This window comes from Oceanobacillus kimchii X50 (genome assembly GCF_000340475.1).
Lineage (GTDB): Bacteria > Bacillota > Bacilli > Bacillales > Amphibacillaceae > Oceanobacillus > Oceanobacillus kimchii.
In genome coordinates, this window is the sequence record NZ_CM001792.1 from 2,292,086 (window position 1) to 2,339,457 (window position 47,372).

46 protein-coding genes and 1 rRNA gene (1 of these 47 cut by a window edge) are annotated in these 47,372 nt (G+C 34.0%); 15 read left to right on the top strand and 32 right to left on the bottom strand.

Going from position 1 to position 47,372, the window contains the following annotated elements; genetic code table 11:
• From C794_RS11960 to trhA, 4 genes are all read right to left on the bottom strand, one after another.
• Positions 1-1,691, bottom strand: the 5' portion of a protein-coding gene (locus tag C794_RS11960; RefSeq protein WP_017797372.1) for a peptide-binding protein. Its footprint begins 109 nt before the window's first position; 1,691 of the gene's 1,800 nt are visible here — the first part of the coding sequence; the start codon lies at positions 1,689-1,691; the stop codon falls past the left edge of the window.
• 93 nt (positions 1,692-1,784) lie between these two features.
• Entirely contained in the window at positions 1,785-2,786 is a 1,002-nt protein-coding gene (locus C794_RS11965; RefSeq protein WP_017797373.1) for an ABC transporter ATP-binding protein, read from the bottom strand.
• Positions 2,783-3,778 carry an ABC transporter ATP-binding protein gene (locus C794_RS11970; protein WP_017797374.1) on the bottom strand — a complete coding sequence of 332 codons (996 nt, stop codon included), beginning with the start codon at positions 3,776-3,778 and terminating at the stop codon, positions 2,783-2,785. The genes C794_RS11965 and C794_RS11970 overlap by 4 nt, the downstream gene beginning before the upstream one ends.
• 210 nt (positions 3,779-3,988) lie before the next feature.
• Positions 3,989-4,630, bottom strand: a complete 642-nt coding sequence (gene trhA / locus C794_RS11975; protein WP_017797375.1) for a PAQR family membrane homeostasis protein TrhA — start codon at positions 4,628-4,630, stop codon at positions 3,989-3,991.
• Between the two features lie 161 nt (positions 4,631-4,791).
• On the opposite strand from trhA, the gene C794_RS11980 reads away from it, so the two are divergent.
• Positions 4,792-5,013: a hypothetical protein gene (locus C794_RS11980; RefSeq protein ID WP_017797376.1), complete on the top strand. Its 222-nt coding sequence runs from the start codon at positions 4,792-4,794 to the stop codon at positions 5,011-5,013.
• 1 nt (position 5,014) lies between these two features.
• Complete coding sequence (locus tag C794_RS11985; protein WP_017797377.1) at positions 5,015-5,338, top strand: YolD-like family protein; 324 nt, start codon at positions 5,015-5,017, stop codon at positions 5,336-5,338.
• Between the two features lie 216 nt (positions 5,339-5,554).
• Here the strand turns inward: C794_RS11985 and C794_RS11990 are convergent, their stop codons facing one another.
• The 4 genes from C794_RS11990 to mmgD form a co-directional block, all read right to left on the bottom strand.
• Positions 5,555-5,788, bottom strand: a complete 234-nt coding sequence (locus C794_RS11990; protein ID WP_017797378.1) for a hypothetical protein — start codon at positions 5,786-5,788, stop codon at positions 5,555-5,557.
• 183 nt (positions 5,789-5,971) lie between these two features.
• A complete protein-coding gene (prpB, locus tag C794_RS11995) occupies positions 5,972-6,877 on the bottom strand; it encodes a methylisocitrate lyase (protein WP_017797379.1) in 906 nt (301 codons plus the stop codon).
• A gap of 13 nt (positions 6,878-6,890) precedes the next feature.
• Positions 6,891-8,327: a bifunctional 2-methylcitrate dehydratase/aconitate hydratase gene (locus C794_RS12000; protein WP_017797380.1), complete on the bottom strand. Its 1,437-nt coding sequence runs from the start codon at positions 8,325-8,327 to the stop codon at positions 6,891-6,893.
• Between the two features lie 25 nt (positions 8,328-8,352).
• Entirely contained in the window at positions 8,353-9,459 is a 1,107-nt protein-coding gene (mmgD, locus tag C794_RS12005; protein ID WP_017797381.1) for a citrate synthase, read from the bottom strand.
• Positions 9,460-9,629: 170 nt separating this feature from the next.
• On the opposite strand from mmgD, the gene C794_RS12010 reads away from it, so the two are divergent.
• The gene (locus tag C794_RS12010; RefSeq protein ID WP_017797382.1) at positions 9,630-10,499 is read left to right on the top strand and encodes a LysR family transcriptional regulator; all 870 of its coding nucleotides are present in this window, start codon (positions 9,630-9,632) and stop codon (positions 10,497-10,499) included.
• Between the two features lie 248 nt (positions 10,500-10,747).
• Here C794_RS12010 and chbG read toward each other — a convergent pair whose 3' ends face one another.
• Together chbG and C794_RS12020 are read right to left on the bottom strand one after the other, a co-directional pair.
• The gene (gene chbG / locus C794_RS12015) at positions 10,748-11,446 is read right to left on the bottom strand and encodes a chitin disaccharide deacetylase (protein ID WP_017797383.1); all 699 of its coding nucleotides are present in this window, start codon (positions 11,444-11,446) and stop codon (positions 10,748-10,750) included.
• Positions 11,447-11,463: 17 nt separating this feature from the next.
• Positions 11,464-12,192: a GntR family transcriptional regulator gene (locus tag C794_RS12020; RefSeq protein ID WP_017797384.1), complete on the bottom strand. Its 729-nt coding sequence runs from the start codon at positions 12,190-12,192 to the stop codon at positions 11,464-11,466.
• 184 nt (positions 12,193-12,376) lie between these two features.
• On the opposite strand from C794_RS12020, the gene C794_RS12025 reads away from it, so the two are divergent.
• The 6 genes from C794_RS12025 to C794_RS12050 all read left to right on the top strand — a co-directional run bounded on the left by C794_RS12025 (position 12,377) and on the right by C794_RS12050 (position 16,814).
• Entirely contained in the window at positions 12,377-13,687 is a 1,311-nt protein-coding gene (locus C794_RS12025; protein WP_017797385.1) for a 6-phospho-beta-glucosidase, read from the top strand.
• A 12-nt stretch (positions 13,688-13,699) separates the two neighbouring features.
• On the top strand, positions 13,700-14,992 hold the full coding sequence (locus C794_RS12030) for a PTS sugar transporter subunit IIC (RefSeq protein WP_017797386.1): 1,293 nt from the start codon (positions 13,700-13,702) through the stop codon (positions 14,990-14,992).
• Positions 14,992-15,327, top strand: coding sequence for a PTS lactose/cellobiose transporter subunit IIA (locus tag C794_RS12035; protein WP_017797387.1), 336 nt, complete (start codon positions 14,992-14,994; stop codon positions 15,325-15,327). The genes C794_RS12030 and C794_RS12035 overlap by 1 nt, the downstream gene beginning before the upstream one ends.
• Before the next feature lies 1 nt (position 15,328).
• Positions 15,329-15,634, top strand: coding sequence for a PTS sugar transporter subunit IIB (locus C794_RS12040; protein ID WP_017797388.1), 306 nt, complete (start codon positions 15,329-15,331; stop codon positions 15,632-15,634).
• A gap of 211 nt (positions 15,635-15,845) precedes the next feature.
• Positions 15,846-16,313, top strand: coding sequence for a DinB family protein (locus C794_RS12045; RefSeq protein ID WP_017797389.1), 468 nt, complete (start codon positions 15,846-15,848; stop codon positions 16,311-16,313).
• A gap of 93 nt (positions 16,314-16,406) precedes the next feature.
• Positions 16,407-16,814, top strand: coding sequence for a thiol-disulfide oxidoreductase DCC family protein (locus C794_RS12050; RefSeq protein WP_017797390.1), 408 nt, complete (start codon positions 16,407-16,409; stop codon positions 16,812-16,814).
• A gap of 96 nt (positions 16,815-16,910) precedes the next feature.
• Here C794_RS12050 and C794_RS12055 read toward each other — a convergent pair whose 3' ends face one another.
• From C794_RS12055 to C794_RS12115, 12 genes are all read right to left on the bottom strand, one after another.
• Positions 16,911-17,360, bottom strand: a complete 450-nt coding sequence (locus C794_RS12055; RefSeq protein ID WP_017797391.1) for a hypothetical protein — start codon at positions 17,358-17,360, stop codon at positions 16,911-16,913.
• A 101-nt stretch (positions 17,361-17,461) separates the two neighbouring features.
• Positions 17,462-18,886: a carbon starvation CstA family protein gene (locus C794_RS12060; protein ID WP_017797392.1), complete on the bottom strand. Its 1,425-nt coding sequence runs from the start codon at positions 18,884-18,886 to the stop codon at positions 17,462-17,464.
• A 191-nt stretch (positions 18,887-19,077) separates the two neighbouring features.
• Entirely contained in the window at positions 19,078-20,748 is a 1,671-nt protein-coding gene (locus C794_RS12065; RefSeq protein WP_017797393.1) for a thiamine pyrophosphate-binding protein, read from the bottom strand.
• Position 20,749: 1 nt separating this feature from the next.
• Positions 20,750-21,928, bottom strand: coding sequence for an aminotransferase class I/II-fold pyridoxal phosphate-dependent enzyme (locus C794_RS12070; RefSeq protein WP_017797394.1), 1,179 nt, complete (start codon positions 21,926-21,928; stop codon positions 20,750-20,752).
• Between the two features lie 170 nt (positions 21,929-22,098).
• Positions 22,099-22,398 (bottom strand): DUF378 domain-containing protein, encoded by a 300-nt coding sequence (locus C794_RS12075; protein WP_017797395.1) that lies wholly within the window; start codon positions 22,396-22,398, stop codon positions 22,099-22,101.
• A 217-nt stretch (positions 22,399-22,615) separates the two neighbouring features.
• On the bottom strand, positions 22,616-23,644 hold the full coding sequence (gene splB / locus C794_RS12080) for a spore photoproduct lyase (protein WP_017797396.1): 1,029 nt from the start codon (positions 23,642-23,644) through the stop codon (positions 22,616-22,618).
• Complete coding sequence (locus tag C794_RS12085; protein WP_017797397.1) at positions 23,637-23,891, bottom strand: transcriptional regulator SplA domain-containing protein; 255 nt, start codon at positions 23,889-23,891, stop codon at positions 23,637-23,639. Before C794_RS12085 ends, splB begins: the two co-directional genes overlap by 8 nt.
• 23 nt (positions 23,892-23,914) lie before the next feature.
• A complete protein-coding gene (locus C794_RS20850) occupies positions 23,915-24,073 on the bottom strand; it encodes a hypothetical protein (protein ID WP_017797398.1) in 159 nt (52 codons plus the stop codon).
• A gap of 407 nt (positions 24,074-24,480) precedes the next feature.
• Positions 24,481-25,425 (bottom strand): 2-hydroxyacid dehydrogenase, encoded by a 945-nt coding sequence (locus C794_RS12100; RefSeq protein WP_017797400.1) that lies wholly within the window; start codon positions 25,423-25,425, stop codon positions 24,481-24,483.
• Between the two features lie 227 nt (positions 25,426-25,652).
• Positions 25,653-26,849 (bottom strand): ornithine--oxo-acid transaminase, encoded by a 1,197-nt coding sequence (locus C794_RS12105; protein WP_017797401.1) that lies wholly within the window; start codon positions 26,847-26,849, stop codon positions 25,653-25,655.
• Positions 26,850-26,967: 118 nt separating this feature from the next.
• A complete protein-coding gene (locus C794_RS12110) occupies positions 26,968-27,525 on the bottom strand; it encodes an O-acetyl-ADP-ribose deacetylase (RefSeq protein WP_017797402.1) in 558 nt (185 codons plus the stop codon).
• A gap of 12 nt (positions 27,526-27,537) precedes the next feature.
• Positions 27,538-30,687, bottom strand: coding sequence for a DEAD/DEAH box helicase (locus C794_RS12115; protein WP_017797403.1), 3,150 nt, complete (start codon positions 30,685-30,687; stop codon positions 27,538-27,540).
• Positions 30,688-30,830: 143 nt separating this feature from the next.
• Between C794_RS12115 and C794_RS12120 the strand changes: the two genes are divergently transcribed.
• Both C794_RS12120 and C794_RS12125 read left to right on the top strand, forming a co-directional pair.
• Positions 30,831-32,402 carry a peptide chain release factor 3 gene (locus C794_RS12120; RefSeq protein WP_017797404.1) on the top strand — a complete coding sequence of 524 codons (1,572 nt, stop codon included), beginning with the start codon at positions 30,831-30,833 and terminating at the stop codon, positions 32,400-32,402.
• A 100-nt stretch (positions 32,403-32,502) separates the two neighbouring features.
• The gene (locus tag C794_RS12125; protein WP_017797405.1) at positions 32,503-32,703 is read left to right on the top strand and encodes a YjzC family protein; all 201 of its coding nucleotides are present in this window, start codon (positions 32,503-32,505) and stop codon (positions 32,701-32,703) included.
• Between the two features lie 296 nt (positions 32,704-32,999).
• Here the strand turns inward: C794_RS12125 and helD are convergent, their stop codons facing one another.
• The 3 genes from helD to trmB form a co-directional block, all read right to left on the bottom strand.
• Positions 33,000-35,315 carry an RNA polymerase recycling motor HelD gene (helD, locus tag C794_RS12130; RefSeq protein WP_017797406.1) on the bottom strand — a complete coding sequence of 772 codons (2,316 nt, stop codon included), beginning with the start codon at positions 35,313-35,315 and terminating at the stop codon, positions 33,000-33,002.
• A 206-nt stretch (positions 35,316-35,521) separates the two neighbouring features.
• On the bottom strand, positions 35,522-36,781 hold the full coding sequence (uraA, locus tag C794_RS12135; RefSeq protein WP_017797407.1) for a uracil permease: 1,260 nt from the start codon (positions 36,779-36,781) through the stop codon (positions 35,522-35,524).
• Between the two features lie 214 nt (positions 36,782-36,995).
• Positions 36,996-37,637: a tRNA (guanosine(46)-N7)-methyltransferase TrmB gene (trmB, locus tag C794_RS12140; RefSeq protein ID WP_017797408.1), complete on the bottom strand. Its 642-nt coding sequence runs from the start codon at positions 37,635-37,637 to the stop codon at positions 36,996-36,998.
• 74 nt (positions 37,638-37,711) lie between these two features.
• Here trmB and C794_RS12145 point away from each other — a divergent pair, with 74 nt between their 5' ends.
• Positions 37,712-37,999 carry a YtzH-like family protein gene (locus tag C794_RS12145; protein ID WP_017797409.1) on the top strand — a complete coding sequence of 96 codons (288 nt, stop codon included), beginning with the start codon at positions 37,712-37,714 and terminating at the stop codon, positions 37,997-37,999.
• Here the strand turns inward: C794_RS12145 and C794_RS12150 are convergent.
• From C794_RS12150 to C794_RS12175, 6 genes are all read right to left on the bottom strand, one after another.
• On the bottom strand, positions 37,991-38,803 hold the full coding sequence (locus C794_RS12150; protein WP_017797410.1) for a phosphotransferase family protein: 813 nt from the start codon (positions 38,801-38,803) through the stop codon (positions 37,991-37,993). The genes C794_RS12145 and C794_RS12150 overlap by 9 nt on opposite strands.
• Before the next feature lie 68 nt (positions 38,804-38,871).
• Complete coding sequence (locus tag C794_RS12155; RefSeq protein WP_077596608.1) at positions 38,872-39,819, bottom strand: diacylglycerol/lipid kinase family protein; 948 nt, start codon at positions 39,817-39,819, stop codon at positions 38,872-38,874.
• Positions 39,792-40,718, bottom strand: a complete 927-nt coding sequence (locus tag C794_RS12160) for an NERD domain-containing protein (RefSeq protein WP_017797412.1) — start codon at positions 40,716-40,718, stop codon at positions 39,792-39,794. Before C794_RS12160 ends, C794_RS12155 begins: the two co-directional genes overlap by 28 nt.
• Positions 40,719-40,730: 12 nt before the next feature.
• Positions 40,731-41,300 (bottom strand): RNA 2',3'-cyclic phosphodiesterase, encoded by a 570-nt coding sequence (gene thpR, locus C794_RS12165; RefSeq protein WP_154648746.1) that lies wholly within the window; start codon positions 41,298-41,300, stop codon positions 40,731-40,733.
• Between the two features lie 18 nt (positions 41,301-41,318).
• Positions 41,319-42,029 carry a pseudouridine synthase gene (locus C794_RS12170; protein WP_017797414.1) on the bottom strand — a complete coding sequence of 237 codons (711 nt, stop codon included), beginning with the start codon at positions 42,027-42,029 and terminating at the stop codon, positions 41,319-41,321.
• Positions 42,030-42,039: 10 nt separating this feature from the next.
• A complete protein-coding gene (locus C794_RS12175; protein ID WP_017797415.1) occupies positions 42,040-43,656 on the bottom strand; it encodes a putative polysaccharide biosynthesis protein in 1,617 nt (538 codons plus the stop codon).
• Between the two features lie 200 nt (positions 43,657-43,856).
• On the opposite strand from C794_RS12175, the gene C794_RS12180 reads away from it, so the two are divergent.
• The 3 genes from C794_RS12180 to C794_RS12190 all read left to right on the top strand — a co-directional run bounded on the left by C794_RS12180 (position 43,857) and on the right by C794_RS12190 (position 46,689).
• Complete coding sequence (locus tag C794_RS12180) at positions 43,857-45,122, top strand: BaiN/RdsA family NAD(P)/FAD-dependent oxidoreductase (protein WP_017797416.1); 1,266 nt, start codon at positions 43,857-43,859, stop codon at positions 45,120-45,122.
• A 73-nt stretch (positions 45,123-45,195) separates the two neighbouring features.
• A complete protein-coding gene (locus C794_RS12185; RefSeq protein ID WP_017797417.1) occupies positions 45,196-45,381 on the top strand; it encodes a hypothetical protein in 186 nt (61 codons plus the stop codon).
• 129 nt (positions 45,382-45,510) lie between these two features.
• Positions 45,511-46,689, top strand: a complete 1,179-nt coding sequence (locus C794_RS12190) for a dicarboxylate/amino acid:cation symporter (RefSeq protein ID WP_017797418.1) — start codon at positions 45,511-45,513, stop codon at positions 46,687-46,689.
• A 538-nt stretch (positions 46,690-47,227) separates the two neighbouring features.
• On the opposite strand, the gene rrf is transcribed toward C794_RS12190, so the two are convergent.
• A 5S ribosomal RNA gene (rrf, locus tag C794_RS12195) occupies positions 47,228-47,343 on the bottom strand.
• Positions 47,344-47,372: the final 29 nt, after the last annotated feature.

The following is a 47,372-nucleotide window of genomic DNA, read 5'->3' on the forward strand; positions in this document are numbered from 1 at the left end:
AATAGCGCTGGAAGTTCATCTGAAAATAAACCTTGCCATTCACTGTACTTTTCCTCACGAAAGCTTTGTTCAAAAGCATCAGGTGGTGTTAATGCATCAGCAATCAATTGATCCGATTCTTCATTATTCCAACGACCATAGTTATAAGGGTCTACACTTCTCCATAATCCAGATGGATCTGGGTCCCCACTTCCTAAACTCCAACCTAGTAAATATATATCCCAATCCGTATTATCATTCGTTAATTCTTCTACATATGCAGTCATTTCCTTCGGTTGACGTAGATCGATTTTAATTCCAGCCTCCTCTAAGAATTGCGCTAATATTGGAGCGGATTGTTCACGAAGCGCATTTCCGGTCGGATAATTAATGTTAACAATCCATTCTTCTCCATCCGGAGTCTCTCGGAATCCATCATCATTGGTATCAACGTATCCAGCTTCATCAAGCAATTCTGCTGCTTTTTCTGGATTATATTCATATGCTGTAGTTGCCTCCTCATCATATGCCCAAAATTGTTGTGCAATTGGGGCGTTAATAACAGATCCATGCCCATGCAGTAAATTATCAACAATAGCTTGACGATCAATTGCATATGCCATTGCTTGACGAACAAGTTTTTCTCCCACATCTTCATTTACTTTCCAATTAGCTGGATCGATCGTTCCACTTTCAACATCTGCGTCTGTTCTATGATTCATTTTAAAGCCCATTAATTGATAACCAAAATCAGTCTGTTCAATAACTTCTACATGTTCCATCCCATCTACATCTTCAAAATCAGCTGCAGGAACACCATTTGGATCAGAGATAAAATCAATTTCTCCATTCTCTAAAAGTCCAAGCATAACCGACTGATCTACGATTCTCCATACAATTTGATCTAGGTATGGTTCACCCTCCCAATAATCGGCATGCTTTTCTAGGATATATTGTTCTCGTTCAAGCATTTCAGTAAATTTAAATGGACCAGTTCCGATTACTTCACCAGCATTTAAAGTGGCTGGATGAGAAGGCATTTCCTCAATTGGTACATCTGCAAAAATATGTTCTGGTATAATTGAAAATGCTACATCCTTCAAAATAGTTACATTTGGTTCTTCGAATTTAAAGGTAACCGTGTAATCATCTTCTGCAACAACACCCTCAAATTCATCTGTCTCTCCACTATTAAATGCTTCATAGCCTACTAGTTTCTCTACATATTCAGTACGTACACCACCTGCTTCGATATATCCAGGAGATGCAATCGATTTGTACGTAAAGACAACATCATCTGCTGTGAATTCTTCACCATCATGCCACTTAACGCCTTCTTCTAAGTTTAGCGTGATTTCTGTGTTATCATCATTAATTTCCCAATCTTTAGCTAAGTTAGGTCCAAACACTAATTCTTTATCTTGACTCAATAAACCTTCATGCGTAAAGTCCAAGATATTTGCCTCATATGCTTCTTCATAGAAGATCGGATTAAAAACCCCAGCTGGTGCAGTATCCATTGCACCTGTAATTGTTCCGCCTGATTGCGGTTCACCAGTAGCCTCTTCTCCTCCATCATCAGTATCTTCTTCTGCAGAAGCAGGTTCCTCAGTATCACCTTCACCTTCATCATTACCTGAGCAAGCTACTGCAAATATAGAAACAAATAGAAATAGTACAGCAAGCATCAGTATTCTTTTCCATTTTCCCATTAATTTTCCCCCTTTAAGTATCTTTAATAGATTTACTAACTTAACCATTTGATAACAGAGACATCACCTCCTAATTATGTACTCCACCTTCTTTCAAGAATGCAAATGGCAGGCAACGTAATGACCTTCTTCCTTTTCTATTAATGGTGGTTTTTCCAATCCACACTGTTCAAAAGCAAAAGGACAACGTGTACGGAATGTACAACCGCTCGGAGGATCTGCTGGAGACGGTAAATCTCCAGTTAATCTAATTCTCTCTTTTGGTGTTGCTAGTGTTGCTACCTCATCATTTGCTTTAACGACAGGAATAGAAGAAAGTAAAGCTTGTGTATATGGATGCATTGCGTTTTTATATAGCGAATGCTTATCCGCAATTTCAACAATTCTTCCTAAATACATTACTGCGACTCGATCACTAATATGTTTTACTACACTAAGATCATGTGCAATAAATAAATAGGTTAATCCTAAGTCATCTTGTAAATCTTTCATTAAATTAAGAACCTGAGCTTGGATAGATACATCTAATGCTGAAACTGGCTCGTCACAAATCACAAATTTCGGATTTGTAATTAATGCTCGAGCAATACTTATACGTTGTCTTTGTCCACCAGAAAATTCATGAGGATATTTTAAGCGGTCTTCTGCTCGAAGTCCTACTTTTTCAATAATGTCGATTACTTTTTTCATTCTCTCTTCTTTGGACAAATTAGTTTGTACAATTAAAGGTTCTTCTATCAATTCTGAAATACTCATTTTAGAATTTAACGATGCAAATGGATCTTGAAATACCATTTGCATATCTTTTCTATGAACCCTTAATTTTCTTCTACTTAAATGAGATATATCTATCCCATTAAACTCGATTTTGCCTTCCGTTGGATCTAGAAGACGTAGCATTACCCGTCCTAGCGTCGACTTACCAGAACCAGATTCTCCTACAATTCCAAGCGTCTCTCCTTCATAAATAGAAAATGACACATCATCAACTGCTTTTAAATGTCCAATAGTTCGTTTTAAAACTCCACCTTTTATAGGAAAATATTTCTTCACTTCCTTCACATCTACTAAAACATTTGATTCGGCCAGCTTCATTTCTTCACCACCTCTTCTTGATAGAGATAACAACGTACTGCGTGGTTATTATTTTCTTCCATCTTTGTCAATTTTGGAATAGCTTGTTTACATTCTTCCATGACGTATGGACATCTGGTTGAAAAGCGACAACCAATCGGAAAATCATATGCAGGTGGTACTGAGCCTTTTATCGTCCCTAATCGTTCGATATCTTGATTTATATCTGGCAAACTTTCTAATAACCCTTTCGTATAGGGATGTTTGGTATGATGTAGTAACTCTGAAACTGTTCCTTCTTCTACAATTTGGCCTCCGTACATTACGATAATTCGGTCAGCATATTCTGATACTACACCTATATCGTGTGTAATTAATAGCACTGCCATATGAAATTTTTCTTTCATCTCTTGTAATAAATCTAAAATTTGTGCCTGTATGGTTACATCAAGGGCGGTAGTAGGTTCATCAGCAATTAATAGTTTAGGGTCACAGGATATCGCCATTGCAATCATAACTCGTTGACGCATACCACCAGACAATTGATGTGGATATTCATCTATTACTTGCTCTGCACGCGGAATTCCTACAAGTTTTAATAAATGAATTGCTTTTATTCTTGCTTCTTGTTTATTTATTTTTTTATGTTTTCTCAACATTTCGATAATTTGATTTCCAATTGTGTATACTGGGTTTAAAGAAGTCATCGGTTCTTGAAAAATCATACCTATATCATTTCCTCTAATTTTCGTTATTTGCTTAGAGGTAAGATTTTGAATTTCTTCATTATGTAATTTAACAGTTCCATCAATAATTTCCCCAGGCTTATTAATTAGTTGCATTATTGATAATGCAGTAATACTTTTTCCACTTCCCGATTCTCCTACGATGGCCACTGTCTCACCGGGGGATACGTGGAACGAAACTCCATCCACTGCTTTTGCAACTTTTTCTTTCTCTAAATAAAAATATGTTTTTAAATTTGCAACATCAAGTACTGATTCCTTTTTCATTCGCACACTCCATTCCCAAACCTTTTTTGAATATTTTTAGCTAGGGATATATATCTAGTTAATAAATTTGAATTCATATTATACTATAACTCGTAAACTGTCAACGTAATATACTGAATTTTATTAAATATAACAAAATTCGACATAGTCAAATAAAAAATGTACTTCTTCTTAAAAGAAGTACATTCGAGTAATATATTATATTTCAATTTAAGGAAGTAAAAAGAATAGTACGCAAAAGTAATGAAAAAGTGTACCCGCAATAACAAATAAGTGCCAAATCATATGATGAAATTTAAATCCTCTCCACATATAAAAAACCGTTCCTAACGTATAGCATAATCCACCTGCAATGAGCAGATATACCCCGCTACTTTCTATGTTATTTGTTATTTGCGACCATCCTATTACAATTAACCAGCCCATCGCTATATATAATAACGTAGAGGTAAACAGAAATCGTTTTACAAAATATACTTTAAATACAATACCCACTAAAGCGATTCCCCATACAATACCAAAGATACTCCACCCCATCGCGCCTTGAATAACTAATAGTGTAAAAGGGGTGTAAGTACCAGCTATAAATAAATAGATGGAAGAATGATCAAGTATCTCAAATATATCTTTTGCCTTTCCTTTTGGTAAAGCATGTACAAATGTTGAAGAAGTATATAAGATTACCATGGTCGCACCAAATATAGTAAATGTAACAACATGTAACACTGTCCCATTTATTACTGATGAAACAATCAACACAACTAACCCTGCTACACTTAATAAAGCTGCCACACCATGAGTTATTGCGTTCGCAATTTCTTCTCCTTTTGTAAAAATATGTGTATTTGCCAATTCAACCATCCTTCTTTCCACACAATAAATTCATCTACTTTAAAATATTACATGTTCAAAAACGAAAAAGCGAATAAAATCGTATGTATATTTTTTTCTAATCATGATATACTTTAAATACAGAACATTTGTTCCTATTTTGTAAAAGGAGGGATCGTTCGATGTACCCATTACTTCTTCATTCTGTACAACAAAAAGAAAAAGTAATAATGGTATATATTGATCAGCAAGATAACATAACACAACGAACTGTTCAAGTAGTAACGATAAAATCTGATTCGATACTTGCATTTTGTTATTTTCGAAAAGAAATCAGATTATTTCATCTTGACCAGATATTGTCTGTCGGAAAATCATCTGGGCGAGTGAGATACGGTGCATGACATGAATGATCGCGGAAGTATAAAATGGACAGCTATGATGCTGCCAGAACATGTTGAATATCTTAGAAAGAAGAAAAAAGAAGCTCAAAAGATTTCTAAACCTGTTATCGATAATCAGCAATTTGATTATATGGAACAGCAATTACAGTATGCTACGATCAATAATTCCAATATCATAATTACTTACTATAATGATGGAGAAATACAAACCATTACATGTCAAACATCAAATATAAAAGTAACAAAGGAATATCTCCAACTAAATATAGGTAACGGTACCATAGAACTACCTGTAAATAACCTTTTGAATATAGAATCTGAATGAGAGATAGGGACATAACAAAAAGGATTGGTCAAAAAACGAATGATAGCTAGAATAAGTCTTAGAATATTCGGATACTCTTATGGGAGCAAGGCTCGGAGAGACCCTTTCGGAGGCTCACCAGCCACCCAAAGAAAACGGAATATATTTCTGAAGCGAGTTTTTTTAAATCCATTCATTCGGATTTATCTTTTGCGTGAATATTTTTGTCCCAACCTCTCACTCACCAAAAACCGTATGCTCTAGTAAGCTTTCAATTTCAGTCCAGTCATATTCTTCTTCTATTTTTTCTTTTATAAACGACAATATATGAACGGCTTCTATCTCAAAATAAAGGATTTGGTCCATAAACGTCATCGGAATATAGGAACCAAATAGTTGAATCCATTTTTTTATTTGATGAACAGGAGCTTCAATAACCTTACTAACTCCCATTAGACTAATAACATACATGGTTTCCACCACCTTATACCTTTTACTTAATTAGAATGTATATATTGAATAATTCTATACTAGCGTGCAATAGTGGAAGTACCATGTGATAAGTCTAAAAAAAGTAAGTAATTAATATGACATGTAAAAAAAGAAATATGCACCCCAAAGATCCAAACTCCAAGGTGCATATGACAAACACTATTATTTATCTTCTAAAACCGTTTTAGCAATACTTTCATCTAAATCTTCAAACTCTTCATAGGAAATTGTCTGGTATAATTCTTTCCTTGTTTGCATATCTGACAAACCATTCTTTTGACTTCCCTCTTTACGAATTATTGAAAAGATTTTTTCATAGGCTTTTGCTGCAACTCGTAAAGATGTAACGGGATATATGACAATATCAAAGCCCATTTGTTCAAATTCCTCTGCAGTTAGATAAGGAGTCTTCCCAAATTCCGTCATGTTAGCAAGTAATGGTGCATCTATCTTTTCTGAAGCAAGGCGAAATTCTTCTTCATTTTGTAATGCCTCTGGAAATATAATATCCGCTCCTGCTTCTACATAAGCTTGCGCTCTTGAAATAGCATTCTCTAAACCTTCAACTGCACGGGCGTCAGTTCTAGCAACAATCACAAGAGTTGGAGCCACTTCTTTAATTGCTGTAATTTTTTGAACCATTTCTTCTGTACTTACTAACTGTTTTCCATTTAAATGGCCACACTTTTTAGGCAATTTCTGATCCTCTAGCTGTACTGCAGCCACATTTGCCTCTACCATTTCACGGGACGTTCTGACAACATTCAATACACCACCAAAACCTGTATCTATATCAACAAGAATAGGTAAATTAGTAGCACGTACAATGTCTCTTGCTCTATCAGCTATCTCTGTTGAAGTAATAATACCTAAGTCCGGCAAGCCACGACTAGCTGTATAAGCCGCTCCTGAAAGATAAAGAGATTGAAATCCGGCTTCTTTGGCAACCAATCCAGCCATCGCGTCATGTGCACCAGGAATTTGTAAAATACCTTTCTCGCTTACTTGGGATCTGAACTGACTTGCTAATTCTTGTTGTGATATAGGTTGGTCTACTATCCAAGCCATTTATAAGTCCTCCTTAATTTACAAATAAATCAATAAAATCCGTCGTATTCATTTGTTGCACCTCATCAAAATTATTAGTAAATTTTTGTATACGTTCACTCTGTTTATCCGTATATTGTGTAGATAAATTATACGCATACTTCTCCAAAATCTTAGGAACTGCTTCATCACGGCGGAAACGATGCCCTAATGGATATTCACAATCAATAACATCTGTCGAAGTTCCATCTACAAAGTGTACTTGTATTGCATTAGCAATCGAACGCTTCTCCGGATCTAAATAATCCGTTGTATAGGATTCTTTCTCCACGGTTACCATTTTTTCACGTAATTCATCAATACGAGGATCAGCTGCCACATTATCTTCATAATCTTCTGCAGTGATATTTCCTTTCAAAAGCCCAATAGCAGCAATATACTGTAAGCAATGATCTCGATCAGCTGGATTGTGTAACGGTCCTGTCTTATCAATTATTCTAATAGCAGATTCATGGGTTGTAATCGTTATTTCTTTAATTTCATCAAGACGCCCAATTATTTCTGGATGTAATTGAACTGCTGCCTCAGCTGCTGTTTGCGCATGAAATTCTGCAGGATATGATACTTTAAATAAGACATTTTCCATAACATAACTTCCTAAAGAACGACTTAGCTTTAACTCCTTTCCTTTAAAAAGAACATCTTGGAATCCCCAACCTTTTGCGGTAAGAGCTGTAGCATATCCCATTTCTCCTTTTATTGCCATTAAAGCTAATCGAACTGCTCTACTTGTCGCATCTCCAGCAGCCCAGGATTTTCTTGAACCTGTGTTTGGAAAATGACGATACGTACGTAAACTTGAATTATCAATCCAAGCATTAGATAATGCATTTTGTATCTCTTCTTTCGTTCCACCTAGCATTTTTGTCACAACTGCAGTAGTAGCAATTTTCACATATAAAACGTGGTCTAATCCAACTCGATTCAAACTATTCTCTAGAGCTAATACACCCTGAATTTCATGTGCTTTAATCATCATTTCAAGTATTTCTTTTACTTTAATTGGCTCTTCACCTTTTTTTAATCTTTCTTGACTTACATAATCAGCAACAGCTAAGATTCCACCTAAATTATCTGAGGGATGTCCCCATTCAGCTGCAAGCCAAGTGTCATTGTAATCTAACCAGCGAATCATTGCACCAATGTTAAAGGCACCTTGCACTGGATCCAACACATAGGAAGTACCCGGTACTCTGCTACCATTAGGTACAACTGTACCTGGCACAATCGGACCTAATAATTTTGTACATTCTGGATAATTCAACGCTAAAATCCCACAACCCAATGTATCAATTAGTACTTGGTGTGCAGTTCTATAAGCTTCTTCACTCGTAATTTCTGTATGAAGTACATAATCAGCTATTTCTTCTATAATTTTATCTGTTTGGTTAATCGTTTTTACTTGTGTCATATAATAAATCCCCTCTCTTTTTCCTTTAATAATCTTTTCCGATATATTTTACTCTTGGACGGAATATACGATTGTTTGAGTGTTGCTCAACGATATGAGCTGCGAGTCCAGCTGTACGTGCACTAAAAAAGATTGGTGTATAGAGTGAAATTGGTATACCTAATTTCCAATAAACAGGAGCTGCGTAATAATCTAAATTAGGATATAATCCTTTTTCTTTTTTCATTATTTTCTCTCCAGCTTCACACATCTCTAGTAACGTATAGTCATTATCTTTCTCACAAAGTTTCTTTAGTGCTTCTTTGGTGATAAGTGCACGAGGATCCATTTTTTTCATATAAACACGATGCCCAAACCCCATAATTTTTTCTTTATTTTCTAACTTTTTATATAATAAATGTTCAAATTCATTCACCGTTTCCACTTCATTAAGCATGTACATAACTGCTTCATTTGCACCACCATGTAGATTACCTTTTAACGAGGAGATAGCTCCAGTTAATGCACCATACATATCAGAATTAGTCGAAGATATTACTCTAGCAGTAAAGGTAGAATTCGGCATTTCATGTTCACTATATAGCAGTAGCAAACGGTCAAAAATTTCCACTTCTAAATCTGACGGTTCTTTTCCTGTAATCATGTATAAAAAGTTTGCACTATATGATAGTTCTATCGCTGGTTGCATCACTTCTTGATTATTTATAATTCGATAACTATTTACTGTTATTGTTGGCAATTGTCCAAGTAACCGATAAGCACGATCCTTATTTGTACTAGCTGAACGATCCTCGATATTCTTATCGTATCCTGCAAGCACAGATAAAGCTGTCCGCATTCCATCCATTGGATGTGTTCCCTTTGGTAATAGTTTTAAGATCTCCAATACTGATTGAGGAACTTCATAATGATCTTTCAACAATTTCTCTGTATTTGTTTTTTCTGCTCTTTTAGGTAGACCCCCTTCCAAAAGCAAATGAAGAATATCTATATAATCCTGTTTTAATGATAATTCGATAAGGTCATGCCCATTGATGATAATTTTTTCCTTATCAACGTCTAAAAAAGAAATCGCTGTTTCCGAAGCAATCACACCATCCAAACCTGGAATAAATTTTTCTTCTGTCTTCAATTTTATTCCTCCTCATTTTAAATTTTGAAAGCGTAGTCAAACGATCGAAAAAAACATCCTTCAACCTTATATACCTTAATTATAATATTGAATTGAAAATTAGAAAAATATATAATATTAATAAATAAACATAAAAAAAATCTATATCACATGTTATAGGAGGATTATCAATGCATTTACAGGATTGGGAAATGTTATCCACTTTATATGAGACAGAGAATATTACACAGGCTGCCCATCAATTATTTTTAACACAACCCACCCTGACTTCACGAATGAAAAAATTAGAAACCTATTATGGTATACAAATTATTATGAGAAAACGTAGGGGAATTGCTTTTACTCCTGAAGGTGAGCAATTGGCACATCATGCTCAGCAAATGTTAAAGGAGCAGAGAAAGATTGAAGAAACACTAGACAATATGAAAAATCAAGTTACAGGAACATTACGTGTAGGAGTTTCAAACTTTTTTGCATCTAATAAAATGCCCAAACTGCTTCAATTATTTAAACAAGAATATCCTGATGTTGAGTGCCAAGTAGTAACTGGATGGAGTAGCGAAATGCATCGATTGTTATTAAATCATGATGTACATATTAGTTTTATAAAAGGAAATTATCCATGGAAAGAGAGAAAACAATTATTGTATGAAGAAGAAATTTGCATCGCATCACCTTGGGAGTTTTCTTGGGAACAACTTCCTGAGCTTCCAAGGATTGATTATTATACGGACGATCATATGCGACTGATGGTTGATAATTGGTGGCATCACCATTATACTCAAAGCCCCAATATTACTATCCATGTTAATCAAGTGGAAACTTGTAAAGAAATGGTTGTACATGGTTTAGGCTATGCAGTGGTTGCTAATTTAGTAGTTAGAAATAACCCAGAATTAATTGTTAAACCAATCATAAATGAAGATAGGGAACTCATTAAAAGGCAGACTTGGATGTATTACCCCGAAGATGCATTGCAAATGAATGTTGTTCGTGCATTTGTAGATTTCATTCAAACCATTGATGTTAAAGCATTATAACCTAAGAAAAAATAAAACTACCAAAAAGTCAAATGAGATTAATTATCGTGAAGGAGATTTTTAAAATTTCTAGGGCAAGAAGGCCGAGGGTGAGACAGCGGTGAGCTGTAATATGCTAACCATGAAAGTAAAGTATATTTCCCAATTGTATTAATCTGAACTTATCTTTACTACTCTAGTCTCAACCTGGTTATTATAACTAATAAATAAAATATATTGCCTTTAAAATTGTCTTCTAAGATAAAATTTCACTTTAACTGTACCCATTCTGGAACTCTCATTTCACAAAGAAGTTCGACTTCCTTTTCACGGGTATACAAATAGGAACTATTTTCTATTAAATCTTCATCTACAAATCCAGGATGAGTCATCACTTCTACAGAAAGAACATTTTCTTTTTTTAATTGTTCAAACAGATTATCTGTAACACCATCTTGATAAAATTCAGTCCATAATTTTTCAGTCCAACATATATCCGGATAATCCTTCAACGAATCCGCATACCGTACAGGAACTTCATATTCCTTAGCTAATTTTAAAATAACACCTACTAATGGTGGCCAAGCGTGAATGTGATGATGGCTATCTATATGATTAAGTGTTAAACCCGTTTTCCTAAATGCTTCTAATTGAGCTCGCCATTCCTTTTCAACATCTTCTAGTAAAGGAGGAGCCATATTTCGATAACTACTTGTATACTTAAAATTACCATTTGATTGTATCAAAGAAGTGTTATTATTTAAGATGGGTTTCCCCCATGTTAAAACGAGATGTAATCCTACTTTTAACTCGTGATTTTTCTTTGCCTGTTCAACAGCGTATTCTACTGATAATCCATTCATCATGAGTGTCGTTGATGTAACACATCCTTCTCTATGGGCTTTTATAATTCCATCCGTTACACCTCTCGTTAGTCCATAATCATCCGCATTAATCTCTACCCTCATTGATACCCCTCCATCAATTATTCTAATTCTGGATATTTTCGTTCTATTGTAAAGTTAGTCTTATCTCCTCGGAAAAACGACTTTGAAAATTCTATTTTTTTCCCCAGTTGATCTTCTGCAATCGTTTCTATGTAAAAACATGGTAGTCCTGGCTCACATTCTAGATATTTACAAATTTGATCATCTGCAAGGGTTATTTCCATATTTTCATAAGTTTTAGCAATGAATACATTGAACATGTCGTTTAACGACTTATATAAAGAAGTTTCAACATGTGTATTGGTAATTCCTGGTGCAATGGACCAAGGTATAAACGCTATTTCATACTGCGTGGGCTGGCCATTTGCTTTACGAACACGTTCAATCCGCTGTATAGGGTCTTTCATATATACATCTAGATATGAAACAATCATTTCATCAGCTGCAATTACAGAAATATCTATTACTTCAATTTCTGATACTTTCCCTTGAATTGCTAACTGATCACTATAACGCTTGACGGTCTGTGTCAGTGTCTGTTTCACTTTTTCATCAGCTACAAATGTTCCACTTCCTTGTTGTCTAACTAGGTAGCCTTCTAGTGTAAGTTGGTTTAATGCTGTACGAACAGTGGTACGGCTTACATTAAAATCTTTGCAAAGATCTAGCTCTGGTGGAATTTTTTCTCCACTTTTGTATTGATTTGTCTTAATTCGTTGTAATAACTCCTGCTTAATATAAGCGTGTAAAGATTGGTTTTTCTCCATTACCGTACTCCTTTTTCACTGTTTTTATTTAGTTTACAAGATTTGAAACTGATTGACAATAATTTATGTTATAACAACTAAATAAAATTGTATGGACAATACAAAATTTGTATGATACATTTTAGGTGAGTTATCTAAACATTTTAAATAAAAGCGATTACATTTAGTGAAGGAGCATTAAATTATGGCATTAAAACTCGTTATTATCGGTGGTGGTTCAAGTTATACTCCGGAGATTATTGAAGGAATTATTCAACGTCAGGATACTTTTCCTGTAAATGAAATTGTTCTAGTTGATATTGAACCAGGGAAACATAAACTAGAAACTATTGGTTATCTTGGAAAAAGAATGATTCATCAAGCGAATGCGAATATTAAACTTTCATGGACATTGAATCGTAAAGAAGCATTAGTCAATGCAAATTTTATTGCTACTCAAATTCGAGTTGGTGGTCTTAAAGCACGTGCAATAGATGAACGTATTTCGCTAAAGCATGGTTTTATTGGACAGGAAACAAATGGTGCAGGTGGCATAATGAAAGCTTTTCGTACAATACCTGTGTTGATGGAAATCGCAAAAGATGTACAAGAAATATGCCCAGATGCTTGGATTATTAACTTTACAAATCCAGCAGGAATAGTTACAGAAGCACTTCTAAATTATTCTCGACATGAAAAAGTTATAGGAGTTTGTAATATTCCTTTTAATACACAACATTCCACTGCCGAACTATTAAATGCAAAACCTGAAGAGGTGCAAATTGAATTTATTGGACTAAATCATTTTATTTTTGGTAAGAAGATACTTGTAGACGGAGAAAATCTTACGGAAGAAGTATTCGATCGACTAATCAACCGGGAAGCCAATTATACACCAGCAAATATAATGCCGTTAAATTGGTCAAGGACATTCATTCAATCTACAAAACTATTACCTAATCCATATCATCAATATTATTTCCAAACAGAAACAGTACTCCAAAAGGATTTGCATGCATATAAAGAAAATGGTACACGAGCGGAGGTAGTACAACAATTAGAAGAATCCTTATTTGATTTATATCAACAACCGGAATTAAATATTAAACCAAAAGAACTTGAAAAAAGAGGTGGAGCATTTTATAGCAAAGTTGCATGTAGTTTAATGGACTCCATATACAATAATAAGAATGATATACAGACAGTAAATACACATAATCATGGTACGATTACTGATTTACCGAATGATGCAGTAATTGAAGCTAATTGTGTGATAACAAAAGGTGGTCCAAAACCAATTTCCATTGGAAAGATTCCAGCTCCTGTAAAAGGCATGATCCAAAATATGAAAGCAATGGAAGAACTCACAATTCAAGCTGCATTATCGGGAAAATATGAGGATGCTTACAATGCGTTTGTTATGAATCCATTAATTCAAGACGAAAAGAAAGCAAAAGTGTTACTTGATGAACTTTTAGAAGCTCACAAATCTTTTCTACCACAATTTAAACTATAGGAGGAACAAAGCATGAATAACAAATTTATGCAGAAATTTATTGAAATCGCTGGTCGTATTGGGTCACAACGTCATTTAGTTGCAATACGTGATGGTTTCGTTTCTATTATGCCTTTAATTATTATTGGGTCATTAGCTGTGTTAATCAATAACTTTCCAGATTTCGGGAATTTTAGTCTAGTTGAAATGTTAAATAGTATTTTTGGTGAAGGTAAATGGCAAGTAGTTGGTGGAAGTATATGGAATGGTACATTCGCTGTATTAGGACTACTTATATCATTTTCTATCGCATATAATTTAGCTAAGTCCTACGAAATAGATGGTTTATCTTCAGGTTTAATTTCCGCTGCAGCTTTTATTATGCTTGTCCCGACGACTGCTGATGGTGGATTGAATTTTGCTTGGCTTGGAGCACAAGGACTATTTGTTGCTATTATTCTCTCCATGCTAGTAACAGAGTTTTTCAGATTTCTCATTAATAAGAATATTACCATCAAAATGCCAGAAGGAGTTCCTGAAGGAGTTTCCAGATCATTTTCTGCTTTAATACCAGCGATAATTATTCTTGTTCTTGTTGGTCTATTCCATGCTTTCGTTAGTGTATTCTCTGGAATTAGTATATTTGAAGTAATATTCAATGTAATACAAGAGCCCCTCCAAGGACTCGGAAATACATTACCTGCAGCAATCATTGTTGCCTTCTTAAATCATTTATTATGGTTTTTTGGGCTACATGGTACAAACATTATCGGATCAGTAATCGAACCAGTATATTTGCCTCTGATTGAACGAAATGCAGACTTATTCCAAAAAGGTATGTCCGCATTTGATGTGCCAAATGTAGTAACAAAACCATTTTTAGATACATTTGTTTTTATGGGTGGATCTGGAACGACAATTGCTTTGCTGATTGCTGTATTTATTGTTATCAGACATGAAAAAAATCATCCATATCGAGAAGTAGCAAAATTATCAGCACCTGCCGGTTTATTTAATATCAACGAACCAGTAATTTTTGGGTTACCAATTGTATTAAACCCAATCTTTTTAATTCCTTTTATCCTTGTACCTGTCACCTTAACAATAATCTCTTATTTTGCTTTGTCATTAGGCCTTGTACCAAAAACCGTCGCTATACTTCCTTGGACAACTCCCCCTATATTAAGTGGATACCTTGTCACTGGAGGAAATGTACGTGGAATCATTTTACAGCTCTTTAACTTAACCATAGCCGTACTATTATATATTCCATTTATTATGGCGGGTGTACGTTCGATGAGAGAAAAGATAGGAGGTCAAAAATAATGACCATACAACAGGAAGAATTACAAGTGCTTTCATTTCAAATTATATTACATGCAGGAAACGCTAGGTCTGAAGCAATGGAAGCATTACAGCTTGCTAGAAACGGAGAATTTAACGAAGCAGAATTAAAGCTAGAAACTGCTGATAAAGAATTTACAGAAGCTCATCATATACAAACATCTCTATTACAAGATGAAGCAAATGGGACCATTCCAGAATTCTCCATAATCCATATCCATGCACAGGATCATTTAATGAATGCTTTAACTGTAAAAGATTTAGCAATCGAAATGATTGCAATGCAAAAACAAATAAAAAAGTTGGAGGAGAGATAACATGAAGATTCGTCTCGTATGTTCTGCTGGCATGTCCACATCCATGCTTGTTAAAAAAATGGAAATCGCAGCAAAGGAAAATAAATTAGAAGTGGAAATTGACGCAATTCCTGAATCACAATTAAAAAATCATTTAACAGATCTAGATGTTGTATTAATTGGTCCTCAAGTTCGTTATTTAGAAAAGAAGATTCGTGAGTTAGTTGAACCAAAAGGAGTTAAAGTTGCTGTTATTGACCAAATGGCTTACGGTTTGGTTCAAGGTGATAAAGTATTAGAACAAGCAATCAATCTAAAAAACACTTAAATTAGACTCATGATCAAGGTATAATAATATTAACTGTTTTAACCAATAAGATTTCACCTATCACTTTTGATAGATGGAATCTTTTCTTACTATATAAGGATAGATACTATATTTCAAAATATCTTTTCATAGAAATACTATTTATTTATTATTATAAATGAAGGGTTTTATAATAAAATTATTGAATATTATATAAATGGAGGCGATCAAATTGTATGAACACATTTCAAATCATATGAAACAAGTACGCGGGATCACTTTAAATTCTCTAGAAAAAATTCCTGAAGAATTAGCTGATCATATCCCAGAAACATATCGAAATAATATTAGATGGAATTTTGGCCATATTATAGTAGTTCAAGAGAAGCTTATATTTGGAGTAATGAATGAAAAGCTAGAGATCCCTACAACCTTTATCGAATATTTTAAACCTGGTACTAGTCCGAATGAATGGAAGGGAACACCACCTAGTTTTAATGAAATAGTTAAAGAACTAACCCTTCAAATTGATAGAATCGACAACTATGCACCTTATCACCTAGAAGAGACTTTGCCTACTCCTTTTATCAATAGCTCAAAAATGCGATTTGACACTTTTTCCGAAACATTGTTATTCAGTTTTTATCACGAAGCTCTTCATATGGAGACAATTAAGCGTATTTATCGACTTGTAAAATAAAAACTGTTTAACGAATGTATAAAGGGGAATATGTATAATGTAAAATAAAAACATCTTTATTGATGAAATAGATTAAACTTTAGGAGGCTCACTTTGCATATAATCCTTTTTGATGGTGAATGTAATGTTTGTGATTCAAGTGTTCAATTTATTCTAAAGCGAGATCAAGAAGGAATGTTTTCCTTTGCCTCTCTACAAAGTGAAGCAGGTAAATATTTACGAGAAAAATATAACATCCCTAATGATACAGACAGTATGGTACTCGTAAAAGAAAATAACGATGTGAAAATAAAGTCTAATGCGGTACTAGATATTTGTAGAAAATTACCATTACCATGGAAATTATTATACGGATTAACTATTGTTCCAAACTCTATTCGAAACAAAGCTTATGATTGGTTCGCCAACAATCGATTTAAATGGTTTGGTAAAAAACAACAATGTAAACTCCCTACTCCCGAAGAAAGACAAAGATTTATCGAATCCGTTGAAGATATATAAAAAAGGGTGACCTCTGACTCGAAGAGGTTACCCTTTTTTTGTAAAAATTTTTATTCCGCATCAGGCAGTAATACTCGCACTAAATAAGGATCCAATTTATTTCTTTTGGATTGGAAACTTGATGACATTCCCTTTTTTTTGCCTGTATATTTCTTTTAACTTACTTACAACTAATAAACCATGCTCTCCAACTAACTCCAAAAGATAGTTGATGCCATCTTTATCACCAAAAATCCAACGATCTAATTCTTTATCATCGTATTCTGGATGTGTTAACTGATAATACAAACCAATTCTAGTTGACTCATTGATCAAATTGTCATAAGTAGCATTATAAATAAAATAATCATTAAAATAACTCGTTCTTACTACTCCAAGTCCTAACTTTTCAATCCAATCATAATTCAGCTCGTGATTGTCTACTCCATATAATCTATCCACGCGCTTAAAGTCAAATTCGGTATTGGTCATTACTTCTATATCTAAATAGTTTTGTAATGCTGTTGCATCAATATAAAACATTCTTTTTCTTTCTTGATTCATCATTTCATTCCCCCTTTAACGACATCTACTTACTTTAATAGACGGCAAACTATATAAAAAAGAAGCAAAAAAGTCATAGAAAATTCTATGACTTTTATATTCATTTACTCCATATCCACTTGAAGGTCATTTTTTATATTATTTTTTGCTTTTATAAAGAATAGAATGGTTAATATTACTGTCAATACAAGTCCAATAATGAAAGATATATTTAAATCTAACTGGAATCCAATCTTCGCATTAAGAATATATACCAGAACCATATAAGTCATAAAAATGGCTGGTACCATAGATACGACAAAGTTCTTACCTTTCACATACAAATACATCGTAGCAATCCATAATGCAAGCATTGCTGTTGCTTGGTTTGCCCAAGAGAAATATCTCCATAACAGATTAAAATCAATTGTTGTTAAGAAGTATGCTATCCCGAATAATGGAATTGCGATCATTAAACGGTCAGCAGCTTTCTTTTGGTTAATATTTAAGTAATCTGCAATAATAGACCTCGCTGCACGGAAGGCAGTGTCACCTGAAGTAATAGGTAAAATAATCACACCAATTACCGCAATTGTACCCGCAACAGCTCCTAATAAAGTAATAGCAATTTCACTCACTGCTGCTGAAGCTGTCCCGTCTGCGATCACTTGACTTAATGTTTGTCCATCAAAAATACTCATTGCTGCTGCTGCCCAAATCATTGCAATAATTCCTTCTGCAATCATCATCCCATAAAAAATATATCTTCCCTGTGATTCTTTTTGGGTTGTTCTAGATATAATCGGCGATTGTGTTGCGTGGAATCCAGATAAAGCTCCACAAGTAATCGTAAAGAATAAAATAGGGAATATTGGTAAGTTATCTGGATGTATATTTTGAATCGTAAGTTCTGGTATCTTATAATCAGAGAATACTAGTGCTACACCTATTAACACAGTTCCAATTAATAAGATTGCTCCAAAAAATGGATAAATTCGACCTATAATTTTATCAATTGGTAGAATTGTTGAAAGAAAATAATAGAGTAAAATAGCTCCTAAAATATATATAAATGCAACTTTCCCATCTAGTAAAATATCGATCAATGAAGCTGGAGTAGTTAAGAAAACGGTTCCAACTAAGATTAATAAAAGAAGAGAAAAAGCATTAACAATATGTATCGAAAAGCTTCCCAAAAACTTTCCTGCAAGCTGTGGTATGTGTGCACCACGATTTCGTATAGATATCATCCCTGTTAAATAGTCATGCACCGCTCCTGCAAAAATCGATCCAATGACAATCCATAAAAATGCAACTGGTCCAAATAACGCACCCATAATAGGCCCGAAAATTGGTCCTGTACCCGCAATGTTTAATAATTGAATTAAAGCATTTTTCTGTTTATTCATTGGAAGATAATCTACTCCATCATTCTGTGATATAGCTGGAGTTTGCCTCTTATCTGATGGTCCAAATAACTTTTCTATAAATTTTCCATACGTAAAATATGCAATAATTAATAAAATAATAGCTGTGAAAAGTGTTATCATATATATCCCCCATAATCTCCGATGTAATCGTTTCCATATCACCATTATATCTTTTAACCGATAAATATCAATATATTTTCGTTAATAAAATTTCAATCCTATGAATAAAACATCAAAAAAAATTCAAGAATAACAAGGATTGTATTCTTGATTACCAATTATTACTATTAGTTGGATCATCGTAAACTAATTCATTTATGAAAATCTTTTATTCTTTTATTTACACTTATTTGTTCACGATCGGTAAGAATCTCAATGACAACTGGTGAGACTTTTGCATGTTCAAGTGCTATTGGAAATACATGTTCAAATTCTTGAAAGCTAGTAACTTGATATCCTTTTCCTCCTAAACTTTGAATATACGATTTAAATGATATATTTCCAAGGTCTGTTGCTATTACTTTTTTTGGATAGTGTATTTCTTGATGCATTCGAATTGTTCCATACATCTGGTTATTAAATATAAGACTTAGCATACCAATTTTATATCTCACTGCAGTTTCTAACTCTTGTGCAGTCATCATGAATCCACCATCTCCGGACAGGGATATAACCGTTTTATTTGGAATTGCAATTGCAGCTCCAATTGCAGAAGGTACGCCATACCCCATTGCTCCTGATGTAGGGCCAATATAAGTGTTTTTATGGTTAAATTGGAAATACGTATGTAGCCATCCTGCAAAATTACCTGCATCATTTGTAATAATATATTCATGACTTAATTGCTGCTGTATATAACCGATTATTTTACTTTGAATATCTTGTTTTTGATTTAATTTTTTTATCGATTCTATTTGCTTGGTACGCCTGTTCTCTACCCATTCTTTCCAAATAAATTCCCCTGAACCCTTTACCTCTTCAATTTTAATCGTTCTTAACGCCAGTAGAGCTTCTTTTATATCCGCTACAATACCTAAATCTGGTGGATACACATTTCCTATCGTTTCAAAAGATATATCAATATGCACTAGCCGTTTATCATTTGTGATAATCGAATAATCCTGGGTAGTAATTTCCGATAATCTTGTACCTAAAGCAAAGATAACATCTGCTTCATCTACAGCTTCACGTATTTCTGCTGTAATACCTAACCCTAAATGTCCAAGATATAAGTTATTATTATTTGGAAATGCATCATGCCTCCTGAAGGCTGTCATCACAGGTATCTGAAATGCTTCAGCAAATTCAAGAAGCGCATCTTCAGCACCCGAAAAACGAATTCCCCCTCCAGCAATAATTAAAGGTTTTTTGGCAATTTGTAAAAAATGCTGAAACATGGATATTTCTTTTATCGAAGGTGACGGACGTGGAATACTAACAGGTGCTCTAAATATGAATTCTCCTTCTTCATAAAGGATATCTTCAGGTAAAGATATTACTACTGGTCCGGGCCTTCCGGTTTTAGCAATGCGAAAAGCTTTAGCAAGTATTTCAGGTATGCGCTGTACATCTGTAATTTCCACCGCCCATTTGGAAATCGGACGAAAGAAACTCTCTAAATCTACTTCTTGAAAGCCTTCTCTGCCTCTAAACTTAGTACTTACTTGCCCTAGTAGCACAACCATTGGAGTAGAGTCTTGATACGCGGTATGTACACCTATGGATAAGTTACTTGCTCCCACTCCCCTCGTTGCCATAACTATCCCAGGCTTTTTTGTAGCTTTTGCATATCCTTCTGCCATTAAAGCAATACCACCTTCATGACGACCTGAAATTACTTGTATATCTTGCTCATCATATAGAGCATTTAATACAGGAAGATAACTTTCACCTGGAACACAAAAAATATGTTTTACTTCTTCTCTTCGTAACCCTTTTACAATAGCTTCTGCTGCATTTAAATGAATTCGATTATGACTCATATTACTTTCCTCCATTTATCCAAGAATCAATACGTTGAACTGCTTCAATCAGCCTTTCTTCTGGCACTGTTAGTGCAATTCGAAAGTATCCTTCACCTTGTTTACCAAACGCTGAACCAGGAGTTACAATTACATGTGCTTGATCTAGAACTTGTTCTGAAAATGAACTTGAGGTATAGCCTTCCGGAACTTTCACCCATAGAAAAATCGTTCCTTTGGTTTTCTCTACTTGAAAGCCAGCATTTTTTAAAAGTTGCCATGTTTTTAACATACGTTGTTCCATTGTTTGATGTATTGTGCGAATCTCATCTTCACTTTGTTCTAATGCCTTTTTTGCAGCAAGTTGAATTGGTATAAATTGACTAGTATCTATATTACTTTTTAATGTCGCTAACGAATGAATGACACTCGAATTTCCAACAATATATCCAATTCTCCAACCAGTCATATTGAAATTCTTAGATAATGATCCTAATTCTACCCCTATCTTTTTCGCACCTTCTACTTGAAGTAGACTTGAAGATTTATAGTTAGCAAATGTCACATGATCATAGGCTGCATCATGTGCAATACAGATATCATATTTATTTGCCATTTCGACTGCTTTCACAAACGTCTCCTTTTGAGCTGTTGCACCTGTTGGATTATTTGGATAATTTAAAAACAATAACTTCGCTTCTTCTTTATCTTGTTCGCTTATCATTTTCCAGTTCGGTTTATATTCGTTGTTATTATCTAAAGGTAAATAAACTACTTTTCCTTGTACTAGATGTACACCCATTTTATAAACAGGGTATCCTGGATCTGGCAGAATCACTTTATCTCCTGGATTCACAACAGATTGTATTAAATGGACAATCCCTTCTTTACTTCCAATTAAGATGAGAACTTCTTTTTCTGGATCAAGTGTAACTTTGTATTTTTTTTGATAAAAATGAGCAACTGCTTTTCTTAATTCTGGAATCCCTTGATATGAAGAATAGCGATGTAGTTGTTGATCTTTTGTATGTTTACATAGTTCTTCAATTATATAAGAGGGTGGTGGTAAATCAGGTGCTCCGATACCTAAATCGATAACATCATTTCCCTGTTCAATCAGGTTTTGCTTTTTCTTTTGAATATGTGCAAATAAGTAAGCCGGCATATTTCGAACTATATCCGATCCATATAGTGATTTCATATTATCCCTCCAGAATAATTACTTCTAAAGTATATGTTCGTCACTTAACTACCTATGCCTTGTTTATAATTACTCACAGTGTAGCATGGGGTATATAAAATATCCATGATTTTTCAGAATTTTTCTAACGAGAAAACTCAAGGGAAAGTGTATCCCTCGAGTTTCCATTTTTATCGATCTTCTAAATCATCATCTATATCGTTTTCGAAATCATTTTCCTCTGCAAATTCTGTTCCGTAATTCACTCTTCCATTATTTACAGTATTGTCCTCAACTTCTTCTCCAGTAAATAAAGTCGCAACATAATAAACAGCACTAATACCCACTAGACCATAAATAATTCGCGATAATAATGAAGTTTGGCCTCCAAAGATCGCAGCAACTAAATCAAACTGAAAAAATCCAATTAATCCCCAGTTGATTCCTCCAATTACTAATAAGGTTAGAGCGATCGCATGCAATGTTCTCATCTTACAATCACCTCCTTATCGATTAGCATTTGTTGTTTTTATAATTTCATACTTCTTTATAGCTATCCTTTCAGAAAAAAGAGCATACCAATATAAGGAGATATAGCAAGTACCAAGTACGATCAACGAATTGCCATAGGACTTATAGAACTTCTGGAATTAAATTCACGAAGAAGTACAAAACTGATTAATCAAGAAAAAAGAGGCACCATCTCAATTAAGTAAAATATTCGATAGTGCTAGTTGGAAAATAATCATTTATCCATCCACCTAGTGTCTTTTTTATATCCTGTTGTTCTTGATCTTGATATACATATTTATAAATACCATATCTTCCCCATTTGGTTTTTCTTTTTGATTCATCTAATTCCAATTTAGTCATCGGATAATTTTTCTCTATTACACGTTTTGCTGGCTTTGTAAAACGATGTTGAATCATCTCAAATGTTAGATTTTTTCTTGCAAATGGTGGGAGAGCATCATCAAGTTTCTCGAACATCTCTTTATATCCTTCTTTCCAACCATCATGTAAGTAAATAGGAGCTATAATAAAACCTAAAGGATACCCCGCTTCAGCAACCTTAACAGCAGCTTCTATCCTCTCATTTAATCGGGACGTACCAGGCTCAAAATATTTGATAATATGGTTATTATTAATACTAAAACGAAATCTTGTTCTACCCTTATGGTCAGCATCAAGTAAATGATCTACGTGTGCAAATTTCGTAACAAAACGTAGCTTACCGTACTCGCTTTTCCCAAAATATTCGATAGCATGTTTTAACGTATGTGTAAGATGATCCACACCTACAATATCAGAAGTACATGATGCTTCAAATCTTGTATCCAAAGGAGCTCTTTCTTGCATATATCCTTCTGCAGCATCAAAAATTTCATCTATATTTACATACGTACGAATATATGGCTTACTACCCATTGTTGTTTGCAAATAACAATAATGACAATGCCCCATGCAACCAGTAGCAAAAGGAATTGCATATTCAGCAGAAGGTTTGGATGTATCAAATTTCAATGTTTTTCTAATTCCGATAACTAAAGTAGACTTCGCGTTACGATATTTTTGAAAATCATTATCACCCGGTAAATTTCGAATTTGATTATGAGAAGTTGTTTCCCTAATTTCAACCCCCATATTTTCAAACTTACTTACTAGTGATTGACCTAAGCTATATTCCATTGCTTTTGGTTCCACATATATCAATTGAGGGACAAAAGGTTTAACCATAAAATTGCCCCTCTTCATCATCAGATACAAATGCTTCCCTAAAAGCATTTTCTGCTGCTTCTTCTGAAGTAAAAATAGCATATTCATCCGTAATAGGGTAATACGTCTCATGAACAAATAATGCAAGGTCCGATGGATTATCCGGATGTTGTACTACGGCAGCCTGCTGAACTTGAGCTACATCCTGAGCATGAGGATTTCTTATAATCATATAGACTATATCACCAGGAAAATAAGGGTTATTCATATAAGTTTTCTCCTTTCTTTATCTTATCCATTAGGACGAAAACGCTTATTTTTCTTGCCATTTACGTTAAGAAATTCGGTTTCTTCTGCTATTTCTACATCTTGTTTTGGAGATGTATTATACTTTCTTACGTTTCTTTGTTTCCCTTTGTCTTTTTCTCGATTTTTGTTTTCTTCAGACATAAATTTCTTCCTTTCTAAACATCGACTTGTCAATATCTTTTACCATATACGGCGAAATTATGATATGAATATAGCACAAAGAAATAGCAGAAAATAAAAAAATAAAGGAGGTAATTAAAATGGCTAAAGGAAAAAAGAAGAAGAATAAGTCAAAAGAGGAATTAAATGAAATGAAAGATGATCATAAATATAAACAAAACAGACCACCTAGATAAAATGAAAATTCATTTCAGTGGGGTTTTTCTCTATCCCCGCTGAATGAATGGAACAAAATCGTACATATACGAAGATTTAAGGAAATCATTTCCTATTACATGAAGGATAAAAGTCTCCAAACAAAATAACCGAACTAAAAATCAGAGATTTAAAGTCCGGTTATTATTCGTTCTACTTGAATTGTACTCTCCTTAATTAACCACATGTAACAGAGGAATATCGTCTTTAAAGCGTTGTAAATTCTCTAAAGCAACATTTCCTGTACGTTTTATTGCCTCATTTGTAGCAGCACCAATATGAGGTGTTACAGTTGTATTCGGTAATGTCAACAAAGGGTGGTTCGATGGTTCCTCTACAAACACATCTAATCCTGCACCTTTTATGTTGCCATTTTTAAGTGCTTCATACAAAGCATCTTCATCTACTAACGGCCCTCTTGATACATTAATAAACAAGGCATCTTTTTTCATTTCATTAAGTGTTTTTGCGTTAATTAACTGATAATTTTCCTTACGAAGTGTAGTTGATACGACTACAATATCACTTTCACTCAACAGGGTGTAAAGATCTACGAATTTTACATTCAGACGATCTGCTATCGTTTGATTTTGATAAGTACCATAAGCTAAAACATCCATTTGAAACCCTGTTGCTCTTTGTGCGATTGCTTGACCAATTGCACCAAAACCGATAATACCTAATTTCTTTTGAAATATTTCCATTCCCATAGACAATTCCCAATGACCATTTCTTAATTCTTCGTTCTTCGAAGAAATTTGACGCGCGGTGGCTAACATTAATCCAAATGCATGATCTGCAACAGCATCTGCATTTTGACCAGGAGTATTTGTAACTGGAATACCTTTTTCTCTTGCATATCTAAAATCAATGTTATCGTAACCAGCTCCAAACTTCATAATATATTTCAATTTTGGTGCTGCATCGATAATTTCTTTATCAATAGGAACAACAGCTACTACTATAACTTCAATTTCTTTCACTTCCTGCTTTAGTTTCTCTTTATCAATACCATTATCCGTATATAAAATAGTAATGTTACCTAACATTTTTATCTTCTCTATAAAATCTGGATTTGCTTCTATAAATGGACCTCGCAGCATCAATAATATATTCATGATGATTTCCTTTCTATTTTAATTGAAGGGAAAGGGCTGGGACATAAGTGTTTACCCGAAAAACAAATAGAATGAATAGGTTTGAAGTCCCGCTCCAACACCAAAAATTTCAGGAGGCAGTCAATAATACACCGGAGTTTCACTAGTTCCTCTACCCTTATTCTAGCTTCAGTCAATTTTTTGACCAATACAATGGTTATGCCCCTGCGCCCTACCCTATCCCTATATTAATTAGTTACTACTTCTTCTATTCGTTGTAATGCCCAGTCTATTTCTTTCTTAGTAATAACTAATGGTGGTGCAAATCGTATCGTATTTACATGTGTTTCCTTACATAGGATTCCTTTATCTTTCAAGTTCTCACAAATAGCACGTACTGGCTGGTCAAATTCCATACCAATGAATAATCCTCTTGCACGGACTTCTTTAATTCCCTCAAAGTTAATTGCACGCAACTTATCTGCAAAATATTTACCTGATTCTAATGACTTAGTAACTAAATTTTCTTCTTCAATGACATCGATTGCGGCCATCGATACAGCACACGCTAATGGATTCCCCCCAAAAGTAGATCCATGAGAGCCAGGTGTAAATACATCCATAATTGCTTTATTAGCAGCAATCGCTGATACCGGTAAAACACCACCACCTAATGCTTTCCCCATGACATAGATATCTGGTTCTACGCCTTCCCATTCACATGCAAACATTTTCCCTGTCCGTGCAAAACCAGTTTGAACTTCATCTGCTATAAACAATACATTTTTCTCTGTGCAAAGTTTTCTTACTTGTTCCAAATATCCTTCTGGAGGTAAAATAATTCCCGCTTCTCCTTGAATAGGCTCAAGAATGATTGCTGCAGTATTCTTTGTAATTGCCTTTTCAATTGCATTTATATCTCCATAATTTACTTTATTAATCCCAGGTACAAATGGACCGTAATTTTTTGTAGCATCTGGATCATTTGATAAAGATATTGCATTTAAGGTACGCCCGTGGAAATTACCATTGGCAGCAATTATCTCCGCCTGGTTCTCTGTAACTCCTTTCACTTGATATGCCCAACGGCGTGCTGCTTTTATCGCGGTTTCAACAGCCTCCACACCTGTATTCATTGGCAGAACTTTATCTTTCTTCGTTAATTTCGCAATACGTTTTGTCCAAGGACCTAGTAATTCATTATGAAAAGCACGGGAAGTCAATGTTACTCTATCTGCTTGATTTTTAAGTGCTTCAATAATCTTCGGATGACGGTGTCCTTGATTTACTGCTGAATATGCACTTAACATATCCATGTACGTATTTCCTTCAGGGTCTTTTACCCATACGCCATTTGCTTCAGAAACAACTATTGGAAGTGGGTGATAATTATGAGCACCATAATAATTAGTCTCTTCAATAATATTTGTAGATGTAATTGTCATCAAATACCCCTCTCATTCAATTATTTCTATATTTAAGAATTATCATTAAGTTCAAGAAACGTCAACCTTAAAATAAAACAAATAAAAACCGAACTAAATATTAGTTCGGTTTCAATGCTTAGATTTTTTCCACTAAATGCTGAAATTTTTCTTGGTAAATGTTATAGTCCTTATCACTAAATAGTACGATTTTCACAAGTCCTATATGATTTTCTTGTAGGAATTGAATAATTGTTTGTAAAGCGATAGTTGCCGCCTCATGAATAGGGTAACCATACACCCCTGTTGAAATCGAAGGAAAAGAAATACTAGATAATTTGTTTACTTTTACTAATTCCAAAGCATTACGATAACAGTTAGCCAATAATTCTTCTTGTAAATCAGGGGTCTGATTCCAAATAGGTCCTACCGTATGGATGATAAAACGAGCGGACAATTGAAATCCTGAAGTAATAATAACTTCACCCGTAGGTAGTTCTTCCCCATTAAGTTCATGATTTCTTACCTCTTGACATGCTTTTACTAGTTTAGGTCCTGCGGCTTGGTGGATAGCACCATCAACACCCCCGCCACCTAATAAACTACCGTTTGCTGCATTTACAATAACATTCGTTGCTTCCTTGGTTATATCTCCAACTACTATTTCAAGCGTATTATCATTTATATTACGTTTCATCAACTCACCTACCTAATCTTTTGTTTCGTTAAACAATAAGTCCTGTATATCTTCATCTGAAAGCTGATAGTTAATTGTAGATTTTCCAGAAACCAAATAATTCATTAATTCCCGTTTCTTACGCTGTAATTCATACATTTTTTCTTCAATTGTTCCTTCAGAAAGTAGACGTATAACAGTGACTTCTTTTTGTTGTCCAATTCGATGTGCACGATCTATAGCTTGTTCCTCCACAGCTGGATTCCACCAAACATCATATAAGATTACCGTATCAGCTCCGACCAAATTCAAACCAGTTCCACCAGCTTTTAAAGAGATAAGACAAACTTCTTTTTTACCTTGGTTGAAAGCACGACATATCTCCACTCTTTCTTCTGCAGGAGTCTCTCCATCAATATAATAATATGAAATATCCTTATTTCTTAACTCTTTACCAATTATTTGCAGCATACTAGTAAATTGTGAAAAAATGAGTAGTCTTTTATTTGCTCGACTAGCATCTTTAATTAATTGCTTGAGTCTTTCTAACTTTGCTGAATTGTTATTATATTCTCTAACAAATAATAACGGATGACAACATATTTGTCTTAATCGTGTAATCCCAGCTAAAATTTTTATTCGATTTTTTCGTATGGTTTCCTTATCTAAGTGCTTAAAAGAAGGATGTCGAAGTTTCGCTAAGTAAGATACATATAACTGCTTTTGTTTCTCTGTTAAAGGAATACGCTCTATATGTTCTACTTTTGTTGGAAGTTCTTGCATGACATCTTTCTTTTCACGTCTAAGCATAAATGGTTGAATACGACGAATAACTTGATCATGTGTAAGCCAGCTAAAATCTTTTATATTACCTAGTAGCTCTGGAAATACAACATGGAAAATAGACCAAATATCTTCCATTTTATTTTCTAAAGGGGTGCCTGTTAAAGCAAAACGATGTTTAGCACGAAGTTTTTTTACAGTTCGAAAAGTTTGCGTTGCAGGATTTTTAAACGCTTGTGCCTCATCAAAAATTATTGTATGAAAACGATCTACTTGGTTTTGTATCCAATCTATTTCATTACGTAACATCCCATATGAAATTATCCAAACATCACAATTACGTAACTCCAATTTCTTTTGCTTTCTTTCTGCTTTCGTACCATCCAACACAACAGTAGAACAATGAGGGGCAAATGTCATCCATTCTTGTTTCCATTGATAACAGACAGAAGTTGGGCAAACAATAAGAATAGGCTGTTTCATATTTTCCCACTCTTTTTGAATGGAAAGACAGTATGCAATACTTTGAATGGTTTTTCCTAGCCCCATTTCATCTGCAAGAACACCACCAAATCCCATGTCTGCTACTGCTCTCATCCACCGGACTCCTTCTTGTTGATATTCTTTTAAAAGAGATGAAATAGGATTTGGAATGAAATAAGCTTGTTCATCTGGCTGTTGAATTTGCAACAACATCTGTTTAAACGAGTCTTCCACTTCAAGTATTCCTCGTTCTTCTAACCTATTAGCGATCGTAAATCCTTCATTTAAAGGTTTTTCCAAACCTTCTAATATCTCAGTGGATGACATTGGAGAATCAATTAAAAAGGATTGTAACTCTTCAATCTCCTTTGTTTCAAGCGAAAGTAAAGAACCATCTTTCAATCGATAATATGGCCGTTTTTCTTCTAATGCATCCAAAACACCACGTACTTCTTGATCTACAAAACCTTTCATTTGAAACGTAAATTCTAACCAATTTGTACGATTGCTTTTATGTCGCACTCGTATTATTGGTTGAAAATGTTTTTTACTTAATCTATTTCTAACTGCAGTAGTAGCGAAAACCGTTGCTTGCTTCTGTAAATTAGGTAAATGGTGATACAGAAATTCATATTCTAACTTTTCATTTTGAAGCACATAGCCACCATCCATATGTGCAAATCCTTTATCTTGTAAAAAATGAATAATCTCCTCTTCTTTTTCTTCTTGTCGATATAACGACATGGGAGATGGTTCAAATGGTTGAAACATGACACCACCGTAATGAAATTCTACTCCTGCCAATAATCGATTACGTATTCGATCTAAAAATATCTTTACGGTTAATGACTTTTTACTTTGAGCAATCATGCCAGTTAAATCATCTAATTCACCTATTTTTGTTAAGAGGGGTATGAGTTGCTCTGCTTGTTCTAATGAAATGAACAAACTACTTTCTTCATTTTCTCCCCATAATCGAGCACATAAGTCAATCGTAGTTACTTCTTGTTCTGTCAAAATATGGACAGCTTGCTGTGTAACAAAAAGTCGATAAGAAGGTAAACATATATATGACTGGAACTCCTCCCAAGTAATCTGAAATAAGTTAGCTGACTTTTCAATTTGAAAATGCAAGGTAGGTAAATAATCAACGATAGAAAAGCTAGGTAAAATCCAATTTGATTGTTCTATGATTAATTCCGTATTAACGGAAGCTTGGAAAAAAGACTCCAGTTTATTCCAAATAGATGGAGGAATGACAAGCTTATTTTTATCAGCATTTTTAAAAGTGTTAGTTAAAGTAATCTCCTGATTTAATTGTATTAAATGACGTATTATTGCTTCATCTTTAGTATTAAAGTAATTATTTGATGGAGAATAGATAATGTCATTCGATATCTTATACGAGTTACCTTGTTGAACTGCTAATAAAAAATCAGATAACTGTTTAATTTCATAGTGATTAATGTCTATAGATATTGACATAATTGGATTTTTACTATTTGTTAATATATGACATCGAAATGTTGGTTGTAATTCTTGTCTATTTTCAAAATAACCTTGATGCGTATACTCTTGATTATCCTTATCGTTTTTCTCTAAAAATCCACGCATAATTTCATCCGTACGATTAATACTCTTTGTATTTGTATCACAAATACCGATTAACACGGCGGCAATATGTTGACAATCTTTTGTGAAAGAAGTTAACGATGGACAACTACATTTCGTTTCTTTTATTTCTCCATCATCCCAGATTATTTGCACATGGAAATCTTCCGTACTTGTAACCGTAGCAGTTGTTTCATTATGATTATTCACCATTTGGACGCGATTTCCATTCCATAATCGCTCACCATATTTAAATGAAACATCTCCACACAGCTCTCGTACTTTCTGTTTGGTTAAGGAATACATAATTAATCACAACTTTCTTAGCTTTACTACCCATCGTAAAATATAAAATTCTATAGTATAGTATGGAGGTGTCTTTATTTATTATAAAACATCTGAGTAAGAACATCTATTTGTATATAGAAATGAAAGAAGGTTAAGGCAATATGTCGATAAATAATGAAGTATCAAAACGAAAGACGTTTGCAATTATATCCCACCCAGATGCTGGGAAAACCACCATGACAGAAAAACTTTTGCTATACGGAAATTTGATACGCTCAGCGGGTACGGTAAAAGGAAAGAAATCTGGTAAATTTGCAACGTCCGATTGGATGGAAATCGAAAAACAACGTGGGATTTCTGTTACATCTAGTGTAATGAATTTCACTTATGACGACTTGCATATCAATATTCTCGATACACCTGGTCATGAAGATTTTAGTGAAGATACGTATCGTACATTAACAGCAGTCGATAGTGTGGTTATGATTATTGACTCTACAAAAGGTATCGAAGCTCAAACCATTAAATTATTTAAAGTTTGTCGAATGAGAGGTATTCCAATCTTCACATTTATGAACAAATTGGATCGCGAAGGAAAGGAACCCCTTGCTCTTTTAGAAGAACTTGAAGAAGTCTTAGAAATTGACACCTATCCAATGAATTGGCCAGCAGGTATGGGAAAAGGTTTCTTAGGAATTTTCGATAGACATGGAGATCAGTTTGTTCAGCATCACCCTGGCGATACGGAAACGTATATTCCAAATAATGAACTATCCAACCATAAAGACCTTATAGAAAACCCGACCTTTAAAGATGCACAACAAGAATTAGAACTAGTAACGGAAGCAGGGAATGAATACTCCGAAGAAGCTGTATTACGGGGAGAATTAACACCTGTATTCTTTGGTAGTGCTTTATCTCCATTTGGAGTACAAGTATTTTTTGATACGTTCATTCATCTTGCACCAAGTCCAACATCACGAAAAACTACGTTGGGACCAATTGAGCCAGACAATGAAGATTTTTCAGGGTTTATCTTTAAAATTCAAGCAAACATGAACCCTGCCCATCGTGATCGAATTGCTTTCTTACGAGTTTGCTCTGGTAAATTTGATCGCGGTATGACTGTTCGTTTAGCACGAACGGGCAAAGAATTAAAACTTGCTCAATCCCAACAAATGGTCGCTTCCTCTAGAGATACAGTTGACGAAGCATATGCTGGAGATATTATTGGCGTATATGATCCAAATGCCTATCAAATCGGAGATACGCTTTTAGTTGGAAAAAACACGTATGAATACGATGAATTGCCACAATTTCCACCGGAATTATTTAAAAAAGTTACTGCAAAAAATGTGTTAAAATCAAAACAGTTCCGTAAAGGAATAGAGCAGTTAGTTCAAGAAGGCGCTATTCAGTTATTTCGTGATCAAATGACTGATGCTTTTATATTAGGTGCTGTAGGAGAATTGCAGTATCAAGTGTTTACTTACCGAATGCAACATGAATATAACGCAGAAGTTATGCTGGAATCTATTGGTGAACGTCTTCCCCGTTGGTTAAAAGAGGAACAAGTTGATCGAAAGTTATTTGACAGTGGAAATTTATTAGTTCGTGATCGTAACAATCAACCACTTGTTCTATTCCGAAATGAATTTGCGCTGAACTGGTTTAAGGATAAGAATCCTGAAATCGAATTAATCGACCTATTCGAAGTTAATGATTACACGTAAGTTTCCACTTCCCGCTACGCGCGGGATAATATTCCCATTCATGATTATAGATATTTCTTTGCATAATAAGTTTATCTTAAATAAAAAGGAGTGGATACTAATGGGAGAAAGGTCTGAATTTCGAGCTGGTGAAAAAGCTCCAAATAATGGTGTTTATATGGAAATCGGTGAAACTGGAAGTAATGTAAATGATCCACAAATTATAGAGTTACAGGCAGGAGAGTCCTTTCCAGATAACACGAATAAAGATCGTGTGTGGGTAAATAAGCGAAAACGTCATCATCCCGGAGTACAAGGCTAAATATAAGTTGTAAAAAATCAAGTTGTAACATAAAAAAGTTTTGATCAAAAAACGGATGATTGCTAAAATAGCGTAAGAAATATACGGAAACTCCTTAAATATCAAAAACCGATTTTCTGCGTGCGATATAATGCTGTCGAGGTCTTCCTTATCCTGTGGAAGTGAGGCATAGGTGAGACCTCGATGTATAAGCATCCTGAGGCTCACCAGCTGTCTCTAGATAAGCGTAGTATATTTCTGAAGCGGATTTTTAACACCATTCATTCGACTTTTTGAGTAAATACTTTTATCCCACTCTAATTTCTTTCTAATATTGTTCTAAATGAGTATTTTTCTTTTGGGATTTCCTTAATAAATGGACTCGGTTTATCCATAAAAACAAGTGTTAAATCATGCATTGCTCGAGTACATGCTGTATATAGTAAATACCTCTCATTTTCCGTGTTGTAGTTATGTTCAGATGCATCTGGAACAATGACAGCATCAAATTCAATACCTTTAGCCAAATATACTGGCACGAAAACTACACCTTTTTGATATGTTTTAGTATTTGAACGGATAAGATTAATTTCTTCGTCATCCTCCAGTAATTCTTTATATTTCTCACATTCCCGCATTGATTTACATATCACAGCAATTGTTTCATGTCCCTCTTTTTTCTTACCTTCAATTATTTCCCAAAGCGCATTCTTATAATTAGATTGTGCGGGCAGTTGAATCACAGTTGGTAGTGGTCCCTGACGATCAAAAGCACTTATACCTTCATTACTTGGTGCAAAAAAAGTAGTAAAATCTGTAATCGGCTTAGTAGATCGATAACTTTTAGTTAATACAATCCGCTCAATATCTTTTGAATCTGCTTTTTCCTGAATTGGATTATCAGTGGTCGTATAAGAATAGATGGATTGATTAATATCACCTAGAAGTGTCATTCTTCCATATGGATATACATGCTGCAAATAAGCAAATTGAAATGGTGTATAATCTTGTGCTTCATCAATAACAATCAATCTTGTTGGTTGATCAGCATCATGACCAATTATTTCTCCTTTAAAAAATCGGTATGCTACTGCATGCTCCCAAGGTAATTTATTCTGATGAAGATCATTTAATACATACTTCGAATATGTTTTCCATTCACTCTTTCTGTCAACAGGTGCCCATTGGTTAAATAATTCTCTATACATTCGTAATGTGTGTACAAAACGATTTAGTTTTATATTTTGTATTAATGGTGCAAATGCTTTGCGCACTATTCTTTTACGCAAAATTAACTCTTCATCTTGAATAGAACTTTCTTCTTCCTCTGCTTCTGCCTCATGATAAGCTTTCATATAATCTTCTTTTTTTAATAATTCCATTTGATCTTGTACCCAATTTGCTGCAATTTCTTTTTCTTGAAGTACTTTTATTTTTTGTAATAACCATAGCTGGATTTTTTCAATTTTATTTGATAAGCGCATCGCTTTAGGAAGCTCATGAAAATACGCATTAATTTCTTCGTTAGAGATAAGAAGTTCATTTCGAAAACGAATATGTCGAAACTGTAAACCATTATAATTTAGAAATGATAAATACGATTGTATATCTTTCATAAATTGAATGCTTGTAAAGTATTTTACTGTGTTTTCTTTTTGTTGTTTATCTTCTCTTATTAATAGCTGTTCCATTTGTTCAAAAGGGGTTTCGACAATAAGATTACTTTCAATACCTTTTACAAGAAAATCATAAAATGTTTGTTGATTCACTGGCTCTTCACCTAATTCTGGGAGAACGTTAGAAATATAACTTGTGAATATATCATTTGGTGAAAGCAGTAGAACTTGATTTGCTTGTAAACTCGAACGATGATGATATAATAAATAGGCAATTCTTTGTAAAGCAGCCGCCGTCTTTCCACTTCCTGCTGCTCCTTGTACTACTAATATTTTACTACCTTGATGACGAATAATCCTGTTTTGCTCTTGTTGAATAGTTGCAACAATAGACTTCATTGAAGCATTTGCTGATTGACTCAAGCTCTCCTGTAGCAATTCATCTACTATAGTTACAGCTGTATCAAAAATACCTTTCATTTTTCCTTGCCTGATAACAAATTGTCGTTTTAAAGTCATTTCTCCCTTTACTAGTTCTTCATCTGTTTCATACTGAACTGGTCCAGGTGCATAATCATAATAAATGCTTGAAATCGGTGCTCTCCAATCATAGATGTAAAAGTCTAATCCCTCTTCATCCATTAAAGACGAAGTACCAATATATATTTGATTTTCTTCATTGTCGGCTTCTTCTTTGAAATCTACTCTCCCAAAATAAGGTTGATTTTTTAATCGTTGCAACTGTTTTATCTGCTGATAGTTCTTACCATAATGTCTCTCTTTCTGTGCTAAAACATTAGATTGTTGTTTAATACTTTCTTGCGTTTCAATAACATCATCTAATTCTTCTAAATTAATGGTAATATCATCCCAAAAGTTTTTTCTAAATTCTACAACTTCCTCTTTTATTTTTGAAGATTGCTGTTTAATTACATTTTCCCTTTCTTCAATTATTTGAAGAATACGTTTTAAACGTTGATACTCAAAAACCTGATCACTATTTTTGGAAGAACTCATAAATATCCCCCTAATTTAAATGTATTATTTTTGTTGACAAATCATTTAATTGACTTTATAATATAATTAGGAATAGTATATATAAAATCAATCAATATGATGTAACTATATTAGTGTACCATTAAAGACGACAAAGGTGCAATAGAAAAACCTGATGATTTGGATCATCAGGTTTTTTTTATTTAAAAGCTTTAGAAACTCCAGGATTACTCATTCGATAATTTTAATACATCGAGTAATTTAAAGAATAAACTTATAACAATTGCTACAATTGTAGCTAGACCCATACCTTTTAATTCTACCGACCCTATATTGATGGAAGCACCACTTACTCCAATAGCAAGGACTACACATGTTAAAATTAAATTCTGAGATTTATTATAGTCAATTTGCTGTTCTACTAACATACGTAACCCGCTGACAGCAATAATTCCAAATAATAGTAATGAAATTCCTCCCATTACTGGTGTAGGTATAGAAGAAATAAGTGCGGCTAATTTACCACAGAACGATAGTAATACAGCAATTATTGCAGCTCCTCCAATTACCCACGTAGAATATACTTTACTTATAGCTAATACTCCGATGTTTTCACCATAGGTGGTATTGGGCGTTGACCCTAGAAAACTAGAAATCATTGTTGAAAATCCATTTCCAAATAAAGAACGATCTAAACCCGGTTCTTTTACTAAATCTTTTTTCACAATATTACCCGTAACTACTAAATGACCAATATGCTCTGGTACTAATACAAGCGCTGCAGGTAAGATGATTAATATATCTGACCAATTAAATTCAATTTGATAGTAAGTTGGCATTTGTATCCATGACGCTTCTCCAACCGCACCGAAATCTACAATACCAAACATTGTAGCTACAGCATAACCAGTTATAATTCCTAATAAGATAGGAATTATTTTCAAAAATCCACGCATTGTCACCCAATAAATAATCGTCGCACTTAAAGTTATTAAAGATACCAAAATCGCGGTAGTATCTCTTGGCACATCTGCTTGCGGTAATAAACCAGCCATATCAGCAGCTGTCGGCACCAACTCTAATCCAATAACAGCTACGATTGCTCCCATTGCTGCTGGAGGAAATATAACATCTATCCAACTAGTTCCAGCATAACGAACTATTAATCCAATAATGACTAAAACTAAACCTACTACAAAGAATCCTCCTAAAGCAGCACCATATCCTCCACCTTCAGTTATTACCATTGTTACTGGAGATATAAATGCAAAACTTGATCCTAAATAAGCAGGAATTTTTCCTTTTGTTATAAAAATATATAATAATGTTCCGATACCATTCATTAGTAAAATCGTTGCAGGATCAACACCAAACAAAATAGGTACTAAAACCGTAGATCCAAACATCGCAAATAGATGCTGTAAACTTAAAGGCAAGCTCTGTAATAAAGGTAAACGTTCATCTACTTGTATTTCTCTATCTTTCATTGTCCTCACACTCCCCTTATATAAAAAAACACCCCGCCTGTAAAAGATGGCAAGGTGCAGTGAGAGTAAAAGGAAACATCAACGCATATATGTATGCTATGTTTGCTTCCACTATAATTTTCTTTTCCGCACAACCTTACCAGCCTCACAGGACTGATTTAAAGGTGACTATATTTCTTTCTAATTATGACAAAATTCGAGAAAAAGTCAAGGATTATTTTTCAAACACTGCTTTACAACGATAAATCGGTTGTCCTTTTGCAGAAAATTTTTCTTCATATTCTGTCATAACATTTGTTTCGTCTTCTATAGCATGTAAATCAACATTCAATTCCTTTATGTTCATCCCATATTGTGAAAAACTTACTACAGAATACTCAAATAATCCTCGGTTATCTGTCTTTAATATTACTTCTCCATTAGTACACAAAATATCTTGATATTGATTTAAAAAGCGTTCATATGTTAAGCGTCGCTTTTCATGTCGGTTTTTCGGCCATGGATCTGAAAAATTCAAGTAAATCATTGAGATTTCATCATCAGCAAACATTTCACGCACATCTATCGCATTTTCATTTAACATAAATACATTAGCTAAGCTTTCTTTATCTATCTTCTGAACAGCAGAAACAATAATACTTTTTGCTAATTCTATTCCAATAAAATTAATATCTGGATGCTGCTTTGCCATTCCCAGTATAAATTGTCCTTTTCCCGACCCAATTTCTACATGAATTGGATTATTATTATTAAAAAGCTGATTCCAATTTCCCTTATTGCTCTTTGGGTCATTAATAACAATATGATTTTTTTCTTGTAAATACTCGTCTGCCCACGGCTTATTTCTTTGCCTCATGCTGTATTCCCTCACTTTATTTCATTTTGTATAGAAAACTTTATTCAGAAAAAACTACTTAAGAGGTGATAAATATGACATTAAATATATCCAATCAATTAGCGTTACTATCAGACATACTTGACGAACAACACGGAGAATGCTGTGCTTCAGTAAGTGAGTGTCAACAGATTGGAAGGCTTGTTCAATCCATACTTGACCGAGAGCAAATCACGGATGAACAACTTCTTACTATTCTGCCTGAAATATATAATTATGGCAGACAAGGCGAAGAAGCACAAAGTCTGCCGGATCATGTAAGTTCAAATAAAAATAATATAAAACATTGGATAAATGCAATTGAACAAACTAACTTAAAATAAACTTCTTATTTGATCATTTAATTCCTGTAAATCCCATAGACGTTGGCGAACCTTTTCCGGTTCATTTCTTGTATTATGCCAACTTAAAAAATGGAGGGAATCATGTAATAAATACCAATACATGCGAGTAAATAAATTCTGGCTTGGTTCTATGCCATATTGTTTTAACCATGGAACCCAGTCTTCTTTTGGTAAATACCATTTTAAAAGCATACCAATATCTGTTGCTGGATCAGCAATCATGGCATTATCCCAATCAACTAAAAAGATATTTTCTTCACTTGTTAGTATAAGGTTATTATGATTTATATCACAATGACATACTGCGAGCTGCTGGTCGCGAGTTTCCGGTAACAATTTCTCTAAATAATGGATAGCCTCTATTACTTCACTGTAACTATCGATCATCCCTTGTTTATCAAGTTTATATTTTATTGATTTTAAACTTTCATCTGAAGTAACTGGTTTCTTTCCCATTCTTAGCAGCATATGCAAAAGCTCTGTAGAGTGATGTATTTTATTTAATAAATCAGCCACGTTTTGTTGTTGCATTTCATAAACATTTAGTGAACGACCTTCTAACCATTCTTGTGCGGTAATGACATCACCATTTTCCATACGTTTCGTCCAAATTAATTTAGGAACAATTCCTTCAGCAGATAATACAGCAAGAAACGGTGAAGAATTACGTTTTAAAAATAAACGTCTCCCGTTCTTTTCCGCTATAAAAGCATCCCCAGTAAGACCTCCTGCTGGAGTAATATTCCACCCTGTGCCTAGAGCTTGCTCAAGCCACTTAATCATAACTTCTTCACATCTTTCAAATTTAGCGTTCAATTATACATTGTATCTAGATTTCATATAAAATACAATTATTGCTTTTTATTTATTATAACTGAGATTGGATTTTTATCTTTTTTTATTTTACAATTAACAGTATAATCTGTCTGTCCATCTACTTGATAGCAAATATATTTATCTGATAATACCTCGACCGTATCAGCTTCGAATAACTCAACTTCCTTAAAATAACGATGCCACCCAAAAATTACCGATATAAATAATAGAAGTACTTTCCATTTAGGTATTGTGTGAATGATTATACCATACATTTTATTTCGATTATTCTTTGCATGAGGTAATATCTTTAAACCTCCACCATAATATGGATGGTTACCAATAGATACCATCCAACAATTATTTAACTTTCTTGTTATTCCATCGATAGAAACCTGCATATTTTTAGGCTTATATGTGCGCAGAACTTTTACAAGAGAAGCTAAGTAAACCATTTTTCCTATCCCTAATGAGTTAAAATACTTTTTTGATCTTGCACTATTTGCATTCTCGGTAATTTCAGCATCGAATCCAAAACCTAGACTATTGACCATTTTTCGAATGCAATTATTGGTTTTATATACACAAAACCAATAATCAATTGGTTGATTGAAAGCATCGACTTTTAAAGCGTGTTTTTTCAAATTAATTCCCTTAGCAAAATCATTTCCTGAACCGCTGGGAATGAATGAAATGGGGATATGATTATTTACATTATCTAAACCATTTATTACTTCATGCATAGTTCCGTCTCCACCAACAATAAATAATCCTTTTAGCTTCTTATTATATTCATGTAAAATTTCTCTCACTATTATCTCTGCATGAGTTGGGTAATCTGTAAAATATACCTTTTTTTCTAACAGCGTACGATATTGTTCCATTTGTTGTATCTGTGAAAAAATATACTTTGCTCTTCCCTCTCCAGCTGTCGGATTCACAATAAATATAAACATTAGCTTTCCGTGTTCTCTGCTTCCCATTCAGGACGTCGAATTGAATTAGAAATTGATTGTTTTAATAAACACTCAGCTACATGTAGTTGTGTTTTTTTTAATGGAGATGAAAGGTTTCTTTTTTCATTTAGCCATCCTTCAAAAGCTACCCGATCTACCACCTTTGTTTGATATGGTGCTGTTGCATATAAAATACGGTTGGTTCGAGAAATTACCGTTTTCTTAACCGGAATGTCTATATTGTGTAGCTGCAGGATGCCTTGAATCCATTTCTCTGACCTTTTTAAAGAAATTAATGGGTTAATAACTCGTTCATTATCTTCTCCTCTAGTCACAGTCCATGTACGTTCTTCGCCAGCCATAATTACAGCTTCTTTCTCTACTTCAAGAAAATGTATTATTTCAACATCTAAAGGACTAATTAAAAGTATATCTGATTCTACTGGAGCTTGTTTTATTTCAAATACAGGCATGTACATGACGAAGTATGTATCAGGGAAACGTTGTAATAAAAAACGAAGAAGTTCATCATGATAAAATTTTGATTCTACTACTGATACTCTTGAGACCGTAGAAGTTGCCCATTTCATTTGTATATCAAACAATTGATCCAAAAAATAATGCTTAAGATCTTTTTCAGAAGATGGTAAAGACTCATACGCATCTTCCTTTCCATGATTTTCTGATTCAATTGACTCTACATAGATATCTTTTCTTCTTATACGTTTTTTCCACCTTTGGAGTATTCCTTCTTTTGATGTCTCTACAGGTTCATCTACTTTTTCCCTATCCATCTCTGGTTGCTGCCATATTTGATAAAGCCTTTCCCATTGATCTTTTTTTTGACGTATATATTGCGTAGGATAACGATAAGTGTCCCACTCATAACGTGATATATAATCTTGTAATTTGATTAATTGCGCCATGTTTACATCCCCTTAACCACGTAATGGAAAACTCCTATATTTTTGGTATTTTGGCATTTGCTGTGGAAAGATTTTAAATAAATGGATAGTATCTACTTCAAAACTCGTTGCTATAGATTGTACATTTTTTTGCATCATTTCAAATTGTTTACTATCTAAATTATTAGATGGATCATTCCATTTCTTAGCTAAAGTGATATGCGGTCGATATGGGCGAGTATCTATGGAGAATTCCATTTGTGTTAACATACTACTAATCTGTCGATAAATTTCATGTAAATCATGAGAGTGTTTAAGGCCTGCCCATAATACTCTCGGCTTCTCATGATTACCAAATATCCCTAATTGATCCATCGTTAAAAAAAATGGCCTCTTTTTTAATTTATTTAGATAATATTCTATATAAGTTAATTGTTTATCGTCTAATTCACCTAGAAATGTTAGTGTTATATGAAGGTCAGATTTATGTGTCCATTGTCTATACGAAAAGGAGGTTGGAAATTTCCGTTGAACATCATTTAAACTTTGTTTGACATGATTAGGTAAATCTATACCAATAAAATAATGGGCCAATATTTCCACCTCCTCTTTACTTATTTACTACTTTAATGATTTACAATACTGTAATTCATCTTCCGTTAATGGGCGAAAGTTACCAATTGGCAAACTTTCATCTAATTGTAGGTTTCCCATCTGAATCCTTTTTAAATAGGTTACTTTACAACCAACAGTAATAAACATTCGCTTAATTTGATGGTACTTCCCTTCTGTTATCGTTACCTTAACTTTATTTGATTGTTTATTTACTATTTCCAATTTAGCTGGTTTCGTTTGATACCCATCATCTAATGTTAATCCTTCTTGAAATTGTTCCATGATATTTTCCGGAAATTCACCACTTATATAAGCAATATATACCTTCTCGACATGTTTTTTTGGTGAAGTTAACCGATGAGCAAGTTCTCCATCGTTCGTAATTAATAGTAGTCCTTCTGTATCTTTGTCTAGTCTACCTACAGGGAACGGATCAAACTTCTTCTCATCTGCTGATAATAAGTCAATTACTGTCCGATCTCGTTTATCAGAAGTCGCAGATACTACACCAGGTGGCTTATGCATCATAAGATAAATATGTTTTTGATAAGTAATTAATTCTTCATCAACGCATACTTGATCATGCTCCGGGTCTACATGCATTCCATTGTCTTTGACAATGGCTTCATTTACTGTTATTCGCTTCGCCTTTAGTAATTGCTTCACTTCCTTACGAGAACCGACTCCCATGTTAGCGAGTAATTTATCCAACCGCATGATTTCCCTCCTATCTATTCATAAATCGGCCAATAAGCGGTATTTTTCCATCAAATACATGCTCTAATAACGTTGATTTATAAGCTAATAGTAGATATACTACTCCGCCTACTGTCACTCCAAAGATAAGCATTACAATCGCAGCCCATCTCTCCTCTTGGAACGGTAAGAAAATACCAAGAACTAATTTTAACATCAAGATTACCACACACATAACTGCAGTAAATATCGTAATGAGCATCGTCCGTTTTATCGTTTGTTTAAACGAAAAATCGATTGTCGTTTTCAATCTCCATAAATTCATGATAACTGCAATTAAAGCGGCTAATGCAGTTCCAAGAATAGCACCTTTTCCGCCAAACAAGTGAATAAATTGATTATTTAATAGTATTTTTACTAATAATCCAGTAAGTAAACTAATAACCGCATAGTTTTGCTGATCAATCCCTTGTAACATTCCAGCAGTTACTGTTATAAATCCAAACAATAATGCTACTGGCGCATACCAAGCCATTAATTCCGCTCTTGCACCTAAATCATCCATTGTAAATAATGAACCATAAATTTCACCAGATAACATTGCTATCCCTGCTGAAGCAGGTACAACTAATACTAGAATTACTTGTAATGCTTGATTTAAAAGCTTTGTGTACGTTTCTCGTTTATTTTTAGTAAAGGCCTCTGTAAGGGACGGTAACATTGCTAATGACAAACCTGTTGCAATTGTCATTGGAATAATTATTATTTTATGGCCATAGTTCATGATTACGGAAGAGGCCAGTATCCATTCATCTTCTCTACCACTTGCATTCATCGCTGGTTCAAATGTAAATTGATCGACTAACTGATATAACGGTATAGCTAATCCGACTAATACAAATGGACCTGCATACCGAAAAAGTTCTTTAAATAAATCTTTTGTTTTTAAATCATACGTATAACGTTGTGCATCGATTTGTTTTTGTAAATGTGATTTTCTTTTTTTCCAATATAAAAACAATATTACACATGAGGCCAGTGCTCCTAATAATGCAGCAAAAGCAGAGAAGCCTACTGCTGTTGTTTTAGACCCCCCCAATACGAAGACGATTACGTATGAACCACCTAATATAAATAAGATGCGAACAATTTGTTCAATGACTTGCGATACAGCTGTCGGTCCCATGGATTGATGACCTTGGAAAAAACCACGTACAATACTCATTGCTGGAATTATGATTAAAGCGAAACTAACCATACGTATAACGTAAGCAACATCATTAGAGGTAATAGCTGAATTATCCCCTCTAATTTGTAAACTAGCTATCCAGTCAGCTGTTGAGAACATAACAATAAATGCTACAAGGCCAGTAAATAGCATTAATGTACTTCCGGCCTTAAACATTCGCATCCCGGTTTCATAATCACCTAATGAATTATATTTTGATACAAATTTTGACACTGCAAGTGGAATGCCTACAGTAGAGAGACTAATAAATATACTATAAGGTGTGTAAGCGTAGGCAAATAACGTCCCACCAGCATCACCGACAATTGCATAAAATGGAATTACAAAAATCATTCCTAAAAACTTGGATAAAAACGATGCTCCCGATAGAAGCATCGTTCCACGTACCATTTTTGACATTTTAATAGTTCACCCACAATTACGATTCACTCGTTAGATATTTCATTTCTATGTATTTCAATACTTATCAATTTTATCATACTTTTAAATACCTTTCTTATATAAGATTCTTCACTTAAGGGGATTTTTTGACAATTATACTGGTATTTGTTCTTTGACTCTGGAAAATGGTACGATACTATAGAAAGGAATGAAGATAATTGAAATATGATGTAACTGTAATTGGTGGTGGTCCATCTGGTTTAATGGCAGCTTTATCAGCTGCAGAGCATGGAGCAAAAACACTTCTTATTGAAAAAGGAAAAAAACTTGGTAAAAAACTTGCTATATCTGGCGGAGGTAGATGCAATGTAAGTAATCGATTACCTCAAGAAGAAGTTATACGACACATTCCAGGTAATGGAAAATTTCTTTATAGCGCCTTTTCCATATTTAACAACTATGACATTATTGATTTTTTCGAGAATTTGGGTGTAGCATTAAAAGAAGAAGATCATGGCAGAATGTTCCCTGCTTCTAATAAAGCGATGGATGTTGTTAACACGTTAATAAATGAATTAAAACGTTTAAATGTAACGATTCAAATGAGTACAAAGGTACATTCCATTTCCTATGGAGATACACAGCATACTATTCAATTAGATAATCATACAAACATTCAAACAACTGCTATCGTAATCGCTTCTGGTGGGAAGGCAGTACCGCATACTGGTTCCACTGGGGATGGATATGAGTGGGCAAAAGCTGCCGGACATACAATAACCAAATTATACCCCACTGAAGTTGCCTTAACCTCAAAAGAATCATTTATTAAAGAAAAAAGATTACAGGGACTTTCCTTGAGAGATGTTAATCTAAGTGTATGGAATAAACGAGGAAAAGCAATAATTACGCATAAAATGGATATGATTTTTACTCATTTCGGAGTATCCGGTCCCGCCGTTCTTCGATGTTCACAATTTGTTGTAAAAGAGCTAATGCGAGGAAGAGATTCCGTAACGATGCATTTAGACGTTATCCCCGATAAACCAGAACAAGAAATCTTACAATGGATGAAAAATCAAATAAAAACTCATCCAAAAAAGGCATTTAAAAATAGTGTAAAAGGAATAGTTCCAGAAAGATTCATGGAATATTTATTAGTTAAATATGATGTAACAGACGAGCAAAAATGTGCAAATATCTCCAATGAAATTATCAATGATCTTGTTTATGATATTAAACATTTCACTTTCGAAGTAAACGGTTCTTTACCAATAGAGAAAGCTTTTGTAACAGGCGGTGGTGTTTCAATTAAGGAAATTATACCAAATCAAATGCAATCGAAAGTAATGGACAGATTATTCTTTTGTGGTGAAATTCTTGATATACATGGATATACAGGTGGTTATAACATTACTTCTGCTCTTGTAACTGGCCGATTAGCTGGAATGAATGCTGCAAAAGCATCCATCACTTCCAATTGATACCGCTTATGAAATAACTGTTATACGTTCATTCTATAAATGTCTGATATTTTATAGAAAGGGTGATTTACTCTTGAATAATCAAAGTAAATGGTTACCAATTATTGCGTCTGTAGGTATGGGAGCTGCAACTTACTACACCATGACAAAAAACAATCAAAACATTGGACAAACCGTTCAAAAATTCGCGCCTTTTTTATCAGATAGTGGAGGCAATAATGGTAATAGTGGACAAATGGGACCGTTTGGAATGAGTTAAGTCAAACACGGGTACGGAGGAGTACAATATATACTCCTCTTTTCCTTTTTATATACTAGCATATAGAAATAATTATGTGTATAATTGTTAGAATAATTACATCATACAATTAAGGAGAGAGAAACCATCATGAAACAATTTGGACTACTTATCCGAATCATCCTAGCCATAGTTCTTGGTATAGTTTTTGGAACATTTGCCAATGAATGGCTGGTACGATTATTTGCTACTTTTAATGACATTTTTGGTGGCTTTTTAACATTCATTATACCTCTTATTATCATTGGTTTTATTGCACCAGGTATAGGGTATATGGGGAAAGGTGCAGGAAAACTTCTTAGCATTACTGCACTTATAGCTTATATTTCTACAATAATTGCAGGAATTATAGCATTTTTATTTGCTAAGTCCTTGTATCCAACAATATTAAGTGGACACAGTCTAAAAATGTTTGATGACCCAAGCAGCGCTTTAGAAACTGGCTTCTTATCTTTTGAACTAACACCACCCTTAGAAGTGGTAACTGCACTTATATTAGCCTTTGTACTAGGTATAGGAGCTGCAGCAATTAAAAACGATTCATTGTTAAGAGTAATGACTGATTTTAGGTCTATCATTGAACTAGTTATACAAAAAGTTATTATTCCATTGTTACCAATTCATATTTTTGGAATCTTTACAAATATGACTTATGCAGGTCAAGTAGCATCCATTTTAAGTGTTTTTTCAGTTGTTTTTGCAATGATTATTGTTTTACATATTATTTACCTGATATTTCAATATACTATTGCTGGAACGTTAAGTCGACAAAATCCATTTAGTATGCTTAAAAGGATGATACCGGCTTATTTTACAGCTTTAGGTACACAGTCTTCTGCTGCTACCATTCCGGTAACATTACAGCACACAAAAAAATTACATGTAAAAGGTAATGTTGCTGATTTTACTGTACCCCTTTTAGCAAACATCCATTTATCAGGAAGTACCATTACTATAACTAGTTGTGCTTTAGCTGTAATGTTCTTACAAGGATCAGTCGCTACAATTGGTTCTATATTGCCATTTTTACTTGTATTAGGAGTAACAATGATCGCTGCACCTGGCGTTCCAGGTGGTGCTGTAATGGCGGCTATTGGATTATTAGATACTATGCTAGGCTTTGGACCAACAATGGTTTCTTTAATGATTGCATTATATCTTGCTCAAGATAGTTTAGGAACTGCTTGTAATGTGACAGGAGATGGAGCAATTACCAGTATTGCAGATTCGATAAATAATAAGTGGAAAATAACAAATGATGATGCTTAATTAGATTATTCACTAAGATAACTTACTAAAACTGCTTTTCACGTAGGGAAAGGCAGTTTTTATTCACACTAAAATAAGTGTTGGGTTAAGAGTAAAATTAACATTAAAAACTAATTATAATAAAAAAGAAATTATAGGTTAATTTAGATAGATAAGGCTACTAACCTAGGAAATATATAAGAAAAACATTGCCATCCATAGAGAATGAAAAAATAATACTTTTACTTATTTAAATCAATTTTATAATTAAGATATCTTGATATATTATAGAAGGTAGTAATAGAAGTTTTATGAGCAGGAGGATGATTTTATTTTACGACATTCACTATAGAGCGCAAATAGATGATATTTAGTCACAAATAACAAGATAACATGTTGTTTCTATGATAGATAGATTAGTGGATGTCACGTATGATCAAAGCGATATATTTTCTCACATGAGTATTCTCGAAAATAATATTTATGTATGTTAGTTTAGTTTAAATTTTCCCGATAAAAAGACGGATTAGCTTAATAGCTAATCCGTCTTTTTATCGTTGCCTGGCGGCGTCCTACTCTTGCAGGGGCAAAGCCCCAACTACCATCGGCGCTGAAGAGCTTAACTTCTGTGTTCGGCATGGGAACAGGTGTGGCCTCTTCGCTATCGCTACCAGACTAATTGGTCTGTTGTTATTTAGGATTGT

What these genes read in the sequence shown, in the direction of transcription:
- C794_RS11965 (WP_017797373.1), bottom strand. Translation starts at nt 2,786, where the DNA reads ATGAAGCTGGCCGAATCAAATGTTTTAGTAGATGTGAAGGAAGTGAAG.
- C794_RS11970 (WP_017797374.1), bottom strand. Translation starts at nt 3,778, where the DNA reads ATGAAAAAGGAATCAGTACTTGATGTTGCAAATTTAAAAACATATTTT.
- C794_RS11980 (WP_017797376.1), top strand. Translation starts at nt 4,792, where the DNA reads ATGTACCCATTACTTCTTCATTCTGTACAACAAAAAGAAAAAGTAATA.
- C794_RS11985 (WP_017797377.1), top strand. Translation starts at nt 5,015, where the DNA reads ATGAATGATCGCGGAAGTATAAAATGGACAGCTATGATGCTGCCAGAA.
- C794_RS11990 (WP_017797378.1), bottom strand. Translation starts at nt 5,788, where the DNA reads ATGTATGTTATTAGTCTAATGGGAGTTAGTAAGGTTATTGAAGCTCCT.
- prpB (WP_017797379.1), bottom strand. Translation starts at nt 6,877, where the DNA reads ATGGCTTGGATAGTAGACCAACCTATATCACAACAAGAATTAGCAAGT.
- C794_RS12000 (WP_017797380.1), bottom strand. Translation starts at nt 8,327, where the DNA reads ATGACACAAGTAAAAACGATTAACCAAACAGATAAAATTATAGAAGAA.
- C794_RS12010 (WP_017797382.1), top strand. Translation starts at nt 9,630, where the DNA reads ATGCATTTACAGGATTGGGAAATGTTATCCACTTTATATGAGACAGAG.
- chbG (WP_017797383.1), bottom strand. Translation starts at nt 11,446, where the DNA reads ATGAGGGTAGAGATTAATGCGGATGATTATGGACTAACGAGAGGTGTA.
- C794_RS12020 (WP_017797384.1), bottom strand. Translation starts at nt 12,192, where the DNA reads ATGGAGAAAAACCAATCTTTACACGCTTATATTAAGCAGGAGTTATTA.
- C794_RS12025 (WP_017797385.1), top strand. Translation starts at nt 12,377, where the DNA reads ATGGCATTAAAACTCGTTATTATCGGTGGTGGTTCAAGTTATACTCCG.
- C794_RS12030 (WP_017797386.1), top strand. Translation starts at nt 13,700, where the DNA reads ATGAATAACAAATTTATGCAGAAATTTATTGAAATCGCTGGTCGTATT.
- C794_RS12035 (WP_017797387.1), top strand. Translation starts at nt 14,992, where the DNA reads ATGACCATACAACAGGAAGAATTACAAGTGCTTTCATTTCAAATTATA.
- C794_RS12040 (WP_017797388.1), top strand. Translation starts at nt 15,329, where the DNA reads ATGAAGATTCGTCTCGTATGTTCTGCTGGCATGTCCACATCCATGCTT.
- C794_RS12055 (WP_017797391.1), bottom strand. Translation starts at nt 17,360, where the DNA reads ATGATGAATCAAGAAAGAAAAAGAATGTTTTATATTGATGCAACAGCA.
- C794_RS12060 (WP_017797392.1), bottom strand. Translation starts at nt 18,886, where the DNA reads ATGATAACACTTTTCACAGCTATTATTTTATTAATTATTGCATATTTT.
- C794_RS12065 (WP_017797393.1), bottom strand. Translation starts at nt 20,748, where the DNA reads ATGAGTCATAATCGAATTCATTTAAATGCAGCAGAAGCTATTGTAAAA.
- C794_RS12070 (WP_017797394.1), bottom strand. Translation starts at nt 21,928, where the DNA reads ATGAAATCACTATATGGATCGGATATAGTTCGAAATATGCCGGCTTAC.
- C794_RS12075 (WP_017797395.1), bottom strand. Translation starts at nt 22,398, where the DNA reads ATGAGAACATTGCATGCGATCGCTCTAACCTTATTAGTAATTGGAGGA.
- splB (WP_017797396.1), bottom strand. Translation starts at nt 23,644, where the DNA reads ATGGTTAAACCTTTTGTCCCTCAATTGATATATGTGGAACCAAAAGCA.
- C794_RS12085 (WP_017797397.1), bottom strand. Translation starts at nt 23,891, where the DNA reads ATGAATAACCCTTATTTTCCTGGTGATATAGTCTATATGATTATAAGA.
- C794_RS20850 (WP_017797398.1), bottom strand. Translation starts at nt 24,073, where the DNA reads ATGTCTGAAGAAAACAAAAATCGAGAAAAAGACAAAGGGAAACAAAGA.
- C794_RS12100 (WP_017797400.1), bottom strand. Translation starts at nt 25,425, where the DNA reads ATGAATATATTATTGATGCTGCGAGGTCCATTTATAGAAGCAAATCCA.
- C794_RS12105 (WP_017797401.1), bottom strand. Translation starts at nt 26,849, where the DNA reads ATGACAATTACATCTACAAATATTATTGAAGAGACTAATTATTATGGT.
- C794_RS12110 (WP_017797402.1), bottom strand. Translation starts at nt 27,525, where the DNA reads ATGAAACGTAATATAAATGATAATACGCTTGAAATAGTAGTTGGAGAT.
- C794_RS12115 (WP_017797403.1), bottom strand. Translation starts at nt 30,687, where the DNA reads ATGTATTCCTTAACCAAACAGAAAGTACGAGAGCTGTGTGGAGATGTT.
- C794_RS12120 (WP_017797404.1), top strand. Translation starts at nt 30,831, where the DNA reads ATGTCGATAAATAATGAAGTATCAAAACGAAAGACGTTTGCAATTATA.
- C794_RS12125 (WP_017797405.1), top strand. Translation starts at nt 32,503, where the DNA reads ATGGGAGAAAGGTCTGAATTTCGAGCTGGTGAAAAAGCTCCAAATAAT.
- helD (WP_017797406.1), bottom strand. Translation starts at nt 35,315, where the DNA reads ATGAGTTCTTCCAAAAATAGTGATCAGGTTTTTGAGTATCAACGTTTA.
- uraA (WP_017797407.1), bottom strand. Translation starts at nt 36,781, where the DNA reads ATGAAAGATAGAGAAATACAAGTAGATGAACGTTTACCTTTATTACAG.
- trmB (WP_017797408.1), bottom strand. Translation starts at nt 37,637, where the DNA reads ATGAGGCAAAGAAATAAGCCGTGGGCAGACGAGTATTTACAAGAAAAA.
- C794_RS12145 (WP_017797409.1), top strand. Translation starts at nt 37,712, where the DNA reads ATGACATTAAATATATCCAATCAATTAGCGTTACTATCAGACATACTT.
- C794_RS12150 (WP_017797410.1), bottom strand. Translation starts at nt 38,803, where the DNA reads ATGATTAAGTGGCTTGAGCAAGCTCTAGGCACAGGGTGGAATATTACT.
- C794_RS12155 (WP_077596608.1), bottom strand. Translation starts at nt 39,819, where the DNA reads ATGGGAAGCAGAGAACACGGAAAGCTAATGTTTATATTTATTGTGAAT.
- C794_RS12160 (WP_017797412.1), bottom strand. Translation starts at nt 40,718, where the DNA reads ATGGCGCAATTAATCAAATTACAAGATTATATATCACGTTATGAGTGG.
- C794_RS12170 (WP_017797414.1), bottom strand. Translation starts at nt 42,029, where the DNA reads ATGCGGTTGGATAAATTACTCGCTAACATGGGAGTCGGTTCTCGTAAG.
- C794_RS12175 (WP_017797415.1), bottom strand. Translation starts at nt 43,656, where the DNA reads ATGTCAAAAATGGTACGTGGAACGATGCTTCTATCGGGAGCATCGTTT.
- C794_RS12190 (WP_017797418.1), top strand. Translation starts at nt 45,511, where the DNA reads ATGAAACAATTTGGACTACTTATCCGAATCATCCTAGCCATAGTTCTT.